At 69.1% G+C, this 55,169-nt stretch carries 60 protein-coding genes (2 of these 60 running past the window's edge); 32 read left to right on the top strand and 28 right to left on the bottom strand.

All coding sequences use genetic code 11. The annotated features are described in order from the left end of the window. The 6 genes from EV648_RS18425 to EV648_RS18400 form a co-directional block, all read left to right on the top strand. Positions 1-16, top strand: partial view of an endonuclease gene (locus EV648_RS18425; RefSeq protein ID WP_241995341.1) — the final stretch only. It extends 1,124 nt beyond the left edge of the window; 16 of the gene's 1,140 nt are visible here — the last part of the coding sequence; its start codon lies off the left edge, out of view; the stop codon is at positions 14-16. Positions 17-96: 80 nt separating this feature from the next. Continuing rightward, positions 97-513, top strand: coding sequence for a VOC family protein (locus EV648_RS18420; RefSeq protein WP_132292751.1), 417 nt, complete (start codon positions 97-99; stop codon positions 511-513). A gap of 95 nt (positions 514-608) precedes the next feature. Beyond that, positions 609-881 (top strand): type II toxin-antitoxin system Phd/YefM family antitoxin, encoded by a 273-nt coding sequence (locus EV648_RS18415; protein WP_241995339.1) that lies wholly within the window; start codon positions 609-611, stop codon positions 879-881. Then, a complete protein-coding gene (locus EV648_RS18410) occupies positions 878-1,309 on the top strand; it encodes a type II toxin-antitoxin system VapC family toxin (protein ID WP_132292746.1) in 432 nt (143 codons plus the stop codon). Before EV648_RS18415 ends, EV648_RS18410 begins: the two co-directional genes overlap by 4 nt. A 74-nt stretch (positions 1,310-1,383) precedes the next feature. After that, complete coding sequence (locus tag EV648_RS18405; protein WP_132292743.1) at positions 1,384-1,728, top strand: metalloregulator ArsR/SmtB family transcription factor; 345 nt, start codon at positions 1,384-1,386, stop codon at positions 1,726-1,728. Next, positions 1,725-2,438, top strand: a complete 714-nt coding sequence (locus tag EV648_RS18400; protein ID WP_132292740.1) for a cation diffusion facilitator family transporter — start codon at positions 1,725-1,727, stop codon at positions 2,436-2,438. Before EV648_RS18405 ends, EV648_RS18400 begins: the two co-directional genes overlap by 4 nt. Before the next feature lie 93 nt (positions 2,439-2,531). Here the strand turns inward: EV648_RS18400 and EV648_RS18395 are convergent, their stop codons facing one another. Together EV648_RS18395 and EV648_RS18390 are read right to left on the bottom strand one after the other, a co-directional pair. Next, positions 2,532-2,888 (bottom strand): VOC family protein, encoded by a 357-nt coding sequence (locus tag EV648_RS18395; protein ID WP_132292737.1) that lies wholly within the window; start codon positions 2,886-2,888, stop codon positions 2,532-2,534. A 136-nt stretch (positions 2,889-3,024) separates the two neighbouring features. Beyond that, the gene (locus tag EV648_RS18390) at positions 3,025-4,392 is read right to left on the bottom strand and encodes an ATP-binding protein (RefSeq protein ID WP_132292734.1); all 1,368 of its coding nucleotides are present in this window, start codon (positions 4,390-4,392) and stop codon (positions 3,025-3,027) included. Positions 4,393-4,663: 271 nt separating this feature from the next. Here EV648_RS18390 and EV648_RS18385 point away from each other — a divergent pair, with 271 nt between their 5' ends. The 3 genes from EV648_RS18385 (at position 4,664) to EV648_RS18375 (ending at position 7,040) form a co-directional block, all read left to right on the top strand. Then, entirely contained in the window at positions 4,664-5,518 is an 855-nt protein-coding gene (locus EV648_RS18385) for a siderophore-interacting protein (RefSeq protein ID WP_132292731.1), read from the top strand. A gap of 125 nt (positions 5,519-5,643) precedes the next feature. Further along, positions 5,644-6,354, top strand: a complete 711-nt coding sequence (locus EV648_RS18380; RefSeq protein WP_132292728.1) for a bifunctional 2-polyprenyl-6-hydroxyphenol methylase/3-demethylubiquinol 3-O-methyltransferase UbiG — start codon at positions 5,644-5,646, stop codon at positions 6,352-6,354. 26 nt (positions 6,355-6,380) lie between these two features. After that, entirely contained in the window at positions 6,381-7,040 is a 660-nt protein-coding gene (locus EV648_RS18375; RefSeq protein WP_132292725.1) for an NADPH-dependent F420 reductase, read from the top strand. A 3-nt stretch (positions 7,041-7,043) separates the two neighbouring features. Here the strand turns inward: EV648_RS18375 and EV648_RS18370 are convergent, their stop codons facing one another. After that, the gene (locus tag EV648_RS18370; protein WP_132292722.1) at positions 7,044-7,826 is read right to left on the bottom strand and encodes a hypothetical protein; all 783 of its coding nucleotides are present in this window, start codon (positions 7,824-7,826) and stop codon (positions 7,044-7,046) included. Between the two features lie 48 nt (positions 7,827-7,874). Here EV648_RS18370 and EV648_RS18365 point away from each other — a divergent pair, with 48 nt between their 5' ends. From EV648_RS18365 to EV648_RS18345, 5 genes are all read left to right on the top strand, one after another. After that, the gene (locus EV648_RS18365) at positions 7,875-8,783 is read left to right on the top strand and encodes an aminoglycoside phosphotransferase family protein (RefSeq protein ID WP_132292719.1); all 909 of its coding nucleotides are present in this window, start codon (positions 7,875-7,877) and stop codon (positions 8,781-8,783) included. Between the two features lie 36 nt (positions 8,784-8,819). Beyond that, a complete protein-coding gene (locus EV648_RS18360; protein WP_132292716.1) occupies positions 8,820-9,278 on the top strand; it encodes a group II truncated hemoglobin in 459 nt (152 codons plus the stop codon). A gap of 152 nt (positions 9,279-9,430) precedes the next feature. Next, positions 9,431-10,495 (top strand): glycine betaine/L-proline ABC transporter ATP-binding protein, encoded by a 1,065-nt coding sequence (locus tag EV648_RS18355; RefSeq protein ID WP_132292714.1) that lies wholly within the window; start codon positions 9,431-9,433, stop codon positions 10,493-10,495. Continuing rightward, positions 10,495-12,456, top strand: a complete 1,962-nt coding sequence (locus tag EV648_RS18350) for a proline/glycine betaine ABC transporter permease (protein ID WP_132292711.1) — start codon at positions 10,495-10,497, stop codon at positions 12,454-12,456. Before EV648_RS18355 ends, EV648_RS18350 begins: the two co-directional genes overlap by 1 nt. Continuing rightward, positions 12,453-13,412: an ABC transporter substrate-binding protein gene (locus tag EV648_RS18345; RefSeq protein WP_241995336.1), complete on the top strand. Its 960-nt coding sequence runs from the start codon at positions 12,453-12,455 to the stop codon at positions 13,410-13,412. Before EV648_RS18350 ends, EV648_RS18345 begins: the two co-directional genes overlap by 4 nt. Before the next feature lie 93 nt (positions 13,413-13,505). Here the strand turns inward: EV648_RS18345 and EV648_RS18340 are convergent, their stop codons facing one another. Beyond that, complete coding sequence (locus EV648_RS18340) at positions 13,506-14,144, bottom strand: HD domain-containing protein (protein ID WP_132292705.1); 639 nt, start codon at positions 14,142-14,144, stop codon at positions 13,506-13,508. A gap of 117 nt (positions 14,145-14,261) precedes the next feature. Between EV648_RS18340 and EV648_RS18335 the strand changes: the two genes are divergently transcribed. Together EV648_RS18335 and EV648_RS18330 are read left to right on the top strand one after the other, a co-directional pair. Continuing rightward, complete coding sequence (locus EV648_RS18335) at positions 14,262-15,254, top strand: GlxA family transcriptional regulator (RefSeq protein WP_241995335.1); 993 nt, start codon at positions 14,262-14,264, stop codon at positions 15,252-15,254. Between the two features lie 143 nt (positions 15,255-15,397). Then, positions 15,398-15,994 (top strand): ParA family protein, encoded by a 597-nt coding sequence (locus EV648_RS18330; protein WP_132292702.1) that lies wholly within the window; start codon positions 15,398-15,400, stop codon positions 15,992-15,994. 152 nt (positions 15,995-16,146) lie between these two features. On the opposite strand, the gene EV648_RS18325 is transcribed toward EV648_RS18330, so the two are convergent. The 4 genes from EV648_RS18325 to EV648_RS18310 form a co-directional block, all read right to left on the bottom strand. Further along, complete coding sequence (locus EV648_RS18325) at positions 16,147-17,355, bottom strand: ROK family transcriptional regulator (RefSeq protein ID WP_132292699.1); 1,209 nt, start codon at positions 17,353-17,355, stop codon at positions 16,147-16,149. Positions 17,356-17,425: 70 nt separating this feature from the next. Then, entirely contained in the window at positions 17,426-18,325 is a 900-nt protein-coding gene (locus EV648_RS18320) for an oxygenase MpaB family protein (RefSeq protein WP_132292696.1), read from the bottom strand. A 180-nt stretch (positions 18,326-18,505) separates the two neighbouring features. Further along, a complete protein-coding gene (locus EV648_RS18315; protein ID WP_132292693.1) occupies positions 18,506-19,039 on the bottom strand; it encodes a GNAT family N-acetyltransferase in 534 nt (177 codons plus the stop codon). 8 nt (positions 19,040-19,047) lie between these two features. Further along, positions 19,048-20,343, bottom strand: coding sequence for an XRE family transcriptional regulator (locus EV648_RS18310; protein WP_132292690.1), 1,296 nt, complete (start codon positions 20,341-20,343; stop codon positions 19,048-19,050). 230 nt (positions 20,344-20,573) lie between these two features. Between EV648_RS18310 and EV648_RS18305 the strand changes: the two genes are divergently transcribed. Beyond that, positions 20,574-20,753, top strand: a complete 180-nt coding sequence (locus EV648_RS18305) for a hypothetical protein (protein WP_132292688.1) — start codon at positions 20,574-20,576, stop codon at positions 20,751-20,753. Positions 20,754-21,074: 321 nt separating this feature from the next. Here EV648_RS18305 and EV648_RS18300 read toward each other — a convergent pair whose 3' ends face one another. After that, positions 21,075-21,497, bottom strand: coding sequence for a MarR family transcriptional regulator (locus EV648_RS18300; RefSeq protein ID WP_132292686.1), 423 nt, complete (start codon positions 21,495-21,497; stop codon positions 21,075-21,077). Between the two features lie 28 nt (positions 21,498-21,525). Between EV648_RS18300 and EV648_RS18295 the strand changes: the two genes are divergently transcribed. Then, a complete protein-coding gene (locus EV648_RS18295; protein WP_132292683.1) occupies positions 21,526-21,960 on the top strand; it encodes a MarR family winged helix-turn-helix transcriptional regulator in 435 nt (144 codons plus the stop codon). On the opposite strand, the gene EV648_RS18290 is transcribed toward EV648_RS18295, so the two are convergent. Then, positions 21,957-23,000, bottom strand: coding sequence for a GNAT family N-acetyltransferase (locus EV648_RS18290; RefSeq protein ID WP_132292680.1), 1,044 nt, complete (start codon positions 22,998-23,000; stop codon positions 21,957-21,959). The two genes, EV648_RS18295 and EV648_RS18290, sit on opposite strands and share 4 nt — an antisense overlap. A gap of 52 nt (positions 23,001-23,052) precedes the next feature. Between EV648_RS18290 and EV648_RS18285 the strand changes: the two genes are divergently transcribed. After that, positions 23,053-23,928: a proline dehydrogenase family protein gene (locus EV648_RS18285; RefSeq protein WP_132292677.1), complete on the top strand. Its 876-nt coding sequence runs from the start codon at positions 23,053-23,055 to the stop codon at positions 23,926-23,928. A gap of 5 nt (positions 23,929-23,933) precedes the next feature. Here EV648_RS18285 and EV648_RS18280 read toward each other — a convergent pair whose 3' ends face one another. Further along, the gene (locus tag EV648_RS18280; RefSeq protein ID WP_132292674.1) at positions 23,934-25,382 is read right to left on the bottom strand and encodes an MDR family MFS transporter; all 1,449 of its coding nucleotides are present in this window, start codon (positions 25,380-25,382) and stop codon (positions 23,934-23,936) included. A gap of 181 nt (positions 25,383-25,563) precedes the next feature. Here EV648_RS18280 and EV648_RS18275 point away from each other — a divergent pair, with 181 nt between their 5' ends. Beyond that, on the top strand, positions 25,564-27,855 hold the full coding sequence (locus EV648_RS18275; protein ID WP_241995334.1) for an NACHT domain-containing NTPase: 2,292 nt from the start codon (positions 25,564-25,566) through the stop codon (positions 27,853-27,855). Here EV648_RS18275 and EV648_RS18270 read toward each other — a convergent pair. The 9 genes from EV648_RS18270 to EV648_RS18230 all read right to left on the bottom strand — a co-directional run bounded on the left by EV648_RS18270 (position 27,842) and on the right by EV648_RS18230 (position 39,510). Further along, positions 27,842-28,450, bottom strand: a complete 609-nt coding sequence (locus tag EV648_RS18270) for a TetR/AcrR family transcriptional regulator (RefSeq protein ID WP_132292671.1) — start codon at positions 28,448-28,450, stop codon at positions 27,842-27,844. The two genes, EV648_RS18275 and EV648_RS18270, sit on opposite strands and share 14 nt — an antisense overlap. Beyond that, entirely contained in the window at positions 28,447-29,295 is an 849-nt protein-coding gene (locus tag EV648_RS18265; RefSeq protein ID WP_241995333.1) for an NAD(P)-dependent oxidoreductase, read from the bottom strand. Before EV648_RS18265 ends, EV648_RS18270 begins: the two co-directional genes overlap by 4 nt. Next, positions 29,288-30,853, bottom strand: coding sequence for an AMP-binding protein (locus tag EV648_RS18260; protein WP_132292668.1), 1,566 nt, complete (start codon positions 30,851-30,853; stop codon positions 29,288-29,290). Before EV648_RS18260 ends, EV648_RS18265 begins: the two co-directional genes overlap by 8 nt. A 47-nt stretch (positions 30,854-30,900) precedes the next feature. Continuing rightward, positions 30,901-32,058 (bottom strand): acyl-CoA dehydrogenase family protein, encoded by a 1,158-nt coding sequence (locus tag EV648_RS18255; RefSeq protein WP_132292665.1) that lies wholly within the window; start codon positions 32,056-32,058, stop codon positions 30,901-30,903. After that, positions 32,055-34,076 carry a biotin carboxylase N-terminal domain-containing protein gene (locus tag EV648_RS18250; RefSeq protein WP_132292662.1) on the bottom strand — a complete coding sequence of 674 codons (2,022 nt, stop codon included), beginning with the start codon at positions 34,074-34,076 and terminating at the stop codon, positions 32,055-32,057. The genes EV648_RS18255 and EV648_RS18250 overlap by 4 nt, the downstream gene beginning before the upstream one ends. A gap of 5 nt (positions 34,077-34,081) precedes the next feature. Next, positions 34,082-35,629: an acyl-CoA carboxylase subunit beta gene (locus tag EV648_RS18245; RefSeq protein WP_241995332.1), complete on the bottom strand. Its 1,548-nt coding sequence runs from the start codon at positions 35,627-35,629 to the stop codon at positions 34,082-34,084. A gap of 80 nt (positions 35,630-35,709) precedes the next feature. Next, positions 35,710-36,843: an acyl-CoA dehydrogenase family protein gene (locus tag EV648_RS18240; protein ID WP_255512851.1), complete on the bottom strand. Its 1,134-nt coding sequence runs from the start codon at positions 36,841-36,843 to the stop codon at positions 35,710-35,712. Beyond that, positions 36,840-38,699, bottom strand: a complete 1,860-nt coding sequence (locus EV648_RS18235) for an acyclic terpene utilization AtuA family protein (RefSeq protein WP_241995331.1) — start codon at positions 38,697-38,699, stop codon at positions 36,840-36,842. Before EV648_RS18235 ends, EV648_RS18240 begins: the two co-directional genes overlap by 4 nt. Positions 38,700-38,721: 22 nt before the next feature. Beyond that, the gene (locus EV648_RS18230) at positions 38,722-39,510 is read right to left on the bottom strand and encodes a TIGR03084 family metal-binding protein (protein ID WP_132292656.1); all 789 of its coding nucleotides are present in this window, start codon (positions 39,508-39,510) and stop codon (positions 38,722-38,724) included. A gap of 155 nt (positions 39,511-39,665) precedes the next feature. Here EV648_RS18230 and EV648_RS18225 point away from each other — a divergent pair, with 155 nt between their 5' ends. The 4 genes from EV648_RS18225 to EV648_RS18210 all read left to right on the top strand — a co-directional run bounded on the left by EV648_RS18225 (position 39,666) and on the right by EV648_RS18210 (position 42,140). Next, positions 39,666-40,007 carry a helix-turn-helix transcriptional regulator gene (locus tag EV648_RS18225; protein WP_132292653.1) on the top strand — a complete coding sequence of 114 codons (342 nt, stop codon included), beginning with the start codon at positions 39,666-39,668 and terminating at the stop codon, positions 40,005-40,007. Between the two features lie 3 nt (positions 40,008-40,010). Then, the gene (locus tag EV648_RS18220; protein WP_132292650.1) at positions 40,011-40,517 is read left to right on the top strand and encodes an SRPBCC family protein; all 507 of its coding nucleotides are present in this window, start codon (positions 40,011-40,013) and stop codon (positions 40,515-40,517) included. Beyond that, positions 40,517-41,137: a dihydrofolate reductase family protein gene (locus tag EV648_RS18215; protein ID WP_132292647.1), complete on the top strand. Its 621-nt coding sequence runs from the start codon at positions 40,517-40,519 to the stop codon at positions 41,135-41,137. The genes EV648_RS18220 and EV648_RS18215 overlap by 1 nt, the downstream gene beginning before the upstream one ends. 262 nt (positions 41,138-41,399) lie before the next feature. After that, entirely contained in the window at positions 41,400-42,140 is a 741-nt protein-coding gene (locus EV648_RS18210; RefSeq protein ID WP_132292644.1) for a GntR family transcriptional regulator, read from the top strand. A gap of 32 nt (positions 42,141-42,172) precedes the next feature. On the opposite strand, the gene EV648_RS18205 is transcribed toward EV648_RS18210, so the two are convergent. Next, on the bottom strand, positions 42,173-42,625 hold the full coding sequence (locus EV648_RS18205) for a MarR family winged helix-turn-helix transcriptional regulator (RefSeq protein ID WP_241995330.1): 453 nt from the start codon (positions 42,623-42,625) through the stop codon (positions 42,173-42,175). 222 nt (positions 42,626-42,847) lie between these two features. On the opposite strand from EV648_RS18205, the gene EV648_RS18200 reads away from it, so the two are divergent. Further along, positions 42,848-43,078, top strand: coding sequence for a hypothetical protein (locus tag EV648_RS18200; RefSeq protein ID WP_132292641.1), 231 nt, complete (start codon positions 42,848-42,850; stop codon positions 43,076-43,078). Here EV648_RS18200 and EV648_RS18195 read toward each other — a convergent pair. Together EV648_RS18195 and EV648_RS18190 are read right to left on the bottom strand one after the other, a co-directional pair. After that, entirely contained in the window at positions 43,075-43,524 is a 450-nt protein-coding gene (locus EV648_RS18195; RefSeq protein WP_132292638.1) for an SRPBCC family protein, read from the bottom strand. The genes EV648_RS18200 and EV648_RS18195 overlap by 4 nt on opposite strands. A gap of 63 nt (positions 43,525-43,587) precedes the next feature. Beyond that, positions 43,588-44,421 carry an LLM class flavin-dependent oxidoreductase gene (locus tag EV648_RS18190; protein ID WP_132292635.1) on the bottom strand — a complete coding sequence of 278 codons (834 nt, stop codon included), beginning with the start codon at positions 44,419-44,421 and terminating at the stop codon, positions 43,588-43,590. 169 nt (positions 44,422-44,590) lie between these two features. On the opposite strand from EV648_RS18190, the gene EV648_RS18185 reads away from it, so the two are divergent. The 4 genes from EV648_RS18185 to EV648_RS18170 are packed head-to-tail and all read left to right on the top strand — an operon-like array spanning position 44,591 to position 47,789. After that, positions 44,591-45,520, top strand: a complete 930-nt coding sequence (locus EV648_RS18185; protein ID WP_132292632.1) for an N-acetylglucosamine kinase — start codon at positions 44,591-44,593, stop codon at positions 45,518-45,520. Then, on the top strand, positions 45,513-46,223 hold the full coding sequence (locus EV648_RS18180) for an N-acetylmannosamine-6-phosphate 2-epimerase (RefSeq protein ID WP_132292629.1): 711 nt from the start codon (positions 45,513-45,515) through the stop codon (positions 46,221-46,223). The genes EV648_RS18185 and EV648_RS18180 overlap by 8 nt, the downstream gene beginning before the upstream one ends. A 40-nt stretch (positions 46,224-46,263) precedes the next feature. Beyond that, positions 46,264-47,520 (top strand): neutral/alkaline non-lysosomal ceramidase N-terminal domain-containing protein, encoded by a 1,257-nt coding sequence (locus tag EV648_RS18175; protein ID WP_158294015.1) that lies wholly within the window; start codon positions 46,264-46,266, stop codon positions 47,518-47,520. Positions 47,521-47,555: 35 nt separating this feature from the next. Next, positions 47,556-47,789, top strand: coding sequence for a hypothetical protein (locus tag EV648_RS18170; RefSeq protein ID WP_199234687.1), 234 nt, complete (start codon positions 47,556-47,558; stop codon positions 47,787-47,789). Here EV648_RS18170 and EV648_RS18165 read toward each other — a convergent pair. The 3 genes from EV648_RS18165 to EV648_RS18155 all read right to left on the bottom strand — a co-directional run bounded on the left by EV648_RS18165 (position 47,786) and on the right by EV648_RS18155 (position 51,124). Continuing rightward, positions 47,786-48,127, bottom strand: coding sequence for a hypothetical protein (locus EV648_RS18165; protein WP_132292623.1), 342 nt, complete (start codon positions 48,125-48,127; stop codon positions 47,786-47,788). The genes EV648_RS18170 and EV648_RS18165 overlap by 4 nt on opposite strands. A 166-nt stretch (positions 48,128-48,293) precedes the next feature. Continuing rightward, on the bottom strand, positions 48,294-50,357 hold the full coding sequence (locus EV648_RS18160) for a YhgE/Pip domain-containing protein (protein WP_132292620.1): 2,064 nt from the start codon (positions 50,355-50,357) through the stop codon (positions 48,294-48,296). Continuing rightward, positions 50,354-51,124, bottom strand: a complete 771-nt coding sequence (locus EV648_RS18155; RefSeq protein ID WP_132292617.1) for a hypothetical protein — start codon at positions 51,122-51,124, stop codon at positions 50,354-50,356. Before EV648_RS18155 ends, EV648_RS18160 begins: the two co-directional genes overlap by 4 nt. Before the next feature lie 57 nt (positions 51,125-51,181). On the opposite strand from EV648_RS18155, the gene EV648_RS18150 reads away from it, so the two are divergent. After that, a complete protein-coding gene (locus EV648_RS18150) occupies positions 51,182-51,784 on the top strand; it encodes a TetR/AcrR family transcriptional regulator (RefSeq protein ID WP_132292614.1) in 603 nt (200 codons plus the stop codon). A gap of 9 nt (positions 51,785-51,793) precedes the next feature. On the opposite strand, the gene EV648_RS18145 is transcribed toward EV648_RS18150, so the two are convergent. After that, complete coding sequence (locus EV648_RS18145) at positions 51,794-53,314, bottom strand: molybdopterin-dependent oxidoreductase (protein WP_132292611.1); 1,521 nt, start codon at positions 53,312-53,314, stop codon at positions 51,794-51,796. 137 nt (positions 53,315-53,451) lie between these two features. Beyond that, the gene (locus tag EV648_RS18140; RefSeq protein WP_241995329.1) at positions 53,452-53,994 is read right to left on the bottom strand and encodes a MarR family winged helix-turn-helix transcriptional regulator; all 543 of its coding nucleotides are present in this window, start codon (positions 53,992-53,994) and stop codon (positions 53,452-53,454) included. A 183-nt stretch (positions 53,995-54,177) separates the two neighbouring features. On the opposite strand from EV648_RS18140, the gene EV648_RS18135 reads away from it, so the two are divergent. After that, a complete protein-coding gene (locus tag EV648_RS18135; RefSeq protein WP_132292608.1) occupies positions 54,178-54,999 on the top strand; it encodes a hypothetical protein in 822 nt (273 codons plus the stop codon). Continuing rightward, on the top strand, positions 54,999-55,169 hold the 5' portion of the coding sequence (locus EV648_RS18130; protein WP_132292605.1) for a type IV secretion system protein. It continues 1,101 nt past the right edge of the window; only the first 171 of its 1,272 coding nucleotides appear in the window; it begins with the start codon at positions 54,999-55,001; its stop codon lies beyond the right edge, outside the window. The genes EV648_RS18135 and EV648_RS18130 overlap by 1 nt, the downstream gene beginning before the upstream one ends.

Raw genomic sequence — 55,169 nt, 5'->3', positions numbered from 1 at the left:
CTCGATCTGGCCCTGACGGTTCCCTGCCGTGGACCGACCCGCGATCGCCTGTGGACAACGAGCGGATCGTGGCGTCGGCCTCATATCTTCTAAGGCATGACGATTCCCCGCTTCCACCTCGCCATGCCGGTCGACGATCTCGCCGCCGCCGCGGAGTTCTACGGCTCCGTGGTCGGCTGCGAGCGCGGCCGCAGTTCCGACACCTGGATCGACTGGAACCTGCGTGGCCACCAGTTCGTGACCCACCTCGCTCCGGCCCGCCAGCAGGCGATCCACAACCCGGTGGACGGCCACGACGTCCCCGTCCCGCACTTCGGCCTGATCCTCGAGATCCCCGACTTCCACGCCCTCGCCGACCGCTTCCGCGCCGCCGGCACCCCTTTCGTCATCGACCCCTACCTCCGCTTCGAGGGCCAGACCGGCGAGCAATGGACCATGTTCCTGCACGACCCGGCAGGCAACGCCCTCGAATTCAAAGCCTTCGCCAACGACGCCGACGTCTTCGCCATCTGACTGCCCCGATCCGCCCCTCGATCTGCCCTCCCCGCGACCGAATCCGCCGACCAGACTCGAGCATTCAACTTGTGGCTACAATCGAGGGAGGAATAGTGACCACAGGAGGTCTGATGGACGTCGGCATCCGAGAGCTCCGCGACGGTCTCAGTCACTTTCTGGCAGAGGTTCGTGGCGGCCAGACCATCACAGTCACCGACCACGGCAAGCCGATCGCGCAGATCGTGCCGGTCAGTGTCCCGACCGCCCTGGAGCGACTGATCGCCGAGGGGAGAGTGACGCCGGCCAAGCGTCGCAAGCGACCCGCACCGACGCCGATCAAGACAGCCGGCCCGGTCAGCGATCTGATCGACGAGCAGCGCAGGTGATCTGCTACTTCGACACGTCCGCGTTCGTCCCGATCCTGATCGACGAAGAATCGACGCCGGCCTGCGCGGAGCTGTGGAATCTGGCCGACGCCGTGACCACGACGCGGCTGCTGTACGTCGAAACCGCGGCGGTCCTGGCCAGGGCTCACCGTTCGGGTCGGGTCAGCACGCCGAAGCTCCGTGCAGCCCAGCGGAGCCTGGACGAGGTCTGGCCCGAGTTCGCGGTGGTCGAGCTCGATGCGGAGTTGGCTCGACGAGCGGCCCAGTTAGCAGTGAAGTGTTCGTTGCGTGGCTATGACGCCGTGCACTGTGCAGCCGTGGAGCAGCTGGCCGACGGCGATCTCGTCGCTGCGTCGGGTGACCGTGCGCTGCTGGCGGCGTGTCGCGAGCTCGGGATTGCGACGGCCGACATCAGTGGTCCGGGATAGCACGGCGACTCGCGGCTGGCGGTTTCGCGTTGGCGATTGGCGATTGATACAGCTTCTGGTGAATACAGTGGCTGATGTACTGTCGCTGCGTGGACACGATCAGTCGGGGTGGGGTGTTGGCTCGGGTCGGGCATGCGTTGTCTGATCCGACGCGGACGCAGGTGATGTTGGTGCTGCACGAGGGGCCCAGTTATCCGGCGGAGCTGGCTGAGCGGATCGGGGTCAGCCGGCAGTCGTTGTCCAACCACCTCGCCTGCCTGCGAGGGTGTGGCCTGGTGGTGGCGGAGCCCGAGGGGCGGCGGACGCGGTACGAGTTGGCTGATCCGAGTCTTGGGACGGCGTTGAGTGAGCTGCTGAATGTTGTGCTGGCGGTGGACCCCGCCTGCTGTCGACCTGACGCGGAGGGCGACTGCAAATGACCGATCCGTCGACTGACCAGCCAACCGGGCCGCGGTTGCTGCCGCTGGTCACGCCGCCGCCCCTGAAGCCCAGTGCTGAGCGGGTGGCGTTGGGGCGGCGGGCTCGGTGGTTGGCGGGGGCGAGTGTCAGCTACAACGTGGTCGAGGCGATCGTGGCGATCTCGGCCGGGGCTGTGTCCGGGTCGGTGGCGTTGGTGGGGTTCGGGCTCGACTCGGTGGTCGAGGTGGCCAGTGGACTGATTATTCTGTGGCAGTTCCGGCATCCCTTGCCGGAGACCCGGGAGCGACGCGCGCTGCGGTTGATCGCGTTGTCCTTCTTCGGCCTCGCCGCGTATGTGGCGGTGGAGTCCGTGCGGTCGCTGGCGTCCGGGTCCGAGCCGGACAGCTCGTCGGTCGGGATCGGGCTGGCGATCGCCTCGCTGGTGGTGATGCCGCTGCTGTCGACCGCCCAGCGGCGTACTGGGAGAGCGCTCGGATCCAACGCGGTGGTTGCCGACGGTACCCAGACGTTGCTGTGTACCTATCTGTCGGCCGTGCTGCTGGTCGGGCTGGTGCTGAACGCGACCCTCGGCTTGTCCTGGGCTGATCCGATCGCAGGGTTGATCATCGCGATCATCGCCCTGCGTGAAGGAATCCAGGCGTGGCAAGGCAAAGGCTGCTGTGCCCCCGCAGGCACGGGCTCAGCGAAGTGCGAAGACGGCTGCTGCTAGGCGAACGCCAGCTGGACGAGCTGGCGGAACGTGCTGGCCGAACGTGCAGGCCGAAATGCGACGACGCTGAGGGTGCCGGCGGGGGGGCGGCACTCAGCTGTCCTGGATCAGGCCGAGGACGTTGCCGTCGAGGTCGTTGAAGGTGGCCACCAGGCGGCCGCCTCCGACGTCGTGCGGGGTCTCCTTCACGGTGGCACCCGCGGCGGTCACCTCGGCCAGCTTCGCCTCGATGTCCGCCACGTGCCAGTAGGCGATCGGTGAGGTCATGTTCTGCGGTCCACCGTTCGGCACCAGCCCGATGTGCTGGCCCTCGGCCTCGAAGCCGACGTAGTAGGACGAGTCGGCTGTCGGCTCCACGCCGAGCAGCGCGGCGTACACCTCCTTCGCCTTGGCCAGGTCGGAAACGGGGTGCAGCACGGTCTTGATTCCCTGGGTGGAAGAGCCGGTCATGGTCGCTCCTGAAGTCGTGGGTGGTCGGACTTTGTGCCCGTGTCAGTCACGCTAGTCCCGGCTCCGCCACCCGTGCTTCTTGATTCCTGACCGGTCTCTGGTCACCCGTCGGACCACGAGATCCAAGGCTGCGGCACTAGGTGTTGATGGTGAAGGTTGTGTTGCCGACCTGGCGGGTTGCCGTGGTGTTGGTCTGGCGGTGACGGCCGGTGCCCTGAGCGACAGTCGGTACTGCGGCGCCGGCGGCGGGAGTCGACGGCTGGGTGATGGCCGGCCCGGGCGTGCCGGGGAGGGCGACACCGGCGTGGGCGGCGGATTGGCCGACCCGGGTCTCGACCCACTCCTGCAGGCCTGGGTCCGCCAGGTTCACCCGTTGGCCGCTCTCGCGAAGCATGCCGCGGGCAACCAATCCCTGGCGCGCGTTGTCCACCTCCTGCCACCTCCCGGGACCGGCGGCCTGCGTCTCGCTCGGCATCGCCAGCCCTCGCGGCCCCCGTACTGCGACCTTCGCCAGCAGGTCTTTCTCCGCGTCGGAGCAGTTGTTCCACGCGGCCTGGTAGAAGACCCGCGACCGGTCGTTCACCTGCGCGGTCGCGTGCTTCGCCACCTCGACCGTGATCCCGTACGGCGGCTGCGCCAACCGCACCGCGCTGTCGGCCAGATCCCGCAACCGGCTCGGGTTACCGTTCGCAGCCTTCAACAGGTTGTCCACAGCCTCAGGCTGATAGGGAATGCCCGCACGACGCAGCGGTTCGGTCACAGCCGGCCGCAGCTCGTCATCCGCAAGTGGCGTGCACTCGCGCAGGTCGAACCGACTGGCGACACCAGTACCGATCCCCGACATCCCGCCGGATGCGGCCATCAGCCTGGTGGCCGCCATCTCACCACCGGCGCCGATCAGGTAGACCGGCTGCCCGTTGCGCTCGAGGTGGGCCGAGAGCTCCGTCAACGCGGCAAGGTCCCGCTCGGACGCCACGTCGAGGTTGTCGACCATCAGCATCACCGGCTGCCGCTTCTTCGCGGCAAGCTCGCCTAGGTTGTCCGCGAGCTGGTTGAGCGTGCTGCCGACACCGTCCCGGCCCGGCGCCTCCCACTGCTTCTTCACCACCGCCTGGACCGGCATGACGCCGAACCGCAGTTCCGCGCCGTTCTGCTGACTCCGGTTGCGCTGGGTCAGGTCGCGCAGGGTCTTCTTCAGCTTGCGGAGGGCGAAGAACCCGTGCCGCTTGCGAAGCCCACCGAGGTCCTCGCTGACAGCACGGACGAACCGGTTCTCCAGCGGCTCCCGCGGCGACGCGTCCACCCGGATGCAGGTCCAGCCGTTCTGCTGCGCGTACTGCTGGGCGCGATCAAGCTCGAGGCTCTTGCCCATCCCCGGGCTGCCGGTGAACAGCACCGAGTTCCCCTCGGGTGGCCGCCGGTCCAGCGAGATCGGCCGCCCCTGCTGGTCGGTCCGGGTCACCATGTACGCCGGACGCCTGGCCGTCCCGAAAACCTGGCTCATCCCTCCACCCTCAGTGGTCCACCCGGCAACCAGGCGACCAGCAGATGAACAGCCCTTCAGCCCCAGTTGAACCGCCGTACCGCGCCGAACGCCGCACTGTGACCAGTCGACCGCCGTAACCGCGCCCAGTTGAGCCGCCCGTACCGCGGACCGGGCCGCGCGCGGGACGTCCGGGATCCGTGGCCGCCGGAGCCGGGCGTTGGGGATGTCGGTTAGCCTACTTAGGTATGCCTAACATTCTCCGCCTGATGTTCGAGAGGACCGTGGTCGCGTGAGCAACCCAGCACCCCGTAACCGCCGCGCGAAGCTGGCGGTCGTCCGCCGGACCGAGCGGATCACCCCGCACATGATCCGGGTGGTGCTGAGCTGTGACGACTTCGTCGACAACGGCACCAGCGACCACTACGTGAAACTGCTCTTCCCGCAGCCGGGCGTGGAGTACCCGGACCCGCTGGACATGGGCGTCGTGCGCGAGCAGTTCCCGTCCGAGCAGTGGCCGACCATGCGGACGTACACGGTGCGCTCCTGGGACGAGGCGAGCCACGAACTGACGATCGACTTCGTCCACCACGGCGACGAGGGCATCGCCGGACCGTGGGCGGCCGCGGCGAAGCCCGGCGACAAGCTCTGGTTCAACGGTCCGGGTGGCGCCTACCGGCCGGACGAGGACGCGGTCTGGCACCTGCTGGTCGGCGACGAGAGCGCGCTGCCGGCGATCGGCGCCGCGATCGAGGTACTCCCGCCGGGCGCGAAGGCCAAGGTGTTCGTCGAGGTCGAGGACGAGTCCGAGGAGCAGAAGTTCAGCGGCTCCGGCGATGTGGAGCTCACCTGGTTCCACCGATCCGGTGCCTCCGGCAACCATGACGGCAACCATGCAGGCAACCGTGGTGACGGCCTGGTCGCCGCGGTCGAGGCGCTCGAGTTCCCGCCCGGTGACGTGCAGGTCTTCGTCCACGGCGAAGCCGGTTTCGTACTGCGGCTGCGCAAGCACCTCTTCGCCGGCCGCGGCCTCGCGCGCGACCGTGTCTCACTGTCCGGCTACTGGCGCCTCGGCAAGAACGAGGACGGCTGGCAGGCCGAGAAGGCCGAGACCGCCCGGAAGGAACGCGCAGCTGCCGGCAACTGACCTCACCCGGAGCCCGGCTCGCACGCCGCGCTCCGCCCCGACCCACCCTGGCTCGACGCCGCCCGCCCGGCCCCGATCTCCGCGGTACTGCGAACCAGTCGCGGGCGGGCGTCGTCGTACGGGGCATGGATGATGTGGCTGATCCGACCTCGTTCGATCGGTTCGCGGCGGAGTACGACCGGTTCGTGAGCTTGTTGCCCGGGCAGCACAGCGCCTGGGTGACCGGGCTCGGGGTGAGGGGTGAGCGGGCGATAGACGTCGGTTGCGGGTCGGGGCACGCGGCGGAACGGCTGGCCGACGACTTCGACCAGGTGCTCGGCGTCGACCTCAGCGAGCCGATGATCGCGATCGCCCGCGAACGGCGCTCGCGGCCGAACCTGGAGTACCGGGTCGCGGATCTGTTCGAGGTGGATGACGAGGGGTTCGACCTGGTCTACAGCCACACGGTGCTGCACCACCTGCCCGACTACCGGGCCGGACTCGAGCAGTTGAAGTCGCTCGTCCGGCCCGGCGGCACGGTCGCGCTGATCGACAACGTCTGCGACCTCTACCCGACGCCGCCGCGGCGGGTCTACACCTGGGGCGCGGTCCGCGGCTTCCCGGCCGAGATCAGGCGGGTCGGGCTGCGGGACGCATGGTTCGAGTTGCGTTTCTGGCACAGCAAGCCGTGGCTCGAGCACCTGCTGAGCGATCGCTACCTGTCCCGCGCGCAGTTTCGTGAGATCTACGACACCGTCTTCCCCGGTGCCGAGTACGACGACCTCGGGTTCGCGCTGGCGATGCGCTGGAGGACGAGCGCGGTGGATGATCCGGGCTCGTTTCGGCGTTATAGCTGAGTATCAGCTACTTACCAGGAGCAAAAGTGAAGATCGGCATCATCGGTTCAGGTCTCATCGGCGGCACCCTCACCCGGCGCCTGACGGCCCTCGGGCACGACGTCTCCGTGGCGAACTCGCGGGGTCCGGAGACGCTGCTCGACCTGCAGGCCGAGACGGGAGCAACTCCGGCCCAGGTCGGAGACGTTGCCAAGGGCGCCGAGATCGTCGTCGTGACGATTCCGCAGAAGGCGGTCCCCGGACTGCCGAAGGACCTGTTCGACAACGCCGCCGAGGGATTCGCGGTGATCGACACCAACAACTACTACCCGCAGCGCGACGGGCGGATCGCGGGCATCGAGGACGAGGGCCGGACCGAGAGCGGCTGGGTGGCCGAGCAGCTCGGTCAGCCGGTGAACAAGGCCTTCAACAACATCAACTTCCAGCATCTGCTGGAGCTCGGCGTCGCGGCCGGCGAGCCGGGGCGGATCGCGCTACCGGTTGCCGGTGACAACGAAGAGGCCAAGGCGAAGGTGCTGCGGCTCGTCGACGAGCTCGGCTTCGACCCGATCGACGCCGGCAGCCTCGCCGAGTCCTGGCGCCAGCAGCCCGGAACCCCGGTCTACGGCACCGACCTCGACGCCGACGGCGTCCTCAAGGGCCTAGCCGAAGCCAGCCCGATCCGCTCCGCAGAACTCCGCGGCTAACCGTCAGAGCGAGCTGGCGGTGGCGATCCGACGGTCGAGGATTTGGGCGATCGCGGCGGCCTCGTTCTGCGGCAGTACCCAGTCGGCACCTTTGGCCTGGAGGATCAACGCCGGGCCAGGGGTGCCGGCCGGTGCCAGCCGTAGCGGCTCGGGGAACCTGAGCCGCTCGGCACCCGACAACGAGACCTCGTATGCCCCGGTGACGGCCGTGAGCGGATAGGTCCGAGCCTTCTCGGCAGGGCTGTCCCCTTCGGCCGTCCTGATCGGCACCCTCTCCACCAGCACGAGATCCGTACGCCGGATCACCAACCGCAGCCGGGTCAGCCCGCGCACCCGGAAGGTCAGCTCGTACGGCGAGTCGGCGAGCTCCGGCACCGCCGGGTGCATCAGCGTCCGCTGTCCGTAGCGGCCGAGGGCGACCCCGAGAATCGCGCCGACGACCGCCGCCGGGACGGACAACGTCGCCAGCCAGCTGGCGTCGAGCACGATCGTGGCGAACGCAGTGAGGAAACCGGTGATTCCGCCCATCCACAACCCGGCGGTGGCCCAGCGACCCGGCTTGTACCGGTGCCGCTGCCGCAAGTACCAGCCGATCGCCAGCAGCGCGAGCGGATCCAGGGCGATCTGCCAGTTGAAGGTATCTGCGCTGGAGCTGATCCACAGCACCAGCCCGAGGAACACCAGCGGGATGCCCAGATAGACCAGCGCCACCACCCACTGCGCCCGCCGGCTGCGTCGCTCCACCTCGCCGAACGACTCGGCCGGATCACCTTCCACTGAGCTCACGGGGAAAACCCAAGCACATCCGCCGGTCGGCCCCTAATGTTCTGAGGGATGACCAGTCACCCGCTGTTCGCCGTACCGGCTCCGTTGTTCGTGACGCTCGCTGATGAACTGCCTTGGCTGAAGGCTGTGCCCGACCTCGCCGCGGGGTACATGGAGCGGTGGAAGTTGCGGCTCGACGGTGAGCCGTTGCACGGAGCCGCGTCCGTCGTACTGCCCGTCGTGCAGACCGACGGGACGCCCGGAATGCTCAAGTTGCAGCCGCTCAACGAGGAGAACGCCGACGAGGCGCTCGGCCTCCGGACCTGGGGTGAGGACTACGCGGTACGGGTCCTGGACGACGCCCCGGACGCGACGATCCTGCTCGAAAGGCTGGAGCCGCGCTCGCTAAGCGACCTCCCCGACGACAACGAGGCCACCCGGATTCTGGCGGAACTCCTCGCGCGGCTGAGCGCAGTACAGGCGCCGCTGGGGTTGCGACGGCTCGAAGACATCGCGCGGCAGATGCTCGCTGACGCGCCCGGTCTGATCCCACGGCTGGCCGATCCGGCCGAGCAGACCCTGGTACGCCGGTGCGCCGCGCGGGTGGCCGAGTTGGTTCCGGAGTCGGGTGATCGGTTGCTGCACTGGGATCTCCACTATGACAACGTGATGGCGTCGCGGCGGCATCCGTGGCTGGCGATCGACCCGAAACCACTGGCGGGTGATCCGTGCTTCGAGTTGTTCCAAGCGCTGAACAACCGGTGGGACGACCTGGTGGCGACGGGTGATCTGCCGCGGGCGATCCGGCGGCGGTTCGACCTGATGGTCGAGGTGGCCGGGCTGGATCGCGAGCGGGCGGTCGGCTGGACGCTGGGGCGGATCCTGCAGAACGTGCTCTGGGATCTCGAAAGCGGGGAGTACGCGGTGGATCCTGTGCAGGTCGCGATCGCGGCGGCACTCGAAGACCCTCGCTCCTGATTACATGATTACATCAACAGTCAGGAGGAGGGGCAGATGACGACGCCGACGGTGTACGAGTGGGCTGGTGGGGCTGAGGCGTTCCGGCGGCTCACCGAGGTGTTCTACGACAAGGTGCTGGAGGACCCGGTGCTGGCGCCGGTGTTCGCGCACATGAGCGACAAGCATCGCGAGCACGTGGCGCTGTGGCTGGGAGAGGTCTTCGGCGGCCCGTCGCGGTACACGGATGAACTCGGTGGGTATCCCGCGATGCTGTCCCATCACCTGGGGTTGGGCCTGACCGAGGAGCAGAGGTCACGCTGGGCGGCGCTCATCGCCCAGTCCGCCGACCCGGCCGGGTTGCCCGGCGACCCAGAGTTCCGTTCAGCCTTCGTGGCGTACGTCGAGTGGGGCACCCGCATCGCGCTCGCCAACTCCCAGGACGGCGCCACCCCACCGCCCGAGGCCCCGGTCCCGCACTGGGGGTGGGGCGAGGCACCCCCGTACCTCGGCTGATCCGAACCGCAACCACCAGTTGGCTTCTGGGGTGGTAAGAGCGGGTAAAGGTTGTGGTGTCAGGTAGCCGTCGGGGGGAGGCCGGGGTGGGGGTTGGATATTGTCGGGGGTTCATGACTACCCCGGTGGCCGGGATGCGAGGGTGAACCACAGTGACCGCTCAGCTCGAGTACCCCGACATAGAGGACAGTGAGGCGCTGCTGTCGGTCCAAGGGTTGTGGAAGGTGTTCGGGCCGAAGGCCGGGCGGGTTCCACATCGGGCGGACCTGGCCAGGCTGGGGCGGGCCGAACTGCTGCAGCGGACCGGCTGTACCGCGGCCGTCCGCGACCTGAGCTTCGACGTCGCGCCGGGCGAGGTCTTCGTCGTGATGGGCCTGTCCGGGTCCGGCAAGTCCACCCTGGTCCGGTGCCTGACGCGGCTGATCGAGCCGACTGCCGGCGGGCTGTTCTTCGAGGGCGAGGACCTGCGGGCCGCCGACGAGAAGCGGCTCCGCACGCTGCGCCGGAGCAAGTTCTCGATGGTGTTCCAGCACTTCGGCCTGCTGCCGCACCGCAAGGTGATCGACAACGTGTCCTATGGCCTGGAGGTCCGAGGCGAGAGCAAGCCCGACCGCCGCCGCCGGGCTCAGGAGGTCATCGACCTGGTCGGACTGAGCGGCCACGAGCAGTTCTACCCCGAGCAACTGTCCGGCGGCATGCAGCAACGCGTCGGGCTGGCCCGGGCGCTCGCCAACGACCCGGATGTGCTGCTGTTCGACGAGCCGTTCTCCGCGCTCGACCCGCTGATCCGCCGGGAGATGCAGACCGAGGTGGTCCGGCTGCACCGCGAGGTCGGCAAGACCATGGTGTTCATCACCCACGACCTGTCCGAAGCGCTCAAGCTGGGCGACCGGATCCTGCTGATGCGCGACGGCGAGGCGGTCCAGCTCGGCACCGGCGACGAGCTCGTCGGGGCTCCCGCCGACGACTACGTCCGCGAGTTCGTCCGCGACGTACCGCGGGCCGACGTGCTCACCCTGCGCTGGATCATCCGGCAGCCTCGGCCGGACGAGCAGCTGGACGGCCCGGAGCTCGGGCCCGACGTACTGGTCCGGGAGGCGACCAGGCTGGTGCTCGAGTCCGACCGGCCGGTCAAGGTCGTATCGGACGGGCAACTGCTCGGCGTGATCGATGACGAGGAGATCCTCGCCGTCGTCGCGGACTCGGGCACGCCCTGATGGCATCCATCACCGGCTCGGTCGAGATCCGGGTACGCCGCCCGCGTCGCGGGGTGATCGTCGGCGTCCTGCTGGTGGCCTGGGTGGCCGCGTGGTTCCTGCTCCGAGGCGTGAACACGCTCAGCCTCGGCGGCCAGGAGACGACCGGACTGCACCGCTGGCTGACCGAGCACCGTGACTTCCTCGGCAGCGGCAACGCGTTCCTGGACGCGATCCGGGTCGCCGTGGACCAGCTCGTCATCCTGTTCCAGGCGGTGATCGCGCAACCGTCGTACGGGCGTCCGGTGCCGGTGATCGGCTGGCTCGGGGTGGTCGCGCTGTCGGCGTACCTCGCGTGGGCCTTCGGCAACTGGAAGGTTGCTCTGCTGGCCGCGGCCGGTCTTACCTTCGTCGGACTGCAGGGCCTGTGGCAGGAGGCCATGGACACCCTGTCGCTGACTCTCGCGGCGGTGCTGCTCGCGCTGCTGATCGGCATCCCGCTCGGGATCTGGGCCGGCCTCTCGAACCGCGCGTTCCGGGTCGCGACGCTCGTGCTCGACCTGATGCAGACGCTGCCGACGTTCGTCTACCTCGCGCCACTGACGCTGTTCTTCGCGATCGGCCCGGCCGCCGCGACGATCGCGACGCTGATCTACGCCGCACCTCCGGTCGTCCGGCTGACCGCGCACGCGATCCGCTCGGTGCCGTCCGAGAGTGTCGAGGCCGCGCGCTCGCTCGGCTCCACCCACGGCCAGACCCTGCTGAAGGTCCTGCTGCCGATGTCCCGCAGTACGGTCGTGGTCGGGATCAACCAGACGATCATGGCCGCCCTGTCGATGGTGACGGTGGCCGCGCTGATCGACGCGCCGGGACTCGGCCAGACCGTGCTGAAGGCGCTGCAGACGCTCGACGTCGGCGTGGCGTTCAACGCCGGCCTGGCGATCGTCGTCCTCGCGATCGTGCTCGACCGGGTGACCACCGCGGCCGGCGACCGGCCCTGGCGTACGGCGAGCATCCGTCGCAAGGTGCTCCTCGGCGTGGGCGGCATCGCGGTGCTGGTCGCCATCTGGTTCTCGCGGACCTACATCTGGGCGGCCGAGTTCCCCTCGGGCGCGAACCTCGGCTCCCGGATCGCCGTCGCCGCGACGGACGTGACGAACTGGGTGCAGGACGTCTTCGGCGGCTTCACGTTCGGCGTGCGCGACGCCGTGACCAAGGGTGTTCTCAACCCGCTGGAAGCTCTGTTGACGGAGTCGCCCTGGTGGCTCGTGGCCGTGGTGGTCGTCACGCTGGCCGCGCTGCTCGGGAGCTGGCAGGGAGCCGTTCCCGCGGCGCTGTGCCTGGGGCTGCTGGTCGTGACCGGCGTCTGGCACGACGCCATGGTGACGCTCGCGTCGACCCTGCTCGCCACCGTCGTGGTGGTTGCCGCCGGCCTCATGCTCGGCGTCTGGACCGGCCGGAACCACCGGGCGGACAGCTGGCTGCGCCCCGTTCTCGACGCGGGCCAGACGATGCCGCCCTTCGTCTACCTGGTGCCGTTCCTGGCGTTGTTCGGCACCAGCCGGTTCACCGCGATCGCGGCCGCCGTGGTGTTCGCCATCCCGGTCACCACCAAGATCGTTGCCGATGGCATCCGCGCGGTGCCGGTGGCGACGGTGGAGGCGGCGAACTCGGTCGGCTCGAGCACCTGGCAGGTGATCAGCAAGGTCCAGCTCCCGGTGGCCCGCCGAGCCATCACACTGGCGGTGAACCAGGGCCTGATCTATGTGCTGTCCATGGTGGTCGTGGGCGGACTGGTCGGCGCGGGCGCCCTCGGCTACGACGTGGCCGCCGGCTTCGCGCAGAGTGAGCTGTACGGCAAGGGACTCGCCGCGGGCCTGGCGATCGTGCTGCTCGGGGTGATGCTCGACCGGATCACCCAGGCGGCGGCCCGGCGTACTCGCAAGTTCAGAGGAACAGTCAGAGGAGACAACCTGTGGTGACCAACAAGCTCCGCTCTGCCGGCGTGCTGACGGCGGTGGCGCTGGCCCTGACCGCGTGTGGCGGTGCGAAGGTGGGCGAGGCGGCGAAGCCGGCGGAAGGTGCCAAGGAGTGCGGCACCTTCAACCTGGCCGTCAGTCCCTGGGTCGGGTACGAGGCGAACGCCGCGGTGGTCGCGTACGTGGCGACCAAGGATCTCGGCTGCAAGGTGGTGAAGAAGAACCTGAAGGAGGAGATCTCCTGGCAGGGCTTCGGCACCGGCGAGGTCGACGCGGTGCTGGAGAACTGGGGCCACGAGGACCTGAAGAAGAAGTACGTCACCGACCAGAAGGTGGCCGTCGAGGTCGGGCCGTCGGGCAACAAGGGCGTGATCGGCTGGTACCTGCCGCCGTGGCTCGCGGAAGCCCAGCCCGAGCTCAAGGACTGGAAGAACCTGAACAAGGCCGCCGCGCAGTTCAAGACCTCCGAGTCCGGCGGAAAGGGTCAGTTGCTCGACGGTGACCCGTCCTTCGTCACGAACGACGAGGCGCTGGTGAAGAACCTGAAGCTGGACTACAAGGTCGTGTACGCCGGTAGCGAGACCGCGCTGATCCAGGCGTTCCGCGACGCCGAGAAGAACAAGAAGCCGGTGATCGGGTACTTCTACGAGCCGCAGTGGTTCTTCAACGAGCTCAAGCTGGTCAAGGTCGACCTGCCGAAGTGGACCGAGGGTTGCGACGCGGATCCGGCGAAGGTGGCCTGCGACTACCCGGCGTACGAGCTGGACAAGATCGTGTCGAAGAAGTTCGCGGACTCCGGCAGCCCGGCGTACGAGCTGGTGAAGAAGTTCAGCTGGACGAACGACGACCAGAACGTGGTCGCGAAGTACATCGCCGAGGACAAGATGCCCCCGGACGCGGCGGCCGAGAAGTGGGTCAAGGACAACCAGTCGAAGGTCGACGCCTGGCTGGGTAAGTAAGCCCGAGCCGGCCAGTAGTACGGCGTGCTCGTACTACTGGTCTGGCGGTCCGGGCCTCGTCGACGATCTCGTCCAGTTGCAGGTGGAGGGGCTCTACTCGGGCCACGCTGAGCCGCGGATGATGTCGACGAAGTCCTCGCGGACGAAGCCCGGGACGAAATGCGCCAGCACGTCGTCGTTCATGGTGCCGAAGGTGGTGTCCGGCCGGTCCTTCATCCCGTCGGCGAACGCCTGCAGGATGTTCTCCTTGAAGTTCGGCCGCTGATGCGCGGCGGTGACGGCCGCGAGCTGCTCCGGGGTGATCTCCTCCAGGTCGAAACCCAGTACGTCGGTCTCGACGCCCGCGGACACCAGGGCGACCTCCGGCTCGAGGTGGTTCGCGATGCCCGGAGTGGTGTGCAGGGCGATACCCAGCCAGACCGCGCGGGCGTCGGCCTCGGACCGGCCGTGGGCGAGCAGGAAGTCGCGAGCCAGGTCGGCGCCATCCACCTCGAATCGCTGGTCGGTCCGCCGGTACTTCTCGGTCAGCCCGAGGTCGTGGAACATCGCCCCGACGTACAGCAGTTCGGGGTCGGCCCGCAGGCCGCGGTGCGCGCCCTTGAGGCTGCCGAACAGGAACACCCTGCGCGAGTGGTCGAACAGCAGCGGGCTCGTCGCCGCCCGGACGAGTTCGGTGGCCTCGTGCACCAGTGCGGTGTCGGGAATCGTGATTCCCGCGATCGTCTCGGTCATGATCATCTCCGTGGTTCGTTGTCTGCGTGCCTATAGCGTGGTCCCGCCGGGTCCTCCGACGCCCCGCTCGTTCGGACCTGATTCCCACAGATCCGGACCCGTCGCGAGGAGGTGACCGTGGTCAAGAGGACCGGGCCGCACCGGGTCGGGGTGGTCGTCTTCGACGGCGTGAAACTGCTGGACGTGGCCGGCCCGAGTGAGGTGTTCAGCGAGGCGAACCGGATGGGCGCGAAGTACGAACTGTCCGTCTGCTCGGTCGGTGGGACCGAGGTGGTGTCCTCGACCGGGCTGCGCATCTCGGTCGACGTCGATGCGGCCCGCGAGGACCTGCGCTTCGACACGTTGCTGGTGATGGGCGGCGATCGGTTGCCGACCCACCCGATCCCCGAACCGCTGGTGAGCGCAGTACGAGGTCTTGCGGGGCGGTCCACTCGCGTGTGCTCGATCTGCACCGGCGCGTTCATCCTGGCCGATGCCGGTCTGCTCAGCGGCCGTCGGGCGACCACGCACTGGCAGCACACGAAGCTGCTCGGCTCCGCCTACTCGGACATCGCCGTCGAGCCGGATGCGATCTTCGTCCGCGACCGGCAGACGTACACCTCGGCCGGCGTCACCGCGGGGATCGACCTGGCGTTGGCGCTGCTCGAGGAGGACCACGGCGAGGATCTGGCTCGGCGGGTTGCCCAGTCCCTGGTGGTGTTCCTGCAGCGCCCGGGTGGCCAGTCGCAGTTCTCCCCGACGCTGCAGGGCCCTCGCCCGCACACCCCGGTACTGCGAGCCGTCTTCGACGCGGTGGCTGCAGACCCGGCCGGGGAGCACTCGGTGCCCCAGCTCGCCGCGCTGGCGGCGGTGAGCCCGCGTCACCTGACCAGGCTCTTCAAGGAGGAGCTGGGGACCACGCCCGCTCGCTACGTCGACGCCATCCGCTTCGACACGGCCAAGGCGGCGCTCGAGAGTGGTCACACGGTCAGCGAGGCCGCCGAACGGGCCGGTTATGGAAACTCCGAGTCCCTCCGGCGTACCTTCATCGCGCGGCTCGGGGTCTCACCACGCGCCTACCAGCAACGCTTCCGCTTCGCCCGACGCTCCGACGCGGCTCTCACCACGTAGCCGGATCTCGGCGGTCCGTCGGGTGGTCTGTGACAGGTTGAAGCGCCATTGAGCTTGTTCGAAGCCCCCGGCAACTATCACGCAGCCGGCGAGCAACGCCGACGACACGCCGGAAATCGGACAAAACCGGGTAGCGTCGTTCCATGATCATCGTGACAGCTGCACTGAAGGGCGGGGTAGGCAAGACAACCACGTCGGTGTACTTGGCCGCGCTGGCATCTTCCAACCGTCGCACAGCCACCCTCGTCGACGCCGATCCGCAAGGGAGCGCGGCGGACTGGATCGAGAACTCCGACGACGAACACTTGTCCAGGATCGAGATCTCCGAGGCGCCGACGGAGCGGCTGCTGGCCAAAGCGCTCGACAAGGTTCCACCGGAGGGCATCGGGGTGGTGGACATGCCCCCGTCGCACGAGCGCCTGCTGAACAAGGCACTCGAGCGGGCCCGCATCGTGATCATCCCGGCCCGCGTCGGCGGCGTCGAGACTCCCCGGGTCAAGGCGGTGCTCGATCTGGTTCCGAAGGAGGTCCCGGTCGGCCTGGTGATCTGCTCGGCCCGCACCTACACCCGCAGCTACCAGGAAGCGATGCAGCAGTACGCCGACGAGGGCATCCCGGTCTGGGGCACCATCCCCGAACGAGTCTCCATCACCGCCGGCCCCACCGGCCCGCTAGCCGCCGACGGCCTCGAGTCCTACAAAAAAGTCTGGCGAAAAATCCTAGCCGCCGCCCGCAGCTAACCCGCTGCTCCGCGCCCCCTCCACCCACCCAGGCCGAGGGGGCGCTGCAGTGTGCCGACTACCTCAACACTTCTGCGAGCTTGCTCGCGTGCCCCAGCCTGAGCGGACTCTCGGTTGAGAGGCTGCCTCAACGGTCGCCTGTCGACTGATGCTTAGCGGTTGAAGGGGGGTTGGGAGCGGACGTAGGCGCGGATTACTGTGGCGGCGGCTCCGCGGGCCCAGTTGTCGAAGGTGTGGGAGCGGAGCATGAGTCGACAGTCGCCGGCGGCACCGAAGGCGTGTGCGGCGAAGGCTTGGCGCATCCGCTGGTCGTAGAGGTCGTAGTCGGCGACACCTTCGCCGGCGATGACGACCAGCTCCGGGCCGACGAGGTTCACCATCGCGGCGAGGGCTGAGCCGATCACCTCTCCTGCTCGGTCGAACGCCTCCCGCGCGTGCTCGTCTCCCTCGTGCGCCAACTGGATCGCACCCGACAGGTCCAGCTCCGGCCTACCAGTGGTCTCCCGGACCCGCGCCAGGATCGCATCCGATGACGCGACCGTCTCGACGCATCCGCGTCGTCCACAAGTGCAGACGAGATCGCCCGGCGCCAGCGGCAGATGCCCGAGCTCGCCCGAGACTCCGTGCGCGCCCGACACGACCTCGCCGTTGATGTAGAGCCCGCAGCCGACCCCGGATCCGATCGTCACCACCGCGAACGAGTCGGCATTCACACCCACTCCGAACCAGTGCTCGGCAATCGTCAGCGCCCGTACGTCGTTCTCCACCAGCACCGGCACGCCCAGCTCTTCGGTCAGCAACGCGGCGACCGGCACATCCCGCCACCCCATGAACGGCGAATCCCGCACCACGCCATGCCGTGAGTCGACGTCACCCGAGACAGCGACCCCAATCCCGATCAGCGGCCCCGCAGGCTCACTGATCGAGTACATCATCTCCTTCGCCAGCACCGCGAGCTGCTGGATCACCGTCTCGGCGGAGGTGTCGGGCAGCGGCTGGTGCCGGGTCGCCTGGATGCCGGCGCGGAAGTCCGTGATCACACCGATCAGGTCCGTCGGCGTCACCTTCAGCCCGATCACCGAGATGCTCTCGGCGACCACCGTCAACGGGCTGACCGGCCGCCCGATGCCCAGCTCGGACCGGCCCTCGATGGGTTCGTCCACCGCTGCCGGCGACGGCTGGTCGGTGACGAATCCCGCCTCGATCAGCGGGGCGACGGCCTTGGTGACGGCGGCCTGCGACAGCCCGGTCCGCCGGGCGATCTCGACGCGCGGGATCGGACCCTGGGTCAGGATCCTGGTCAGCACCTCGACCCCCGCCGGTGTAGCGAGTGGCAGCGGGCGATTCGGGCGCGACGGCACGAGAACAAACTACCGGTGAGTCGGTAGTTTCAGCGCTCCGGGCGCACGCGCCAGGCCAAAATCGCAGCCGTCAGGACGATATGTCGACTTTTCCGAGCGTCGGGGACGTCAGCGCCCACCGGATCGTGCGAGTCAGTCCGTCCCCGGCCGCCCGGACCACAGTGCTCTCGGCCAGCGGCAGATACGGCAGTCGCAGCGGCCACCGGGTCCACCTCGGCAGGAGCCCGACCGCCGCGGCCGTCAACACCCCGTACGCCGGACGCGCCGCCCACGGCACAGGTGGATGCACCAGGATGAAGCGAGCCGCCTGCCGAGCCTCGGTGGTCCCCCGCAGTTCCGGCCGGTACTCCGCCAGCACCTGCCGCAGTTGCCCCTCAGTGGTCGGCGGATCCACTACACCGAGAGCACGAGCCACCCGGGCCGTGTCCTCGACGTACGCGTCTCTCTCGGAGGCGTCGAGCGGCTCCGCGCCGTACCGCTGGTGGGCGGCCAGGAAGCTGTCCACCTCGGCCACGTGCACCCACCGCAGCAGATGCGGGTCCGACGCCCGGTAGCGAACCCCGTCCGGGCTGGTACCGCGTACCCGCTCGTGCACCGCCTTCACCCGAGCAACCGCCTCCTCCGCCTGCGAGGCAGCGCCGTACGTCGTGATCGCCAGGAAGTAACTGGTCCGCTGCAGTCGGCCCCAAGGGTCGCCGCGATAGCCGGAGTGGGCCGAGACAGCCGCCATCGCCAGCGGGTGCAGCGACTGCAGCAGGAGTGCACGCAGACCGCCCGCGAACATCGAGGCGTCGCCGTGCACCCGCCGGATCGGCCGGTCCGGCTCGAACCACCTAGGTCCTGGGGTGTTGTGGACCCGGTCCCGCTCCGCCTGGGGGTCCGGGCCCGCGACCTTCGTCATGATCATCCGGGCAAGGCCGTCCCTCAGCGGGTCGAGCACGCCGTCGGTCGGGTGGGCGGTAGTGGTCATAGATCCAGTCTCCCCACCACTCCAACCCGACGGTCACCTGCCGACGTCCACGAAGACCGAGTTCGTGGAGGCTGTGCTCATGGTGGTCCCCCGCCAGCCACACCAACTCCGGATCACCCGAGCCGGTCCCGTACGCCGTACCGCCGGTGGTTGCGGCCGCCGGCGTGCTCCCGTCTCTCCCTAGCCGCGGTACTCGTCGGCGAGGATCGAGTACAGCAGGGAGTCGCGCCAGGCGTTGTTGGTGAAGACGTGGTGGCGGATGCGGCCCTCGTAGCTGAAGCCGAGGCGCTTCACCACGGCGACCGAGGCCAGGTTCTCCGGGCCGATCGCGGCGCTGACCCGGTGCAGGTCGAGGTTCTCGAAGGCGAACCTCACCAGCGCCCGGGAGGCGTCCGTGGCGTAGCCATGGCCCCAGTGGTCCGCGGCGATCGCGTAGCCGAGGTGGGCCGCTTGGACTCCGGTCGGCCCGAGCCGGGCGAAGCCGATCAGTCGGTCGTCGTCCAGGCGGGTGACGGCGAGCATGTAGTCCGGCCGATCGTCTTGCTGGGACCGCTCCACCGCGGCGGCGAGAGCCTGCCGCGCAGTGTCCCGGTCGCGGCTGTCGAAGGACAGCCAGTTGGTCACCCGGTCATCACCGACGATGGCCAGGTAGTCCTCCAGATCGTCGAGCCGGAACTCGCGGAGCCTGGTGCCATCGCCGGTGAGCGGATCCATCCCGCCTGCTACCGCGGGAAGGTCTGGATGGGCGTCCGGGTGAACATCTCGATCTCCTCCTGCAGGTCGCGGGCGTCGTCCGCGCGACCCGACTGGCGCAGTGCCTGGTGGACCCGGCGGGCCGAGTGCACGACACCGTTGATCCGGCGCTCCGTGGGCAGGCCGAGGACCGGCGCGATCGCGTCCGCCGCGCCGTCGAGCTCACCGTTCGCGATCCGGGTGATGGCCATGGCGGCGTGGCTGCCGGCGGCGTCGCCGAAGGCCCACTCGGGGTGCGACTGATCGGTGTATGCGTCGACTGCCTGGCTGGAGTACCGCTCGGCTGTCTCCACCTCGCCCGGCAGCCACGCGAGCGCGTCGGCCGCGTAGTACAGCTGCCGGTTGCGGCCGAAGGTGCACAGGCCGCCCATGTCGTCCAGGTCGTCGTTCTGCACCGAGGCCCAGGCGTTCTCGGCGCGCTCCAGCGCGGCCCGGGCGGCCTCGGCGTTGCCCAGCGCGGCCCAGGCACGGGCCTCGCTGACCGGGAGCCAGACGCCGGTTGTGCTGTTGGCCTGCTCCGCGTACCCCGCGCCGAGCTGGGCGTAGCGGACCGAGTCGTGCGGGTTGCCCGCCCAGTAGGACACCAGCGACTGCAGTCCGCGGACCCAGGCGCGCAGCCCGTGGTGGTCGGCGTTGTCGGCGCAGAGGAAGGCCGTCCTGGTCTGGGTCAGGGCGGCGTGCGGGTTACCGAGGTCGTGGGACGCCTTGGCGAGCAGACCACCGGTCACGCCGCCGAGGAAGTACAGCTGCCGCAGGTGTTCCGGACGCTGCCGGCTCTCCAGCAGTGCGAAGACGAGGTCCTGGGTCTCGACCAGCTGGCCGAGGATCTCCGGGAGCGGGCGCTGCGGGTACGCCTTCGCAACGTGCCTCACATCGTCGTACACCTGTTCCATGGCCTCACTACCGAGACCGGTCTGGGCCGCGAGGGCGAACGCCCGCGCACGGCTGGCAGCCATGTCGAGAACCTCCATCTCATTACCTGTCGTGATCCGTCCACCCCCGGCAGACGCCGGCACCACCTGGCCGGCCTGCTCGGGGACGTACGGGGCGAGGAGTTCCTCGACCGGCTTGCCGAACATACGTTGCAGGGTGCGCCGGGTCTGTGGAGTGGTTCCCGCGCGCTCGCCCGATGCGAGGCGCCGCAGGTGCCGCTCGGTGATGGTTCCACCCAGCTCGACGAACTCGGCGACGATCTCGGAGTAGGTCTGGTTCCGGCGCTGGATCAGGTGCGCAAGAACCGTTCTTGGCGTATACCTACCCGCCATCGTTCCTCCCGTTCACGTCAGGTAAGACGGTGTCTCGACTCATGCCCCACGACAAGGTGCAGTCCTCCAGATGTCCGCCAGAGGTCCTGAAGAGGTCCGGCAAAGGTCCGGTCCAGGTCCTAGAGCGGTCACGGTCGGTCTGTGCACCATTACTGCCATGACAACCAGTGAGTCCAACTGGTTGCAAGGTCCGATAGTTACGGGGTGAGCAAGCAGTGACTGTTGCAGAAATGACGTCGAGGCAGCACCGCCGCAGAGTGCGGGTCTGGTTCGGCGAGCACGTCATCGCGCAGTACGTCGCGGAAGCACCGCTGGCGGTGCGGTACGAGCAGGCAATGCGGAGGCGGTTCGCCGGTCTCCGGGTCACGAACGACATCCTCGGCCCGCAGCCGGACACAGACAACATCTGAGCTCACCGGATCCTCCTCAGATCCGGTGGTTGCTCCTGGGGTCTCCTCACGTCCAGGAGTGGCGAATGAAGGTCCGGGACACTCCTCAGTCCCGGACGAAACCAGAGGTGCGGTCCGGAGCACTCCTCAGCTCCGGACCGCACCGCCCACCGGCCCGGCTGGGCCGGCGGTTGAGTCCCTGTATCGCCGCCGCCCAGCCGTTCCAAGGCCCACCTCCTGGCCGACACCTCGGGCTGGGCGGAGCTAGTGGCTCGTGACACCTCACCACGAGCCACACTCCGAGGTGGCCGACTCCGCTGTGCGACCGCCGCGCCTGGGCGGTCACACAGCGGAGCCATTTGTGGGCTGATAACCCAAGTTGACCGCCATCCGGCGCAGTACGTCGATCGTCTGCAGGTACTCCGAGTCGACGATGCCGTTGGTGATCCGGCGGCGCTCCGCCTGGACCTTCTCCGTCAGCGCCGCGAGCGCGGTCGCTCCGGCCGGCGTCAGCCGGGTCGCGTCGTCGAGCCAGCCGCGAGCGGTCAGCGGCTCCGTGACCGCGGCGAGCCCGGCCGGGTCGGCGGCCAGAAACGGCGCCAGCGCGACCTCGATCGGCTCCCCGCCGCGGGCCGCGTTGAGCGCCTGCCACTGCCGCCGGTTCACCCCGTCGGCCGCGAGGACCTGCTCGAACGACAGCTCTAGCAGCCGGTCCACTTCCTTGATCCACCACCCGATAGGCTTGTTGTCACCTGCCATATACATGTCGATGAGCATATACCTGAGGAGTGGCATGGTCGACCCAGTCGCCGAGGTGGAGGCCGCGATGGTCGTCATCCGCCGGCGCCAGGCGCGCCGGACGCTCGCCCGGGAGGTGGGGATGGCGCCGCGGGACAACGCGATCCAGCAGGTGATCGACGCGCTCGAGGCGGCCGAAGACGAACTGATCGGGGTCAACGGGGTCGCCGAGGCGCTCAGCGTCGACCAGCCTCGCGCGAGCAAGCTGGTCGCGGCCGCGGTGGTGGCCGGCCTGGTCCGCCGCGAGGCCGATCAACTGGACGGCCGGCGGACGAATCTGGTGCTCACCGACGACGGCAGAGCGAGGCTGGATGCTGTCCACGCCATCCGTCGCGCCCGCTTCGCTACCGCGATGGAGGAATGGTCCGAGGCGGACAAAGCCGCCTTCGCCACCCTCCTGACCCGCTTCGTGTCCGCTCTGGACCGCTAGGCGCGGAGCACGTAGACCGCGAAAGGGGCGTCCGGGAGGACGCCGGTCTGTCCTTCGTGCAGGCCCCCGGTCCGGATCTCCCCGGCGAACTTCATCCCGAGGCGTTCCATCACCGCACGCGAGGCCCGGTTGTGGCGTTCGGTGAATGCGATCACAGCACCCGCCCGCAGCGTCGCGAAGGCGAACTCCAGCCCGGCCCGCCCGATCTCTGTGGCGTACCCACACCCCCGAGCCTCGCCCAGCAACGCCCACCCGAGCTCGAGCCGATCCGCCGCCCACACCTCCCCGAGCGACTCACCCCCCGACCCATCCGACCCAGCCGAGTCCAGCAACTCCGTGATAGCCGAGGTCACCGCTCCGTCGGCAGGCAGCCGCGACAACCCGCCTCGCCCGACCAACCCGGCGGCGGGCTCGTAGGCCATCCACTTGCTCACGCCGTCGTGTTCCCAGGCGGCGTGCATCGCGGCGGAGCGCAGTACGGACTCCTCGGTGGACCAGGCGCCGCCGTACCACTCGGCCACCCAGGGATCGCTCAGCAGACGCTCGAGGTCCGTTGCATGTCCGGGCAGGACCTCCCCTGGACCGGTGACTGGTTCCAGCCGCAGCCGCTCGGTGAACCTGGTCCGTACCGCGTGCGCCACGATGTCCCGCAGTCGGCGATCCCCATCCGTCCGGTTCAGCATCAGCAGTTCGAGGTCGTCCGGCCCGACCCAGGCGTTCCCGTCGTGCTTGCCCTCTTCGAGCCGCGGCTGCCGCAGATCCCCGTCGATCGTCACCAGGTAGTCGAGCTCACGGCGGATCCGTCCCTGGTGCTCCCACTCCCAGTCGGTGACCGTGGCGACGATCTCCCGGACCCGCCACCCGGTCTCCTCCTCGACCTCCCGCGCCAGCGCCTGCTCCGGCGTCTCCCCGTCCTCCAGGTGACCTCCGACGATGTCCCAGATCCCGGGGAACAACCGGCGGTCCGCAGTACGGCGATGCACGTACACCCGATGCTGCTCGTCCCGGATCAGAGCCCCGACACAATCCACTGGCCGCATGCCCACCAACCTAGACTCCGCCGGGTCTGCCCCTAGCTGGCAGACTCCAGGTATGCGTGCAGACCGGGCGATCCTCTTCAAGCTGGCGACCAACGAGCGAGTCGAACAACTGGTCAAGGGACTGCCGGGCGGCGAGGAGAACGCCTGGCGGGCTGCCTCGCGGTATGTGGCCGGCCGGACTCGTGACGAGGCGCTGGAGGTCGTCGCCGAGCAGTTGGGCAAGGGCCACGGCGTGAGCGTCGACCTGTTCGGTGAGCTGTCCACCGACCCGGCAGACGCGGCTCGAGTCGTCGACGAATACCTGGAACTGGCCAAGCTGGTACCGGAGCCTCCGGCTGACGTCTGGTTGTCGCTGGACCTCTCGCACCTCGCTCTGGACGTGGACCCGGCCGGTGCTGCTGACCTGGTCGCAAGGATCGCCGAAGCACTTCCACCCGGCCGCTTGCTCCAGATAGGCGCCGAGGACACCGCTCGCACGGACAAGATTCAGCAGTGCGTGCTGGAGGTAGCCAGTCGCGGCTTGGCCGATCGCCTCGGCGCCACGGTCCAGGCGAACCTCCTGCGCTCAGCGAATGACGTCGACGCTCTCATCTCCGCCGGAGTACAGGTCCGTCTCGTCAAGGGCGCGTACGTCGAGCCGACTGGCGCCCACCCGTACGGCGAACCCACGGACATCGCGTACCTCCGCCTGGCCCACCAGTTGGCCGCATCCGGTGGCAGGTGGTCCCTAGCCACCCACGACGGGCGCATACGCGAAGCAGTACTGCTCGCACTCGGCCCAGTCCCGGTGGAACAACTACTAGGTGTCCGCCCCGAGACCCTGGACGCCCTGCACTCTCGGGATATCCCCACCCGCGTGTACATCCCCTACGGTCCCGCCTGGTTCCGCTACTGGATCCGCCGCCTAGCCGAGTCCCGCGGCGCCTGAGGAAGTCAGGCGCGAGGTTGCTCGGCCACGCGCTTCGGCATGAAGCTGACGGCCACGACCAGAAGGAGTGCGGCGACTCCGGCTCCGTAGTACACGTCGTGGATCGCGGGGGCGAGGATGTGGCCCGGGAGGTTCTCCAGGTCGTCGTGGCTGTCGCCGAGGCGGGAGGCCACGACACCGTTGGCGACGGCTCCGAAGATGGCGACGCCGATCGCGCTGCCGACGGACCGGGCGAACATGTTCGCGCCCGTCACCACGCCGCGGCTGCGCCAGTCCACGGACGACTGGGCGGCGACGATGCCGGGTGAGGCGGAGAAGCCGAGACCGAGGCCGATCACGAAGCAGGCGAGTGCGAGATAGAGCACCGAGCTGTCCGAGCGCACCGTCAGCAGCAGCGCGGCGCCGACCACCACGATCACCGCACCGAGCAGCATCGTCGTGCGGTACCCGAGCCGCAGGTAGATCCGCCCCGCGAACGACGCCGCGATCGGCCAGCCCAGCGTCATCGCCGCAAGCGCGAACCCCGCCACCAGCGCCGACGTCCCGAGCACCCCTTGCGCATACAGCGGCACGTACGTCGCCAGCCCGATCATCAGTACGCCGATCAGCAGCGCGGCCGAGTTCGCGGAGTTCAGCACCCGGTGTTCCAGCACCCACAGAGGCAGGACGGGCTCGGCCGCACGGCGCTCGACGAACCCGAAGGCGACCAGCAGGAGTACCGCGAGGGCCAGGATCACGATGCTGGTCGGGGAGTCCCAGGACCACATCACGCCTCCCTCGAGCAGACCGAGCAGCAGCAACGAACCACCGACGGCGAGCAGGATCGTGCCCGCGTAGTCGATCTTGTGCCGGGTGGTCACCTTGACGTCCTCGTGGAACCGCCGGAACAGCACCCACCAGGCGGCCAGGCCGAGGGGCACGTTCACGAAGAAGATCCAGCGCCAGGAGATGAAGTCCGAGAAGACGCCACCCAGCGTCGGCCCGACGAACGAGGCGATGCCCCAGACGCTGGCGATGTAGCCCTGCACCTTGGCGCGTTCGGCGACCGAGTAGATGTCGCCCACGATCGTCATCGCGATCGGCTGGATCGCGCCCGCGCCGAGCCCGTGGACCAGCCGGAACGCGATCAGCGCCGACATGCTCCAGGCGAACCCGCAGAGCACCGAGCCGAGCACGAACAGCGCGACGCCGAGCAGCATCAGCGGCTTGCGGCCGCGCAGGTCCGCGAGCTTGCCGTAGATCGGCACCGAGACTGCCTGGGCGAGCAGGTAGATCGAGAACAGCCAGGGGAACTGGGTGAACCCGCCGAGGTCCTCGACCACGGACGGCACCGCGGTCGCCAGGATGGTCGCGTCGATCGCCACCAGGCCGACGCTCAGCATCACCGCGAGCAGGATCGGTCCACGCTCAGACCGCAGCCCCACGCTCGCCCGGTCGATCCGCTCAGTAGTCATGACAAAGGGAAACCTACGTGACGGGACAACGTTTCCCCGAGCCCCGGACCGCCAGTTGGGACAGGACCGCCAGACGAAACGCTACTGACGTCCTGACCGCGGCTCGAGCGATGGCACCGGGGTGGCCGGTGAAACGCGGAGAGCGGCTACGCGGGAACCGCCGGCTCGATACTCTCCGTGGGTGAGGATCCGTGGGCTGCTCCGCATCGCCCTGCTCGTCCTCACGCTGTCGCTGACCCTGGTGCTGCTGCCGATCGCGATCAACGTCGGCACCGGCGGCACCGCCCCGGACTTCCTCGCGCCGTACGTCGACTGGACCTGGCCGGTGATCGGGGTGCTCTGGCTGGTCGCGGTCGTCACCGGCCTGATCGAGTACCGCAGCCGCCGAACGGTCGGCCACTCGGCGTGGTCCGCGGACCAGCCGCGGAACCGCCCGAACGCCCTGGCCCGGGTCGATCGCTACCTGGCCGACCGGTTCGCGGGCTCGCTGGCGTCGCGGACCAGGCTCGCCCTCGCGCTCGACGTACGGCCGGAGGCGGTGATCCGGCCGTACGACCTGCTCGTCCAGCCGCTCGGTAGCAGCGTTGCGGAGGTCCGCGAGGACGCCGACATCGTGGCGGCCTTCGACGATCTGCAGGACTCGATGCTGATCCTCGGCGCACCGGGCTCCGGCAAGACCACGCTGCTGCTGGAACTGGCCCGATCGCTGGCCGCGCAGGCCTACAGCGATCCAGACAGCCCTATCCCGGTACTGGTCGGGCTGGCCGGCTGGACCGGTTCGACCGGGCGGCATGCCGATGACGACCCGGGTGACAGCGCGTTGCTCGCCGGGTTCGTCCGCTGGCTCCTCGAGGAGCTGAACGACCGGTACCAGATCCCTGTCGCAGTAGGCCGGGTCTGGCTGCGCAAGGGCCGCCTCGCGCTCCTCCTGGACGGTCTTGACGAGGTAGCCGGTCCCCACCGAGACAAGCTCGCGCCGGTGCTGGCCGAGCTCGGCCGTCGCTACCTGATCGGCCAACTGGCCGTCACCTGCCGCAGCCAGGACTACGACAATCTCCATCACCGCCTCAAGCTGTACGGCGCCGTGCGCATCCGCCCGCTGAGCCGCCGCCAGGTGCTCGACTACTTCGCGTCCGGCGGGAGCGAGCTGGCCGGTGCACGGGCCGCCATCGAGCGGGACGAAGACCTGTGGGACCTGGTCAACTCACCGCTGATGCTGAACGTCATGGCGCTCGCCTACCAGGGCCGGGACGCTCGCGACATCGCCGCCGGCGGACTGGCGGACCACCGGCGCGAGCTGTTCGACACCTTCATCTCCGAGGTGCTGGCCCGCTATCGCCCGGCCAGTCGCCAGTACGAGTCCCGCGCCGTCATCCGGTCGCTCTGGTGCCTCGCCTGGTGGACCAGGACCCGATCGGGCGACCGGATCGAGGTCCCCAACCGGCTGACTCCGAACGGCTGGTACGGCCTGGTCCTGCCCGCCGTGGGCTACCTGGCCCACATGGTCTGCCTCCCCGCCCTCTTCGCCGGCCTGACCGGGGGCGCCACCCTCGCCACGACAGCCCTGTACGGCGTACCGGCGGGGCTGGCGGTGGGAGCGTACGGGCTGCTGCTCGTGCACGTCAGGCCACGGACCTGGTGGGTTCTCCAGGACAGAGCCAAACAGCCGCGCCTCCTGCTGACGGCCGTGATGCTCTGCATGGGCGCGGTCGCCGGGCTCGGCTCGATCCTGCTGGGCGCGGGCGTCGTCTCGCGCCTACCACCGTGGCTCGGTCTCGCCCTCGCTGCGGCGGCGATCGGATCCTCCTACGCGCTGGAGTACGTCCTCTCCGGCGGCATCCAACGCAGAGTGCTGCTCGCCGTCCGGCTGGTCGTCGTGATCGCCGCCGGCTGGATCGGCTACACCTGGGCCGACTCGCCCGCGGCCTTCGTGGCCGGTCTCGCGATCGGCCTGATAGTTGCCCAGGGCATTCGTCTGGTGAAGGCGCTGCCGATGGATCACCTGGTCTACCCGCACAACAACGACGAGTCTCAAGAAGGGCCGCGAGCCCAGTGGCTGATGGATCCGTGGGTGGCAGCCGGCGTCCTCGTCGCACTCCTGGTGGCAGTGGCGCTAGGAGCGAGCCTCGGATCGGCCGAGCCCGAGGCGGCCCTCGGAGTACTGGTCGGGGCTGTTGCGGCCAAGGCCTGGCGGCGGCGGGCTCCACTGTTCGCCGGTGGTCTCTCCCGGCTGCTGCACGGCTTCCTGCTCCGGTGGAGCGGCTACCTGCCGTGGCGACGCCGCGCCTTCCTCCGCTATGCGGCCGATCGCTATCTACTGGCCAGGACCGGGCGAGGCGAGTACGCGTTCATCCACCTGCTCGTACGCGACCACCTGGCCGACTGTGACCCAGAGGCCCTCGCAGCGAAGGTCGACCAGCGCATCGCCGCTCGAGGCGCTCGCACCAGCCGGCCGGTCACTAGCGACCTGTAGCCAGCACCTGGTCCAGGATGGCGGCCCACTGCCGGACGATGCCTCGCCGGCGGCGAGCGTCGTCCGTGAGCAGGTCGGCCAGGCCGAGTCCGCGGGCCATGTCGAGCACGCCCTGCACGGTCTCGCGTACCCCCGGCGTGCGCTCGTCGACCTCGAGCACCTCCAGCAGCGCCCGATGCGCCTGCCGTCCGACGTGCGCCTCCAGTCGGACGATCTGCTGGCGCAGCGGCTCCTCGGTGGACGCCGCCACCCACAGATGCAGCGCAGCCCGGAAGAGCGGACCGGTGTAGACGTCCGCGAGCATCCCGACGATCGCCTCGGTCCGCCCGTCGCCACTGGGCAACCCGGCGGCCTGTTCACGAATCTCAGCCAGCCGCACCTCGGTCATGTACTCGACAGCCGCCGCGAAAAGGTCCTGCCGAGTCGGGAAGTGATGCTGCGCGGCGCCCCGGGATACTCCTGCGCGAGCGGCGACCACCGCGACGGTGGTCGCCGAGTACCCGACCTCCGCGAGCGACTCGAGCGCGGCCGCCAGGAGCTTCTGCCGGGTCGCCCGGCTCCGGTCCTGCCGCGGTTCGCGGAGCGCCTCGCTCACAACGACTCCAGGAAGAGGTCCGGCGCCAGGTCTGCTTCACTCGCCGCCAGCCGGTACTGCGAGAAGTCGGTGATCCCGGCCTCGGCAAGCACCTCGTCGTCGATCAGGAACTCCCCGGTCCCCCGCCGGGTCAGTACGACGTACGCCGCGTCCGCCACGATGTCCGGAGTTCGGGACCGGCTGGTCGCCGCGGTGCCGCCGAGCAGATTCTGCACCGCGGCGGTCGCGATCAACGTCCGCGGCCACAGCGAGTTCACCGAGATCCCGTCGGCCCTGAGCTCCTCCGCGAGCCCGAGCGTGGTCAGGCTCATCCCGTACTTCGCCATCGTGTACGCCAGGTGCGCGCCGGCCCAGCGGGGGTCCAGGTTCAGCGGCGGCGACAGCGTGAGGATGTGCCCGGCCGGGGACTTCCGCAGCCACGGGATGCACAGCTTCGACAGCAGGAACGTGCCGCGCGCGTTGATGTCCTGCATCAGGTCGTACCGCTTCATCGAGATGTCCGCCGCCGGCGCCAGGTCGATCGCGGAGGCGTTGTTCACCACGATGTCGATCCCGCCGAACTCCGCCGCGGTCCGCCGTACCGCCTCGGCGACGGACTCGTCGGAGCGCACGTCGCCCACAATCGGCAATGCGTGGCCGCCCGCCACCTCGATCTCGGCGGCGGCCGTGTAGATCGTGCCGGGCAGCTGCGGATGAGGCTCGGCGGTCTTCGCCACCAGCGCCACGTTCGCCCCGTCGCGGGCGGCCCGGAGCGCGATCGCCAGGCCGATCCCGCGACTGCCGCCGGACATCAGCACCGTACGCCCGGCGAGACCTGAGGACTGTCCGGCTCCCGGTTCACTCACGCGCGGCCTCCCGTGCTCGCAGCTCGCGCCGCAGGATCTTGCCTGAGGCCGCCTTCGGGACAGCGTCGATGAACTCCACCTGCCGGACCTTCTTGTACGGCGCGACCCGCTCCGCGACGTACGCCATCACGTCGTCCTCGGTCAGCTCGACGCCCGGCATCGGCACCACGAACGCCTTCGGCACCTCGTTCCCGTCCGCCTGGACGCCGATCACGGCGGCATCGGCGATCCGGTCGTCCGTCAGCAGCACGGCCTCCAGCTCGGCCGGCGGCACCTGGTAGCCGTGGTACTTGATCAGCTCCTTCACCCGGTCCACGACATACAGGTAGCCGCGGTCGTCCACCCGGCCGATGTCGCCGGTGTGCAGCCAGCCGTCCGGGTCGATGGTGGCGTCGGTCTCCGCGGGCCGGCCGAGGTACCCCTTCATCACCTGCGGTCCGCGGATCCAGATCTCCCCGGCCTCGCTCTCCGGCACGTCCTCGCCGTCGGCGCCGACCAGCCGCATCTCGGTCGACGGGAAGAGCTTGCCCACGGCACCGGCGGGCGGATCGATCGCGTCCTGCGGTACTGCGTGGGTGCCCGGCGAGAGCTCGGTCATCCCGTAGGCCTGCAGGACCGCGTGCAACCCCAGCCGCTTCGCGCAGGCCTCGGCAAGGTCGCCGTCGAGCGGAGCCGCCGCACAAGTCACGTACTTCAGCGCGGACAGGTCCACACCGTCGACCGCAGGGTGCTTCGCCAGTGCGAGCACGATCGGCGGCGCGACGAAGGCCCGGGTGATCTTCTGCTGGTCGAGCACCGTGAGGAACTGCTGCAGGTCGAACTTCGGCAGCACCACGACCGTCGCGCCGAGCCGCAGCGGCAGGTTCATCAGCACGGTCAGCCCGTAGATGTGGAAGAAGGGCAGGATCGCGATGATCCGCTCGTTCTCCCCGACGGTGATCGTCGGCTCGGCCTGCGAGATGTTCGTCGCGATGTTCCGGTGGGTCAGCATCACGCCCTTGGCCGCGCCCGTGGTCCCGCTCGAATACGGCAGTACCGCGACGTCGTTGGCGGGGTCGATGTTCACCACGGGTTCCGGAGCGGTGCTCGCCAGCAGTTCCATCACCGAGCGGTATCCCGCTGCCGTGTCGCAGACCAGGATCTCCTCGACCGCGGTGCCCTCGATGGCGGCGTTGGCGACCGGCAGAAACAGCGAGATGGTGACGAGCAGCCGCGCCTTCGAGTCGATCAACTGCTTGTTCAGCTCGGCCGCGTTGTAGAGCGCGTTGACCGTCGTCACCGTGGCGCCCGCGCGGGTGGCGCCGTAGAACACCGCCGGGTAGATGATCGTGTTAGGGCTGTGGAGCGCGATGGTGTCGCCGTGCTTGATGCCCATCTCCGCGAACCCGGCGGCCATCCGCCGGCTCATCCCGTCCAGCTGGGCGTAGGTGATCTCCTGGCCGGTGACGCCGTCCACCAGCGCCGGGCGGTCGCCGTACTCCTGGGCGCGGCCGAGCACCGCGTCGTGGATCGGCACGTCGAGGATCTCGACCGGTGGGAACTCACTCTGGATGACCATGGGCCGGTCCTCTCAACTCGTCGACTAGGAGGATGACTGTGGCGGAATCAGTACGACTTCGGTAGGCCCAGGCTGTGCTGCGCGACGAAGTTGAGGATCATCTCCCGGCTGACCGGCGCGATCCTGGTGGCGCGGGCCGCGGCGACCAGCGAGGCGACGCCGTACTCGACCGTCATACCGTTGCCGCCGAGTGACTGGACCGCCTGGTCGGTGACCCGGACGGTCGCCTCGCCGGCGGCGTACTTGGCCATGTTCGCGGCTTCACCGGCGCCCAGGTCGTCGCCCGCGTCGTACAACGCAGCAGCCTTCTGCATCATCAGCCGGGCCAGCTCCAGCTCGATCTTGCACTGGGCCAGCGGGTGCGCGATGCCTTGGTGGGCGCCGATCGGAGTCTTCCAGACCTGGCGTTCCTTGACATAGGCAACGGCCTTGCCGAGGGCGTGCCGACCGATCCCGATCGCGAAGGCCGACGCCATGATCCGCTCCGGGTTGAGGCCCGCGAACAGTTGCATCAGGCCCGCGTCCTCCGACCCGACCAGCGCCTCCGCCGGGAGCTGCACGTCGTCGAGGAACAGCGCGAACTGCTTGTCCGGGCTGATCAGGTCCATCTCGATCTTCCGGAACTCGACCCCCGGAGCGTCGGTCGGCACGATGAACAGCGCGGGCTTCAGCCGGCCCGTCTTCGCGTCCTCCATCCGTCCCACCACCAGTACGGCCTTGGCCGCGTCGAGCCCCGAGATGTAGACCTTCCGCCCCGACAACGACCAGCCGTCGTCCGTACGGCGGGCCGTGGTGGTGATCCCGTGCGAGTTGGAGCCGGCGTCGGGCTCGGTGATCGCGAACGCCATCGTGGTGGAGCCGTCGGCCAGGGTCGGCAGCCACCGCTCCCTCTGCCCGTCCGTGCCGAACCGGGCGATCACCGTGCCGCAGATCGCCGGTGACACGACCATCATCAGCAGCGGGCAACCGGCCGCACCGAGCTCTTCCAGCACGATCGACAGGTCGGCCATCCCGCCACCTCCGCCGCCGTACTTGTCGGGCAGGTTCACACCGAGATAGCCGAGCTTGCCCGCCTCCTGCCAGAGCTCGGTGGTCTGCCCGCCGGAGCGCGCGCGTTCGTTGAAGTAGGCGTACCCGTACTTCTTTCCCAGCTCACTCACCGCGGTTCGCAGCGCCCGGCGTTCCTCGGTCTCGACGAAGCTCATGCGTCTTCTCCTTCGGCTGCTTGCACGACGGCCAGCACGGCGCCGACCTCGACCTGTTGCCCTCTACCGACCGCGAGCTCGGCCAGGATGCCGTCGGCCGGCGCGGAGATGGTGTGCTCCATCTTCATCGCCTCCAGCCACAGCAACGGTTGTCCCTGCTCGACCTTGTCGCCCACCTTCACCGCGACCCGGATCACGGTGCCCGGCATCGGCGCCAGCAACGACCCCGCCGCCACCTGCGCCGACGGATCCGCGAACCTCTCGACGGGCTTCAATGCCACCGACCCCAACGCCGAGTCAACACACACCAGCCCCGGGTAGGCCGCCACCCGGAACCCCCGGCGCACCCCGTCGACCTCCAGCACCACCCGCTCGGGGCTCGCCTCAACCAACTGGGCGTCGCCCTCAACAACCAGACCGTCCCGGGTCAGTCGGTAGGCCACCTCGTGTGTCGACTGTCCGGTCGTGAAGCTCTTCCGCTGAGGCTGCGACGCCAGGTTCCGCCACCCACTCGGCAACCCCTTCTGCACCTTCGCAGTACTCCGCCGCCCCGCCGCGTCGGCAAGTGCCACCGCCAGCGCACACAGGTCCTCCGTCGCAGCGTCGGCCAGCGGCTCCGCGAGCCCGGGAAGGGAAGCCGCGCCTGCCTCGCCTGCGGCGATCTCAGTCCGGTGGAGGTGGCGGTCGAAGAAGGCTGTGTCTGTGTCGCCTGCAAGGAAGGCGGGGTGGCGGAGGGTGCGGACCAGGAGGTCGCGGTTTGTTTGGACGCCGTGGATCTGCGCCTTCGACAGGTCGGCCGCCAGCCTGGTGGCAGCTTCGGCGCGGGTGGCGCCCCAGACGATCACCTTCGCCAGCATCGCGTCGTAGTACGGGGAGACCTCGGTGCCGCTGACCACTCCGGAGTCGACCCGCAACCACGGCAGGCCTGATCGCGATCCGCCCGGGCCGAACTCGGCGGCGTCACCCAGGTGGAAACGGTGCAACGTGCCGGTCTGGGGTTGCCAGTCGTGCGCGGGATCCTCGGCGTACAACCGAACCTCGATCGAATGCCCAACAGCGGCAGGCGGTTCAGCAGGCAAGGCCTCACCAGAAGCGATGGAGAACTGCAGCGCGACCAGGTCGAGGCCGGTCGTCGACTCGGTGACGGGATGCTCGACCTGGAGGCGCGTGTTCATCTCCAGGAAGTAGAACCGCCCGCTGTCGTCCGCGAGGAACTCCACCGTGCCGGCACCGACGTACCCGATCGCCTCGGCAGCCTTCCGCGCCGCCTCGAACAACTCGGCCCGCATCGACGGAAGCCGTTCCACCAAAGGCGAAGGCGCCTCCTCGAGCACCTTCTGATGCCGCCGCTGGATCGAGCACTCGCGCTCACCGACCGCCCAGATCGTGCCGTGGTGGTCAGCCAGGATCTGGACCTCGATGTGCCGCCCGGTCGCCAGATACGGCTCGCAGAACACCGTCCCGTCGCCGAAGGCCGACAGCGCTTCCGCTTCGGCGGCGGCAATCTCCGACCGCAGGTCCTCCAGGTGGTGCACGACGCGCATCCCGCGCCCGCCGCCGCCCGCCGACGCTTTCACCAGCACCGGGAGTTCCGCTTCGGTCACGTCGTCCGCGGAGAGTCGCGGCAACACGGGAACTCCCGCCGCGTCCATCAGCTTCTTCGCCTCGATCTTCGAGCCCATCGACTCGATCGCCCGCGGCGGCGGCCCGATCCACGCCAACCCAGCATCCTCGACAGCCCGCGCGAAGGTCGCGTTCTCAGACAGGAACCCGTACCCCGGATGCACCGCGTCCGCCCCGGCTCGACGGGCCGCCGCGATCAGCAACTCCGTCCGCAGGTAGGTCTCACCCGGCGCGTTGCCTGGCAGGTGGACCGCGGCGTCAGCCTCGCCGACGTACGGCATCGAGGCGTCGGCAGTCGAGTGCACCGCGACAGTCGACACCCCCAGCTCGCGCGCAGTCCGGAACACCCGCCGCGCGATCTCGCCACGATTCGCCACCAGTACTGAAGTGAACATCGCCATCACATCCGGAAGACGCCGAAGTTGGCGCCGTCGAAGCGGGTTCCCTCGACCGGAGCCGAGTGGATGGCGGACAGGCAGAGGCCGAGCACGGTGCGGGTGTCGCGCGGGTCGATCACCCCGTCGTCGTAGAGCCGGCCGGACAGGAACATCGGCAGCGACTCCGCCTCGATCTGACCTTCCACGTAGGCCCGCATCGCGGCATCACCGTCCTCGTCGTACGGCTGGTCCTTCGCGGCCGCGGCAGCGCGCGCGACGATCGAGAGCACCCCAGCGAGCTGCTGCGGACCCATCACCGCGGACTTCGCAGACGGCCAGGCGAAGAGGAAGCGTGGATCGAACGCCCGCCCGCACATGCCGTAGTGCCCCGCGCCATAGGAGGCGCCCATCAGGATCGAGATGTGCGGGACGCGGGAGTTGGAGACCGCGTTGATCATCTGCGCGCCGTGTTTGATGATCCCGCGCTGCTCGTACTCCTGGCCGACCATGTACCCCGTCGTGTTGTGCAGGAAGATCAACGGCACCGAGGCGCGATTCGCCAGCTGGATGAACTGCGCGGCCTTCTGCGACTCCTCGCTGAACAGCACGCCACGCGCGTTGGCCAGCACGCCGACCGGATACCCGTGGACCGAGGCCCACCCGGTCGCGAGCGATGACCCGTAGAGCGGCTTGAACTCGTCGAACACCGACCCGTCCGCCACCCGGGCGATCACGTCCCGCGGGTCGAACGGGATCTTCAGGTCGCCCGGCACGATCCCCAGCAGTTCGTCCGCGTCGTACAAGGGCTCCTCGTACTGCGCTGCCGGCGGCGGGCCGAGCTTCTTCCAGTTCAGCCGCGACACGATCTGCCGGCCGAGGCGGATCGCGTCCGGTTCGTCCACGGCGAAGTAGTCCGCCAGCCCAGACACGCGGGCGTGCATCGAGGCGCCACCGAGGGACTCGTCGTCCGCATCCTCGCCGGTCGCCATCTTGACCAGCGGCGGCCCGGCCAGGAACACCTTCGCGCCGTCGTCGACCATCACCACGTAGTCGCTCATGCCCGGGATGTACGCGCCGCCCGCGGTGGAGTTGCCGAACACCAGCGCGATCGTCGGGATGCCCTCCGCGGACAACCGGGTCAGGTTGCGGAACATCGCGCCGCCCGGGATGAAGATCTCCTTCTGGGTCGGAAGATCCGCGCCGCCGGACTCGACCAGGCTGATCACCGGCAGCCGGTTGGCGCGGGCGATCTCGTCCGAGCGCAAGGCCTTCTTCAGCGTCCAGGGGTTGCTCGCGCCGCCCTTGACGGTCGGGTCGTTCGCGGTGATCAGGCACTCGACGCCCTCCACCACGCCGATCCCGGTCACCAGGCTCGCGCCGACGGTGAAGTCGCTGCCCCACCCCGCGAGCGGCGACAACTCGAGGAACGCGGTGTCCGGGTCCAGCAGCAACTCGATCCGCTCGCGAGCCAGCAGCTTGCCGCGCTTGTGGTGGCGCGCGACGTACTTCTCCCCACCACCCGCCAACGCCTTCTGGTGCTCGGTTTCCAGCGCGGCGAGCTTCTCCAGCATCGCCGCCCGATTCTCCTGAGTCCTTGCGTCCGAAGAACTGCGGAGACGTGTCCGCACTTCTTCAGACGTAACGGAGTTGCTCATGTGGTGAACCCCAGTCGTTTGGCTGCCAAGTTCGTCATGATCTCGGTGGTGCCGCCGCCGATCGCGAGGATCTTCTGGTCGCGGTACTGGCGTTCCACCTCGGCCTCGCGCATGTACCCGAGCCCGCCGTGCAGTTGCAGCGCCTGGTCACACACCCAGGCGCCCGCCTCGACCGCGGTGTTCTTCGCGAAGCACACCTCCGCGATCACGTCCTTGCCCTGCTCGGCCTTCTCGACGACGTGGTGCACGTAGACCCGGGCGACGTCGATCCGCCGCGCCATCTCGGTCAAGGTGTGCTGCACGGTCTGCCGCGAGATCAGCGGCCGCCCGAACGTCTCCCGCACCCGGCACCACTCCACCGTGAGGTTCAACGCGCGCTGCGCCCCGGCATACGCCTGTACTGCGAGGGTCAGGCGCTCCGCGACGAAGTTGATCGCCAGCTGGACGAATCCCGAGCCCGGCTCGCCCACCAGGTTCGCGGGCGGCACCCGCACGTCGGTGAACGACAACTCGGCCGTGTCCGAGCAGAGCCAGCCCATCTTCTCGAGCTTGCGGGACATCTCGAAACCCGGCGTGCCGCGCTCGATCACCAGCAGGGAGATGCCGTGCGCCCCGGGCCCGTCCGTGCGGACCGCGGTGGTGACGAAGTCCGCGCGACAGCCCGAGGTGATGTAAGTCTTGGCGCCGTTGACCACGAAGTGATCCCCGTCGCGGCGGGCCGTAGTACGGACGGAGGCGACGTCTGAGCCGCCGTCGGGTTCGGTGATCGCCAGGGATCCGATCAGCGAGCCGTCCAGGGTCGGCCGAACCCAGCGTTCGATGTGCTCTTGATTGCCTGCAGCAACGATGTGCGGCAAGGCGATCCCGCAGGTCAGCAACGAGGCGACGAGTCCGCCGGAGCCGCCCGCGTAGTGCAACTCCTCGACGACAGCGATCGCGTCGGCCAGGGAGCCGCCGCCACCACCGACCGCCTCGGGGAAGGCGACTCCGAGCAAGCCGAGCTCGCCAGCCTTCTTGTGGAGCTCACGAGGCAGCTCGCCGTCGCGCTCCCACTGGTCGAGGCTGGGCAACACCTCCGCGGCCATGAACCGCCGAACCGTCTCGCGAAGTGCCTTCTGCTCGTCGCTCACAGCAGCACCTCCGGTACGTCGATGTACCGCGAACGCAACCATTCGCCGACCGCCTTCGCCTGCGGGTCGAACCGCGCCTGCGACGCGACCCCTTCGCCGAGCAGGCCGCCGACCACGAAGTTCAGCGCCCACAGGTTCGGCAGGACGTGCCGGGCGACGGGGAGATCCTGGGTCTCCGGCAGCAACTCCCGGAACTTCTCGACCGTCAACGTGTGCGCGAACCAGCGCCAGGCTGTCTCGCTCCGCACCCACACACCGACGTTCGCGTCGCCGCCCTTGTCGCCACTCCGCGCGCCGGCGACCCGGCCCAGCGGCACCTCGCGCGTGAACGAGCGCGCAGGACGCCCCGCAGCCACCAACTGCGGCAACGGCATCGGCAAGGGCCCGTCCTCGGCCGGCTCCAACCCCTGCGTCTCGGCCGACGGCTCGATCGACTTGCGGCTGCCGTCCGGCAACACCACCACGTGCTCGATCTCGCCGGCATCGACATACGCGGCCGTGAACACCCCGTACGGCGCTGCGTCACCGGGCGGAGCCGTGACGTGGAAGCCCGGATAGCTCGCCAGAGCTAGCTCGACCGCCGCGCTGGAGAAGGCCCGGCCGGCCACCTTCGGATCGGGGTCCTTCACCGTGCACCTGAGCAGCACACTCGCCTGCTCCTCGGTCTCCGCGTTCGGCTGCTCCGTCCAGTTCAGCGACCACTTGAGCTCGGCCGGTCTCCTGCGCAGCCCCCGCTCGAGCTGCCGCTGGACCAGTTCGGCCTTCGCCTCCAGATCGAGCCCGGTGAGCACGAAGTCCACCTCGTTGCGGAAGCCACCCACCGCGTTGAGAGACACCTTGTACGTCGGGGGAGGTGGCTCGCCCTCGACCCCGGAGATCCGGATCCGGTCGGGCCCGACCTCGCTCAGCTCGACGGAATCCATCCGCGCGGTGACATCCGGACCGGCGTACCGGGCGCCGGTGATCTCGTAGAGGAGCTGCGCCTTGACCGTGTCGAGGGTGACGGCGCCACCGGTGCCGTCGTGCTTGGTGATCACGCTGCTGCCGTCGGCGTGGATCTCCGCGATCGGGAACCCCGGGTGGCCGAGGTCGCGGATCTCGTTGAAGAACGCATAGTTGCCGCCGGTCGCCTGGCAGCCGCACTCGATCACGTGCCCGGCGACGACCGCCCCCGCGAGTTCGTCGTACTGGGTCCGCTTCCAGCCGTGGTGGGCCGCGGCGGGTCCGACGATGACGGACGCGTCGGTGACTCGTCCGGTCACGACGATGTCGGCGCCGGCCTGGAGTGCTTCCGCGATTCCCCACGCGCCGAGGTAGGCGTTCGCGGTGAGGGGCTGGCCGAGGTCGAGCTCCTTGGCTCGGGGGAGGAGGTCGTCGCCTTCGACGTACGCGATCTTCGGGTGCAGGCCGAGCCTGTCCGCCAGTTCTTGGATCGCGCCGGCGAGGCCTGCCGGGTTGAGGCCGCCCGCGTTGCTGACCACCTTGACGCCGCGATCGAGCGCTTCACCGAGGCCGGACTCGAGCTGCTTGAGGAAGGTCTTCGCGTAGCCGAACGACGGATCCGTCAGCCGGTCCCGGCCGAGGATGAGCATGGTCAGCTCGGCCAGGTAGTCGCCGGTCAGCACGTCGAGTGGTCCGCCGGTCAACATCTCCTGGAAGGCGCTGAACCGGTCGCCGTAAAACCCCGAGGCGTTCCCGATCCGAATCGGCTTCCGGATGCCCTCAGGGGCTTGCTCCGGCGTGCCGTCCCCGGCGCTCTCGGGCGCATCCGCCTGCGTGCTCTCCTGTTCGCCCTCCTCCGGGACGTCGGGCGTACTCGCGGGGGTACTGGCCTTGGTGTCTTCCGGGGCGGTCATGCCGAGACTCCCGCGCCGCGGGTCATGCGAACTGCCCTCGCTCGCGGCCCTTGCCCGGGAGACCGGCGAAGGCCTGGATGATGCCGAGCCACTCGTCCGCCTGCTCGCCGGACGCCCGTACGTCGAGGTCGTCGCGGTGCCGGCGTTGAGTCGCCAGCAGGCAGAAGTCGAGCGCCGAACCGGTCACCCGCTGCTCGGCGTGTTCGGGGCCCCACGTCCACAGCTCGCCGTCCGGTCCGCGAAGTTCCACGTGGAACGGAGCCTCGGGCGGTTTGCGGTCGTTCAGTAGGTAGGAGAAGTCGCGGGTCCGGACCGCCAGGTGTGCGACGTGCCGCAGTCGCGCGGACGGCTGGCGATGGACCCCGAGAGCGTCGGCGACGTCCAGCCCGTGGGCCCAGGTCTCCATCAGTCGCGCGGTCGCCATCGAGGTCGGGCTCATCGGCGGACCGAACCACGCCACCTTCTCGCCGCTCGGCACCGCCCGCAGCGCGTCCGCCAGCTCACCGCGGGTCTCGCGCCAGTAGGTCAGCAGCTCGCCGGGCGGCAGCGAGGCCGTCTCGGCGGCACCCTCATCCACGTAGCCACTGGGGTTCTTCAGTGCCTGCTTCAGCGTCGCCTGGAACTCCTCGGGCTCGGCCGCGGCCATCCGCGCCGCCTCGTCGGTCCAGGCCAGATGCGCGATCTGATGTGCGATCGTCCAGCCCTCGGCCGGCGTCGGGGTCGCCCAGGCGTCCGCGCTCAAGCCACCGACGAGCAGGTCCAGCTCGACGCTCTCGGCCCCCAGATCAGCAAGCACCTCGTCCAGTTGCACACGCGACTCCCTGCCTCGGATCGTGCCCCGAGCCTCCCACCGTCCCGAAAAAGAATCAAGGGTGCTTGTTTTTGATCTGCGCCCTGCAGCGGGACCCTCACCCGCCTGATTCAGCTCAACTTGACGCATGCCGATATGGGCATATGATGGCGACCATGGCACGAGCAGCGACGACGTCGGACGTCTTCAACGCGATCGCCGAGCCGCAGCGCCGGGAGATCCTGGTGCTGCTGCGGGCGGGTGAGCGGCCGGTGACCGAGTTGGCCCAGGAGCTGGGGATGAGCCAGCCGGGGGCGTCCAAGCACCTGCGGGTGCTCCGGGAGGTGGGGCTGGTGCGGGACCGCAAGGCAGGCAAGCAGCGCCTGTACGGCCTGGACGCCCGTGGGCTGCGGCCGGTCCACGAGTGGGCCGGCGGGTTCGAGCGGTTCTGGAACGAGAGTTTCGACCGGCTGGACGCCTACGTGCAGGACCTGAAGCAGACACGGCAGGAGGAATGACCGATGGCAGAGGTAAGGCATGAAACGCGGGCGGAGCCGGCGACGGCCGACCGGGAGATCGTGATCTCCCGGGTCATCGACGCGCCGCGGGAGCTGGTGTTCGAGGCGTTCACCGAGGTCCGGCACCTGTCGCGGTGGTGGGGTCCGGAGGGGTTCACCACGACCACGCGGTCGTTCGAGTTCCGCGTCGGCGGGGAGTGGGACTTCGTGCTGCACGGACCGGACGGGACGGACTACCCCGAGTGGATCTCCTGGACCGAGCTCGCCCCGCCGGAGCGGATCGAGTTTCTCCACGGTGAGTCCCGCGGCGACCCGAACGCCTTCGAGTCGACCCTGACGTTCGCGCCCGACGGTGCGGCGACCCGGATCGAGATGCGCACGGTGTTCCCCACCAAGGAGCTGCGCGACGAGGCGGTCGAGAAGTACCACGCGATCGAGGGCGGCCAGCAGACCCTGAGCAACCTGGCTGCCTACGTCACCGAGATCTCTCGGTTGGGAGTGGAGGGCTGATGGCCGGGAAGGTGTTCTTCAGTGTGTCGATGTCGCTGGACGGGTTCATCGCGCCCGAGTCCCTCGAGGACTTGATGGGGCAGCAGTGGATGGAACTGCAGCAGTGGATCTTCCCGCAGCGGTTCTTCCGGGAGAACCTGAAGCTCGGCGAGGGCGGCGAGGAGGGGCGCGACAACGAGATCGTGCGGGAGACGTTCGAGCGCACCGGCGCGAGCGTTATGGGCAAGCGCTTGTTCGACGCCGGCGAGCAGATGTGGCCGGAGGAGGCGCCGTTCCACACGCCGGTCTTTGTCGTGACGCACGAGAAGCGTGACCCCTGGGAGCGGCCGGGCGGGACCACCTTCCACTTCGTCAACGACGGCATCGAGACCGCGCTCGACCAGGCCCGCGAGGCCGCCGGCGACCGTGACGTCCGCATCGCGGGCGGCGGCGCGACGATCCTGGAGTACCTGAACGCCGGCCTGATCGACGAGTTCTCGATCGCGCTCTCACCCGTCCTGTTCGGCTCCGGAATCCGCCTCTTCGAGGGCGTGGACGCGGGCCGCGTGGCGCTGGAGCCGGTCCGCGCGGAGCCCTCCCCGAGGGTGACGCACCTGACCTACGCCGTCCGGGAGCGGTAGGCGGACGGCGGACCGCGGACGCGAAGGAACAGCCATGCGGTTGGCACGCAAGCGGTTCTCCTGCCGGGATGACCAGCCCACCTGCTGGATGGCCAGGAAGGAGCCGAGTCAGGGATCAACTGACGAGGTGCGCACTAGCCTGAGCCGAGTCAGGTCCGGACGCTACTTCTCGTCGCGCGGTTGAACGCTCCGGGGTCGAGGTTGCCTGTCTGTGCTGCTGGAAGGGGTTCCAGTGGACCCGTGGGAGTGTTAGTCAGGACGGATGCACAGTTCGCTGCCTGGAAAGGCCGCCGAGATCCGGGCACTGCTGCTCACCTTGATCGACACCCTGCCGGAGGGCGCCGCGCTGCCGCCCGAGCGCGAGTTGGCGGCCCGGTGGAACGTCGCGCGGATGACGCTGCGCCGGGCGGTGGACGAACTGGTGATCGAGGAACTGCTCGTCCGCCGGCACGGCAGCGGCACGTACACCACCCGCCCGAAGGTGGCGAAGTGGCTCGGCATGATGGGCTTCTCCGAGGACATCCGCCGGCGCGGCATGATGCCCGGCAGCAAGATGCTCGAGTTCCGCCGGCAGAAGGCCGAGCGCTCGGTCGCCCGGCGGCTGCGGATCCCGGTCGGCGATCCGGTGCTCACGTTCACCCGGCTCCGGCTGGCCGACGACCTGCCGATGGTGGTCGAGCGGACCACGCTGCCCGACAGCTACGTGCCCGGCATCGAGGCGGCCGACCTGAACGGCTCCCTCTACGAACTCCTCACCAGCCGCTACGGCATCGAACTGGTCAGCGGTACGTCGAAGCTGGAGCCGGTGATGCCCGACGCGAGAACGGCCGGCTGGCTCGACATCCCCACGACCCAGCCGTGTCTCGGCCTCAACGGCGTCAGCTTCGACCGCCGGGAGCGCGTCTTCGAGTACACGTCGGGGGTCTACCGCGGCGATCGCTACGCCTTCACGGCCGAGCTCCGCATGCCCCCGCCGCCCCAGACCAAGCCCAAGGGCTCCTGACCGCCGCCATCTCAGACCAGGCCGAAGGGCTCCTAGCCCCTGCGCTGGTGTTCGACCACGTCAATGAAGGTGGTCTTGAACTCGGCGTACTTCTCCCGGCCCAGTCGCCGCGCATGCCGCTCCTGCATCGCCGTCATCACCTTGTCGGCCGCGGTCATCTGAGCCAGCCCTCGCTCCGTCGGGCAGACCAGCTTCGCCCGCCGGTCCGCCGGATCCGGCCGGCGCTCGACATACCCGAGCGTCTCGAGTTCGTCGATCATCGTCCCGATCACCTGCTTGTGCTGCCCCGACAACCGCGACAAGTCGGTCGCCCGGATGCCGTCGACCTCCAGGTACGCGAGCACCGCCCCGTGCCGGGGATGCAGATCGTCGAACCCCAGCTCCGCCAGAGCCCCGAACAACTCCCCCTGCACCGCGAACAACAACCGCCCCGCCAACATCCCCAGATCCGGATCCTCCTGACTCCGCCGCACCCGACTCTCCACCCGCCACACCTCCACCAACCAATAGTCACCAAACCTGACCATTCCACGCTAGCGCTTCTGGTCCGGTCCGGACATGAAAGGGCTTCTCCGGGAGGTGCGGCAGCAGCCACAATTGACCGTCATCGACAACACCACGGGGCCGGATGATCAATGAACGCTGCCGCGCGCCCCGACGAGGTCGCGGCCGACAACCCCCTCTGGGAGGAATAGGTCCGCCGCCTGATGACCAGCATCGTCGACATGACCGGCAACCCGGTCGACGTCTGCGAGCTCAACCTCGTCGACCTGGCCGTCCACCAAGCCGCCGCCGACCCCATCCTCCTCGAGTGGTGCGAGACCCCGATCCCCCTCCACGGCACGCCTCTACCCCCCATTCTGTCGGACACCGCATCAGCCGAGGCTCACGACGTACACCACAGAGACCTGATCCTCACAACGCAAACGGCCGGCTAACGCCCCGAGGTCGACTCGAGAATGTCGCGAAGGCGATTGAGGTCCTTGTGGTTGGCGCGACGCATGGCGGCAGCCATCACCAGCGCGGCCAGGCCTGCGAACCCGGACGGTTCGCCACGATTGCGCAGGCTCATCCGGGTCGAGTCGGCGCCCTCGGCGGACCATTCGTAGCTGGTCTCCATCGGGAACGGCCCTTGCGCGGTCCGCATCACCAGCCGCCGCAGCGGTTCCAACTCGACGATCTCGTAGGTGTAGGCCAACCGTCGTCCCAGGAAATGAGCGACGAAGTTCATCCGTGAGCCGAGCGCCACTGGCGGCGGGGTCTGCCACTCGACCGACTCGATGTTGGCGTACCACTCCGGCGCGTTGGAGGGATCCCCGACATACCGAGCGACCAGCTCGACCGGTCGCGCGATCACGATCTCGGTGAGTACGTCGACAGCCATCTCGCCCTCCTCGCACCGACACTAGACCGCCGAGCACGGAAGCAGGCGGTCCAGCCCGAGCGACTAGCGGTACGAATCGAGCCGGGCGATCACCTTGTCGAAGACGGCTCGTTCGTGGTCCTTCGGTGCGTAGAGCACGAGTTCGTTGAAGCCGATGCCGCGGTAGCGGTCGACGAGTCGGGCGAAGGCGTCCACCGAGGCCCAGGGATCGATCTCGCCGTACGCGAGCAGGATCCGGCGGATCTCGCGTCGTCCCTCGAGCAACGAGTCGAGCACCTCGGTACGCCGTACGGAGGCCTCGTAGAAGGCCGCCTCCGCGGCAGCACCAGGGAACGTCACCCAGCCGTCGCCGTGCGCCGCGACCACCGCGAGTGCACGAGGTGCGTTGGCGGCGACGATCAGCGGCAACCGCTCCTGCACGGTGCCTGGCGTCATCGCGGCCAGCGTGTATGGGTAGTACGGCCCGGCGTGATCGCTCACGTCGCCAGACAGCAGCCGATCCACCACGGCGACGAACTCGGCCAGCCGGTCCGTCCGGTCGCGGGCCGTCCACACCTCGGTCCCGGCCATCCCGTGATCGGTCGGCCAGACGCCCGAGCCGATCCCCAGGTCGAACCGCCCACGGGACACGTGGTCCAGCGTGGTGGCCTGCTTCGCGAGTACGGTCGGCTGCCGGAACACCATGTTCGCGATCAGCAGCCCCACCCGGATCCGCGTGGTCGTGGCCGCCCAGCCGGCGATGATGGTCGGCCCGTCGTGCACCGGGATCGCCGGATCGCGCGGGTTGCGCAGGTTGTCGCCGGTCCACAGTCCGTCGAACCCGGCCGCCTCCGCGATGCCGGCCCACTGCGACGCGTCGTCCCACCCCGCCGGATTCACCTTCAGCCCGAACCGCATGCCGCCCGCCCCTCACGATCGGAAACCATCCGACGTCAGCCTGCCACGGGAAGCTTGAGCGAGCACACAACGGGCACCGAGTGGTCTACTCGGATTGCTTTACCCGCAGAGGCCCGGGGAGCGAGAGTAGGCCAATCAGCACTTGCAAGAAGGCAGAGGTCCACCGTTCATGACCGCTCACCCAGCCGCGGCGGACCCCGCAACGCGCGGGCCGATCCGCCTCGCCTTCGACGGCGGGCAGTCAGCGCTCAGAGTGCGCGTGATCCCCGATGGCAGGACCGGCAGCGGCCCTGGCTTCACGCACAGCGCCAACAGCATCCAGGCCACCGTCGACGCCGTCCGCGCGGCCGCCGATCATGCAGGTGTCACCGGACCGGTGGAAGTCGCCGCGCTCGGCCTGACCGGATTCCCGAAGGACCTGCCGACAGCCGAGATCCTGGCCAAGAGCATCGCCGAGACCTTGCGGGCCACGGAGGTCAGGCTCACCCAGGACATGATCACCGCCCACGCCGGCGCTCTCCCCGACGGGTACGGCGTCGTGCTGGCCGCCGGTACTGGCGTGGTCTGCCTGGGGATCGACCGGGACGGCTCCTGGTACAAGATCGACGGCCACGGTTACCTCTTCGGAGATGCCGGCAGTGCCTTCGCGATCGGCCGGGCCGGGCTGGTCGCGGTGCAGCGGGCCAGGGACGGCCGTGGCCCGGCGACCACCTTGGCCGACACCGACCTGGACCCGATCGCGCTCTACCCGTCGCCGACGCTGGTGGACGACGTCGCGCGCTTCGCACCGGTCGTACTGCGTTGCGCCGCCGAGGAGGATCCGGTCGCACACGACATCGTCGTACGGGCTGCCGGCGAGCTCGCGGAGACGATCGGCGCGGCGGTCGGGTCGTTGGCAGGCCAAGGACAGGTTCCGGTCGCGTGCGTCGGCGGGCTGTTCGACGGTGCGGGCGATCAGTTGACCGAGCCGCTGCGCGCGAAACTGCCGAGCAGGGCGGAGCTTATAGTTGCTGAGGGCAACTCATTGGATGGTGCGCAGAGGCTGGCGAGCGGTCCGCCGGGTCCGTACGCCGAGCTGATCGTGACCCACCATGCCTGACCGCGCCGCGATCCTCGACCGTGGCTGTCTGGTGGTGTCCTGCCAGGCCGGTCCCGGCAATCCGTTCAACGCGCCGGGGCCGATGACGCTGATGGCCCGCGCGGCCGTCGCGGGTGGCGCCGGTGCGATCCGTGCGAACGGCGCTGCCGACGTCGCGGCGATCAGGGCCGTCACGGACCTGCCGATCATCGGCCTCAACAAGCTCGGCGACCCCGCGGGAGTGTTCATCACGCCGACGTACGAGTCGGCCGTCGGGATCGTCGAGGCCGGCGCCGACCTGATCGCACTCGACGCCACGCTCCGCCCGCGCCCGGACGGACTCCCGCTGGAGCTGCAGATCAAGCGCATCCACGACGAACTCGGCGTACCCGTGCTCGCCGACTGCGACAGCCTCGAAGCAGGACACGCGGCCCGCGCAGCCGGCGCCGACCTCGTCGCGACCACGCTCTCCGGGTACACCGCTGACGTCGTACCGGATGAGCCGGACATTGAGCTGATCCGGCAGTTGGTCGCCGAGGTGGACTGCCCGGTCGTAGCCGAGGGCCGGATCCGCACCCCCGAGGACGTCCGCGCCGCCTTCGATGCCGGTGCGTACGCCGTCGTCGTGGGGACGGCGATCACTAATCCGATGGAAACCACCGCGCGTTTGGTGGCCTCGATTCCGCGGTACTCAGGAGCCAACTCTTTCGAGGGGACCAGATGAGCACCACCCGCCTCGGCGGACAGACTGCTGGAGCGTTGACGTGAGCGAGCTACTCCTGGGTGCGGCCTCCCTCGATGTCACCCCACCGCCAGGACACCGCCTGGACGGGTACGCGGCTCGCGCGGACCTGGCCACCGGTACTGCGGACCCGTTGCGGGCGACGATGATCTGGCTCAGTACGGCGGACTCGCCGGGCGTGCTCTGGTTGAGTCTGGACGCGATCGCGGTGGGCTCCGCCCTGGTGGCCGAGTTGTCTGCGGCAGCCGCATCGGCCGCGGGAATCCCGCCGGAGTGCGTGGTCGTCTGTGCCTCCCACACCCACTCGGGCCCGTCTGGGTGGACCGGACAGATCCACCCGGTGATACCCGCGTCGCGGGAACCGTCGCTGTACGAGCCGCTTGTCGCGGCGGTCGCCTCGGCTCCGATGCAGAGGCAGCCGGTGCGTGCGTCGTGGCGGTCGGTGGAAGTCCTCGGCGTCGGGACCAACCGGCACCGAAGGAACGGCCCGCACGACAACACGGCCGGTGTGCTCGCGTTGCACTCGCTCGACGGTTCGCTGGCCGCGATTCTGCTCGACTTCGCCTGTCACCCGACCACCTACGGGCCCGAGAATCTGCGCTGGTCCGCAGACTGGCCGGGCGCGGCTCGGGCGGCTCTGGGCGCGGACTCCGTGGTGGTGGGGTTCCTGCAGGGCGCCGCCGGCGATGTGAGCCCCCGCTTCACCCGTCAGGGTCGAGGTGCGGAGGAGGTCGACCGCCTGGGCGGGCTACTCGCCGCCCGCGTCGCCGACGCCCTGGCCGAACCAGGGCTCGACCTACCCGCCGTCGCCCCGACCATCCGGCGTACGACGGCTCGGTTGAAGGTGCGGGATATTCCGGCGCCGGCGGAAGCGGCCGCGATGGTGGCCACCGCCGCGGCCGGGATCCACGGCGGCCTCGACGAACCGGCGGTCCGGATCGCGCAGACCCGCCTCGACGGTGCTCGCGGGCAGGCCTTGATGTCGGCCGCGGAGCTCCCCGAGTACCTCGATCTTCCCGTCAGCGTGGTCGTCTTCGGCGACGTGGCCTGGGTGCACCTTCCGGTCGAACTCTTCGCCATCCACGGCGCCTGCCTCCAGGCGGACAGCCCGCACCCGGTCACGCGGGTGATCGGCTACACCGACGGCTACTACGGGTACGTCGTCGACCCGGACGCCGCCCAGCGCAGTACCTATGAAGCGCTCATCACCTTCTTCGACCAGCCCGCCACGAACGTCCTCCTCGGCACCGCCTCCGCGCTCCTCGGAGTGACCCGCTAACTCTGTGCGCACGCCACTCAAGAGGGATCGACCAGTTGACAGATATCAAATATCTGGTTCCCGACGTCTTCCTCCTGAAGGCAGACGGCCAGCGCGTCCCGCCTCCCGACCTCCCGTACTGCGTCACCGCCGGCCAGGCCTACCCCACACGAGACGGCCTCCTGGTCCTGGGCGGCGACAAAGACCTGGCCCGCTGGAACCACATCCAGCACCAAACCGCCCTCCGCGACGCCGCCCCCAAGGGTTCCCCCACCTGGAACCACCACTAACCGGTCGCCCGCGCGGCCAGCTCGCGGATCTGCTGAGCCAGCGCTGGCGCACCGTAACAGCGAACCTTCACGACATGCTCCGGCGTACGGAGCGCAATGATCTTCGTGACGAACCCCGGTAGGACCTCGACCGACTCGAGATCCACCAGCCGCAGCTCGATCGAGGCCAGTTCGTGGTGAACAGCGCGGTTCATCAGGTTCGGCGCGATCGCGATGGCGCTCGCCGTCACCTTGATCCGCCCGCCCACCCACAGCCCCCCGTAGTACTTCCTGAACCCGGCAAGCACCAGATCGACAGGCTTCTGCGACACCCCGGCCACGTCGAAGACCGTCCCCACCACCCCATCTCGAAGCGCAGCATCCTCGACCAAGAAGTTAGCCGCCTTCGAAGCGACCACATCCCCACCCATATCTCACAGTAAGCACCACCACCCCCACCACAACAGCTCTCGATCTCGCGGGGCGTGGCGGCGGGGAGCCCAGCAACTCACGCCCGGGTGATGCTCAGAGGGCTAGTTCGGGCTGGAGTTTCTTGGCGGGCCAGATGCGTTGTTTGCGGGCTGCCAGGGCTGAGGCGGTGATGCCTGCGAGGAGCCAGGCCGTCAGGACCAGGAGGTCCTTGCCGAGGTTGGGGCCGGGGCCGCCGTACATCAGGTGGCGGACGCCGTCGATCGCGTAGCTCATCGGGAGTACGTGGTGGAAGAAGTAGAGCGGCGCGGGGATCGTCTGCCACGGGAAGGTGCCGCCCGCGCTGACCAGTTGGACCACCATCAACACCAGGCCGAGGAATTTGCCCACGGCACCGAACCAGGCGGACAGCGCGTGCAGGATCGCCACGAACGTCAGCGACGTGAGCATCAGGTAGCCCACCGTCAGCCACGGATGCGCGGTGTCGATCCCGAGGCCGATCACCACCGCGGTGAATACCAGCGTCGCCTGGACCGCACCGAAGATCGCCGGCGGCAGCCAGCCACCGAGGGCGACCCGCAGAGGTGCCTGCAGACCGGCCAGCGCCCGGGGTGACAACGGCCTGACCAGCAGGAACAGCACGTAGGCGCCGATCCAGCAGGACAGGCTGAGGAAGAACGGCGCCAGCCCCGCGCCGTAGCTGTCCGCCGTCGCCTGCGAGGTGTTCGTCAGGCCGACCGGGGCTCCGAGGGTCTCCGCGACCGCCTTCCGTGCCTCGGGAGACGGGTTCGGGATCTGCTTGGCGCCGTTGGTGAGAGCGGTGTTGAGCTCGGTCGCGCCGGTCTTGAGTTTGCCGACGCCGGTCGCCAGGCTGTTCACGCCGGTGAGCAGCTCACCCTGGCCGGCCACCGCCTGCTGCTCGCCAGTCGCCAGCTTCGACGCGCCCGCTTGCAGCGACGCCACACCCGTCTGCAACTGGGTCGCACCCGTGCTGAGCTTGGTCGCGCCAGTGGACGCGCTGTTGATCCCGGCGGTCAGGGCCGGTGTGGCGTTGGCTAGGGCAGCAGCGCCATTTGACACCTGCCGAGCGCCACTGGCGAGCTGGTTCAGCTGCTTCGAGGTGGACTGGATCTTGGTGTTGGCAGTGACCACCGGACCACGCAGCTTGGCCGTCTCCGCGAGGACCTGGTCGATCTGCGCCTGAGTGAACCCGCGCGCCTTGAGCCGCGCCGCCAAGTCGCCATCGAGCGTGCTCAGGTCCTTCACCAACGTGCCGGACGCGGTCGCCACCTGCTGCCCGGTGGTCGCGATCTTCTCGTTGCCATCAGCAACCTGATCGGCGCCGGTCGCCAGCTTCCTGGTCTGGGCCGGCAGCGTGGCGGTCTTCGTCTTCAGGGTTCCGAGCCCGGTGCTCAACTGCCCTGCGCCGCTAGCGAGGTCGGTGGCGCCCTTGCCTGCCTGAGTGAGACCGGAAGAGAGCTGGGTCGCGCCCGCCGAGAGTTGCTTCTGCGCAGTGTTCAGCTGCCCGGCGCCGGTCTGGAGCTTGGTCATACCGGTCGCGGCCGAGGTAAGACCGCTCTGCAGCTGCCCGGCACCCGTCGCCGCTTTGGTGATCTGCCCGTGGATCTTGCTGAACCCGGCCAGCAGCTTGCTCGCGGCGGTCTCGCTCACCTGGGCCGCGACGCTCTTCGTCACCTGCGCGACGACCTGGTTCGCGATCGTGTGGGCGAGGTAGTTGTTCGCGTCGTTGGTCAGCAGCTCGAGATTCGCCTGCCGCGGCTCGAACTCCGCGCTCGAGGCGAGATCCGCCGAGAACGTCCTCGGCAGCACCAGCGCGAACTCGTACCGCCCGTCGGTGACACCCGCGTTCGCCTCCGCCCGGTCAACGCGGTGCCAGTCGAAGCTCTTCGACTTCACCAGTTCGTCGGCGACCTGTGGACCGACCGACAGCTTCTCGCCAGTCGACAGGATGGTCCCCTCGTCCTCGACGACTACCGCCGTAGGGACCTTGTCGAGCCGCCCGTACGGATCGTGGTTCGCGTACAGGTACAGCCCGCCGTACAGCATCGGGACGCAGAGCAAGGCCACCACCGCGAGCTTCGGCAACCGACCGGCGGTCAACCGCCGCAACTCGCTCAGCGCCATCCGGATGGCCGTCATACCTGGTCCTTCACGTCTTCGTCTTCCTCTGCAGCTGCTTCTGTTTCGACCGGTACTTCGGCAGGCGCCTCGGGCGCAGCCGGTCCTTCGGCTTCGACCTGTACTTCGGGTTCGACCGGCGCGGCGGGTTCGACCTGCACGGGGTCGGGCTGATTCACCGAACCCATCTGCGCCGCCGGTACGCCGAGTAGCCGTGCCGAGGCATCCGCGCAGGTGATGAGCACGGCGTATCCCCTAGACGCCAGATCCCGCCCGACGCCGTACCAGTCATGCGGATCCCCGCCGAGCCGGTCCGGCATCGTCAGGATCACCACCTTCACGTCCTTCCCCGCGACCATCAGCTCCGCGAGCAACTCCGTCCGCACGCTGACCGGCAGATGCTCGAACCGCCGGTCGGCGTACTCGGACCACTCGTGCTCGCCCAACCACTCGCGCACGGCTTTACGCCCGGCCTTGCGTCCAGCGATCGCCAGTTCCTCGCCCACGACCGTCTGCACCGGCAGGGCGTCGTCCGGCTCGGTGATCCCCGGGGCGTCCACCACCGCGACACTCCGGCGGAGCAGGCGTCCGTCGGTCTGCCCGTTCAGCTTCACCTCGCCACCGTCCGGCTTCAGCCGACCGGACAGCCCGAGCGCGGCAGCGACGTGACCAGGGCCGGGATAGCCCGCGAGCAACACCAGTTGGTGGTCGCCGACGTTCACCGAGGTCGGCTGCAGCATCGGCGCGTGCGGACCTTGCACGCTGAGCGCGTAAGCCCTGAGCTCCACTGTCGCTTCCCCGTTCAATACGTTTGTGTATCCAATACAAGACTGTATCGTACTGCTATGGAAACACCCAAGCGACGTCGCTCCGCCACCCGCGCCCGGCTGCTGGAAGGTGCCCTCGAGGTGTTCGCCGAGCGTGGTTTCCACGGCGCCTCGGTGGAGGACATCTGCGAGCGGGCCGGGTTCACCCGCGGCGCCTTCTACTCGAACTTCGGGTCCAAGGACGAACTCGTGCTGGCCCTGTTCCAGGCGACCACGGATCGCCTGCTGGAGCAGATCGGCGCGCTACTGCCCGACCTTGCGAATCAGCCCGGATCGCTGCTCGACGCAGTACTGGGATTGCTGGACGACGCGGCGCCAGACCAGCGGCAGTGGCACCTGATCTCGACGGAGTTCACGCTGCACGCGCTGCGGAACGCGGACGCGGCGAAGGCGCTCATCGAACAGCGCGCGATGTTCCGCGAGCAACTGACCCGGCTGGTCGAGGAGATCACCGCCGCGAGCAACCTGCGGCTGTCCGTGCCGCCCGAGCAGTTCGTCCGCCTGGTGATGGCGCTGCACGAGGGCGCGCGTTCGCAGTACCTGCTGGAGCCGGCGAAGGTCCCGGCCGGCTCCCTGGAGCACACCTTTCTGCCGATGATCCTGGAGACCATCAGCAGCTAGGAACGGTTGTCAGCCGACCTTGATGTTGACGGTGTGCAGGCCGGTGGAGCCGTTCGGGGCCGGCGGGGCCTGCGCCTCGATCTGCGGATTGCCCTTGGCGTCGAACGCGCGGACCTGCAGGACGTGGTTGCCGCGCGGCGCGTTCCAGCTCCAGTGCCACTGCCGCCAGGTGTCGATCGACGCGTCCGTGGCGAGGGTCGCTTGTTGCCAAGGGCCCCCATCAACGCGGACCTCGACCTTGGACACCCCGACGTGCTGGTCCCATGCGACCCCGGCGACGGTGACCTGACCACCCGACGCCTTCGACCGCGGTACGTCGATCCGCGACGACAACTTGATCGGCCCGAGCTCGTCCCAGCCGCGCGGCGTCCAGTACGCCTCGAACTGGTCGAACCGGGTCACCTCGATATCCACCAGCCACTTCGTCGCCGACACGTACCCGTACAGCCCTGGTACGACGATCCGCACCGGGAACCCGTGCTCCAACGGCAACGGCTGCCCGTTCATCGCGAGCGCGAGCATGGACTCGCGATCGTCCAGCAGCGTGCTCAGCGGAGTACCGGCGGTGAAGCCGTCCTTCGAGGTCGACTGGATCGCGTCCGCGTCCTTCGAGGGCCCGGCCTCGGCGAGCAGGTCCTTCAGCAGTACTCCGGACCAGAGCGCGTTGCCGATCAGGTCGCCGCCGACCTCGTTGCTCACACAGGTCAACGTGACCCACTTGTGGATGACCTTGCGCTTCAGCAGGTCGTCGAAGGTCAGCTCGATCTCGCGCTCGACCATGCCGTGGATCCGCAGCTTCCAGTCCTTCGGCTGGATCAGCGGCACGGACAACGCGGTGTCGATCCGGTAGAAGTCGTCGTTCGGCGTAGCCCACGGTGTCGCGCTGGCAGCCTGTACTCCGGCCGGTGGCTCCAGGTTGGGCGGCTTCGGGAGGGAGAGGGCCGCCCGGGCATCCGTCACAGCGGTGCGGCGTCCACCGACGAGCCTGCCGAGGGCGCCCACCGCGACGGTGCCGAGGGCGACACCTGCCGTGAGCTGGAGGAACCCGCGCCGGCTGACGCCGTCCTCCTCGGGGCCGCCGAGGTCAGCGAGCCGGTTGGAGAACAACTTCAGGACGAGAAGGGCGACGATCCCCGCGACGAACGAGGGGACGAACCCGGTCTGCCCGGCGTCGGGACGCGTCGCCGCGGCGATGACGGCCACCCCGGCCAGGACGATCACGACGATCGCGCCCGCCCAGTACCGCCGTACGGCGAGAATGCCACCGACAGCGGCCAGCGCGAGGAGGACGACAAGGATGCCGGTCTTCAGGGCGGTCTTGTCGTGTGTCCCGAAGAGGGAGATCGCGAGGTCCTTCAGCCACGGCGGGACCCGGTCGATGAAGGCCGAGCCGATCGCCACCACCGGCGTCTGCGAGGTGCCGAGGACCGCGGCTGCCACGCCACCTGCCGCGAGTCCCGCGAGCGCCGCCAGGATGCCACCGATCGCTGCGCGGATGAGGGGCAGGCGCCGGGGCTGAGGTTCGTTCACCTCTCAACAATTGCTCGGTCGGGTGCCCGACACCAGCCGGGCACCGCAACCGTTAGTTCCAGGTAACAGGTATTTTTCAGGTCATGCCTCGGCGCTGGGGCATGACGGCAATCCGATCGGCCCGTGCCCCGGGCCGGTCAGCGGGTGATGGGGCCGAGGCTGGGCCGGCCGTTGGGCCAGCGACGGGCGTTGTCCCGGACCCGGCGGAGCCGGCCGAGCACGAGCTCCCGCTCGTCGGCCAACTGAGACATCCACAGGCTGTCGATCTCCAGGAGGTGGTCGGGCAGCGCTTCGCGCAGCCGCCGCTTGCCCTCCTCCATGAGAACCGCGAACGACCCGCGGGCGTCGTCGGGACAAGGCTCCCGGCGCACCAGGCCGAGGTTCTCGGCGCGGTCGACCAGCCGGGTGATGCCGCCGGTGGTGACGGTCAACTCCCGGGCTAGTGAGGTGAGACGCTGCTTCTCCCCGTGGCTGCGGGCAAGCCGCAGCAACAGTTCGAACATTGCCATTTGCAGGCCACTGCGCTTGAGGGAATGGCGCATCAGGTGATCGAGTTCGGCCGCTGCTTCACGCAGCAGGCCGTACGCGCTGATCACGTCGCTTTCCCAGGGTTCGGCGACATGAGTGGGTTCTGCATCGGCGAGCGCTAGGGGCGAGCAAAGCGAAGGCGCGATGGTCATGCGCGGACTCTATTAGCTGACCCGGTCACTTCGCTACACGGGGTGACCTTTCGGCTACAGGTCGAGACGCGATCGATGGCAGATTGAGCGTGACTCCGGCTGCCTGTGGATAACTTCCGCGGCGGCCGCCGATCTTTGCCAGGCTCTCCCCGTCAGCGAAACCAGCGGGAAAGCGGGGATCCGATGAGCGAGAACGAGGACCAGTCACCCTTCGGCCGGGGGTTCGTCGCCGCATGCATCGTGATCGGAGCCATTCTGGCCTGCGGCGGTCTGCTCATCATCACCGGCCTCTCGTCTGACGCCTCCTCCGCACCCTCCCCGGCATCGTTGCCAGCCCCAGCGGGCGCTGGATCACCGATCGATCCAGGCTCACCCGTCGCGGGCGGCCCCGCTACACCCGCCGGTACTGCGCGCTCGGCGACGCCCGGCTCCGAGGATCCCGCGGGTGACTCTGGTCGCGACGGCGTGAGCCGGTGCGGGCTGCCCGACGGCGACCAGGCGATCCCGGCCTCGGCGCCTGCCGTCGACGGCTGGGAGGTCACTCGCCGCGTGGTGGTCCCGCGCTCGACCGCCTACGGACCGGGCAAGGTCGACGCCGACGGTTTCCGCCGGTGCTTCGCGCACTCCCCGACCGGCGCGGTCTTCGCGGCGTACAACACGATCGGTGCGATCGCCGACCAGCGCAAGGCGGTCGCGACGGCCGGCAAGTTGATGCTGCCGGGCCGCGACACCGTCGCCCTGATCAGGGAACTGCGGTCCGAGCCGGTGAGCGACAGTTCCGACTCGGCCCAGCCGGTCGCCTACCGGGTGCTCGACGCCTCCCGCAACCGCGCGACAGTGATGCTCGCGATGCCGGTCGAGACGGCGTTCGTCAGCGCGACCCTCACTCTCGCGTGGTACGACGGCGACTGGCGAGTGGTGCCGCCGCCGGCCGGCGAAGCGGTCGGCGCGCCCTTCGCCCAGCGCCGTGACCTCGACGGATTCGTGGCCTGGAGTGGTATCTGATGTGCGGCAAGCTCGAGATCGGCTGCTCGATCAAGGAAGGCTTCCAGTCGATCGTCACCGGGCAGTTCGACGCCCTGGCCACCAAGATCGGTGAGCTGGCATCGGCCGGCCTGCAGGCGGTCGCCACGTTCTGGATGAAGATCGACAGTCCGACCCTGGACCCGCAGCAT

This window comes from Kribbella sp. VKM Ac-2568 (assembly GCF_004345365.1).
Lineage (GTDB): Bacteria > Actinomycetota > Actinomycetes > Propionibacteriales > Kribbellaceae > Kribbella > Kribbella orskensis.
This window is presented reverse-complemented; position numbering and strand designations above follow the sequence as displayed.

What these genes read in the sequence shown, in the direction of transcription:
- EV648_RS18420 (WP_132292751.1), top strand. Translation starts at nt 97, where the DNA reads ATGACGATTCCCCGCTTCCACCTCGCCATGCCGGTCGACGATCTCGCC.
- EV648_RS18405 (WP_132292743.1), top strand. Translation starts at nt 1,384, where the DNA reads ATGTACTGTCGCTGCGTGGACACGATCAGTCGGGGTGGGGTGTTGGCT.
- EV648_RS18400 (WP_132292740.1), top strand. Translation starts at nt 1,725, where the DNA reads ATGACCGATCCGTCGACTGACCAGCCAACCGGGCCGCGGTTGCTGCCG.
- EV648_RS18395 (WP_132292737.1), bottom strand. Translation starts at nt 2,888, where the DNA reads ATGACCGGCTCTTCCACCCAGGGAATCAAGACCGTGCTGCACCCCGTT.
- EV648_RS18390 (WP_132292734.1), bottom strand. Translation starts at nt 4,392, where the DNA reads ATGAGCCAGGTTTTCGGGACGGCCAGGCGTCCGGCGTACATGGTGACC.
- EV648_RS18380 (WP_132292728.1), top strand. Translation starts at nt 5,644, where the DNA reads ATGGATGATGTGGCTGATCCGACCTCGTTCGATCGGTTCGCGGCGGAG.
- EV648_RS18365 (WP_132292719.1), top strand. Translation starts at nt 7,875, where the DNA reads ATGACCAGTCACCCGCTGTTCGCCGTACCGGCTCCGTTGTTCGTGACG.
- EV648_RS18360 (WP_132292716.1), top strand. Translation starts at nt 8,820, where the DNA reads ATGACGACGCCGACGGTGTACGAGTGGGCTGGTGGGGCTGAGGCGTTC.
- EV648_RS18350 (WP_132292711.1), top strand. Translation starts at nt 10,495, where the DNA reads ATGGCATCCATCACCGGCTCGGTCGAGATCCGGGTACGCCGCCCGCGT.
- EV648_RS18340 (WP_132292705.1), bottom strand. Translation starts at nt 14,144, where the DNA reads ATGACCGAGACGATCGCGGGAATCACGATTCCCGACACCGCACTGGTG.
- EV648_RS18330 (WP_132292702.1), top strand. Translation starts at nt 15,398, where the DNA reads ATGATCATCGTGACAGCTGCACTGAAGGGCGGGGTAGGCAAGACAACC.
- EV648_RS18320 (WP_132292696.1), bottom strand. Translation starts at nt 18,325, where the DNA reads ATGACCACTACCGCCCACCCGACCGACGGCGTGCTCGACCCGCTGAGG.
- EV648_RS18315 (WP_132292693.1), bottom strand. Translation starts at nt 19,039, where the DNA reads ATGGATCCGCTCACCGGCGATGGCACCAGGCTCCGCGAGTTCCGGCTC.
- EV648_RS18310 (WP_132292690.1), bottom strand. Translation starts at nt 20,343, where the DNA reads ATGGCGGGTAGGTATACGCCAAGAACGGTTCTTGCGCACCTGATCCAG.
- EV648_RS18305 (WP_132292688.1), top strand. Translation starts at nt 20,574, where the DNA reads ATGACGTCGAGGCAGCACCGCCGCAGAGTGCGGGTCTGGTTCGGCGAG.
- EV648_RS18300 (WP_132292686.1), bottom strand. Translation starts at nt 21,497, where the DNA reads ATGTATATGGCAGGTGACAACAAGCCTATCGGGTGGTGGATCAAGGAA.
- EV648_RS18295 (WP_132292683.1), top strand. Translation starts at nt 21,526, where the DNA reads ATGGTCGACCCAGTCGCCGAGGTGGAGGCCGCGATGGTCGTCATCCGC.
- EV648_RS18290 (WP_132292680.1), bottom strand. Translation starts at nt 23,000, where the DNA reads ATGCGGCCAGTGGATTGTGTCGGGGCTCTGATCCGGGACGAGCAGCAT.
- EV648_RS18285 (WP_132292677.1), top strand. Translation starts at nt 23,053, where the DNA reads ATGCGTGCAGACCGGGCGATCCTCTTCAAGCTGGCGACCAACGAGCGA.
- EV648_RS18280 (WP_132292674.1), bottom strand. Translation starts at nt 25,382, where the DNA reads ATGACTACTGAGCGGATCGACCGGGCGAGCGTGGGGCTGCGGTCTGAG.
- EV648_RS18260 (WP_132292668.1), bottom strand. Translation starts at nt 30,853, where the DNA reads ATGGTCATCCAGAGTGAGTTCCCACCGGTCGAGATCCTCGACGTGCCG.
- EV648_RS18255 (WP_132292665.1), bottom strand. Translation starts at nt 32,058, where the DNA reads ATGAGCTTCGTCGAGACCGAGGAACGCCGGGCGCTGCGAACCGCGGTG.
- EV648_RS18250 (WP_132292662.1), bottom strand. Translation starts at nt 34,076, where the DNA reads ATGTTCACTTCAGTACTGGTGGCGAATCGTGGCGAGATCGCGCGGCGG.
- EV648_RS18245 (WP_241995332.1), bottom strand. Translation starts at nt 35,629, where the DNA reads ATGCTGGAGAAGCTCGCCGCGCTGGAAACCGAGCACCAGAAGGCGTTG.
- EV648_RS18235 (WP_241995331.1), bottom strand. Translation starts at nt 38,699, where the DNA reads ATGACCGCCCCGGAAGACACCAAGGCCAGTACCCCCGCGAGTACGCCC.
- EV648_RS18225 (WP_132292653.1), top strand. Translation starts at nt 39,666, where the DNA reads ATGGCACGAGCAGCGACGACGTCGGACGTCTTCAACGCGATCGCCGAG.
- EV648_RS18220 (WP_132292650.1), top strand. Translation starts at nt 40,011, where the DNA reads ATGGCAGAGGTAAGGCATGAAACGCGGGCGGAGCCGGCGACGGCCGAC.
- EV648_RS18215 (WP_132292647.1), top strand. Translation starts at nt 40,517, where the DNA reads ATGGCCGGGAAGGTGTTCTTCAGTGTGTCGATGTCGCTGGACGGGTTC.
- EV648_RS18210 (WP_132292644.1), top strand. Translation starts at nt 41,400, where the DNA reads ATGCACAGTTCGCTGCCTGGAAAGGCCGCCGAGATCCGGGCACTGCTG.
- EV648_RS18200 (WP_132292641.1), top strand. Translation starts at nt 42,848, where the DNA reads ATGACCAGCATCGTCGACATGACCGGCAACCCGGTCGACGTCTGCGAG.
- EV648_RS18195 (WP_132292638.1), bottom strand. Translation starts at nt 43,524, where the DNA reads ATGGCTGTCGACGTACTCACCGAGATCGTGATCGCGCGACCGGTCGAG.
- EV648_RS18190 (WP_132292635.1), bottom strand. Translation starts at nt 44,421, where the DNA reads ATGCGGTTCGGGCTGAAGGTGAATCCGGCGGGGTGGGACGACGCGTCG.
- EV648_RS18185 (WP_132292632.1), top strand. Translation starts at nt 44,591, where the DNA reads ATGACCGCTCACCCAGCCGCGGCGGACCCCGCAACGCGCGGGCCGATC.
- EV648_RS18180 (WP_132292629.1), top strand. Translation starts at nt 45,513, where the DNA reads ATGCCTGACCGCGCCGCGATCCTCGACCGTGGCTGTCTGGTGGTGTCC.
- EV648_RS18160 (WP_132292620.1), bottom strand. Translation starts at nt 50,357, where the DNA reads ATGACGGCCATCCGGATGGCGCTGAGCGAGTTGCGGCGGTTGACCGCC.
- EV648_RS18150 (WP_132292614.1), top strand. Translation starts at nt 51,182, where the DNA reads ATGGAAACACCCAAGCGACGTCGCTCCGCCACCCGCGCCCGGCTGCTG.
- EV648_RS18140 (WP_241995329.1), bottom strand. Translation starts at nt 53,994, where the DNA reads ATGACCATCGCGCCTTCGCTTTGCTCGCCCCTAGCGCTCGCCGATGCA.
- EV648_RS18135 (WP_132292608.1), top strand. Translation starts at nt 54,178, where the DNA reads ATGAGCGAGAACGAGGACCAGTCACCCTTCGGCCGGGGGTTCGTCGCC.